General features: G+C 50.6%; 46 protein-coding genes, 2 tRNA genes and 1 pseudogene. 36 read left to right on the top strand and 13 right to left on the bottom strand.

Going from position 1 to position 53,748, the window contains the following annotated elements; all coding sequences use genetic code 11:
* A partial coding sequence (locus Q1A48_RS12245; RefSeq protein WP_299945170.1) for a linear amide C-N hydrolase occupies positions 1-1,006 on the bottom strand: 1,006 nt, incomplete at its 3' end.
* Positions 1,007-1,637: 631 nt separating this feature from the next.
* Between Q1A48_RS12245 and Q1A48_RS12240 the strand changes: the two genes are divergently transcribed.
* On the top strand, positions 1,638-1,802 hold the full coding sequence (locus Q1A48_RS12240) for a transposase (protein WP_299945169.1): 165 nt from the start codon (positions 1,638-1,640) through the stop codon (positions 1,800-1,802).
* A gap of 330 nt (positions 1,803-2,132) precedes the next feature.
* Here Q1A48_RS12240 and Q1A48_RS12235 read toward each other — a convergent pair whose 3' ends face one another.
* Positions 2,133-3,287, bottom strand: coding sequence for an acyl-CoA dehydrogenase family protein (locus Q1A48_RS12235; RefSeq protein ID WP_299945167.1), 1,155 nt, complete (start codon positions 3,285-3,287; stop codon positions 2,133-2,135).
* Between the two features lie 313 nt (positions 3,288-3,600).
* Entirely contained in the window at positions 3,601-4,116 is a 516-nt protein-coding gene (locus tag Q1A48_RS12230; protein WP_299945165.1) for an Lrp/AsnC ligand binding domain-containing protein, read from the bottom strand.
* 141 nt (positions 4,117-4,257) lie between these two features.
* Between Q1A48_RS12230 and putA the strand changes: the two genes are divergently transcribed.
* Both putA and Q1A48_RS21835 read left to right on the top strand, forming a co-directional pair.
* Positions 4,258-7,404: a bifunctional proline dehydrogenase/L-glutamate gamma-semialdehyde dehydrogenase PutA gene (gene putA / locus Q1A48_RS12225; protein WP_299945162.1), complete on the top strand. Its 3,147-nt coding sequence runs from the start codon at positions 4,258-4,260 to the stop codon at positions 7,402-7,404.
* 144 nt (positions 7,405-7,548) lie between these two features.
* Positions 7,549-7,746, top strand: coding sequence for a MerR family transcriptional regulator (locus Q1A48_RS21835; protein ID WP_366523408.1), 198 nt, complete (start codon positions 7,549-7,551; stop codon positions 7,744-7,746).
* A gap of 228 nt (positions 7,747-7,974) precedes the next feature.
* On the opposite strand, the gene Q1A48_RS12220 is transcribed toward Q1A48_RS21835, so the two are convergent.
* Positions 7,975-8,697, bottom strand: a complete 723-nt coding sequence (locus Q1A48_RS12220) for an NAD(P)/FAD-dependent oxidoreductase (protein ID WP_299945159.1) — start codon at positions 8,695-8,697, stop codon at positions 7,975-7,977.
* Positions 8,697-9,479, bottom strand: coding sequence for an NAD(P)/FAD-dependent oxidoreductase (locus tag Q1A48_RS12215; protein WP_299945157.1), 783 nt, complete (start codon positions 9,477-9,479; stop codon positions 8,697-8,699). The genes Q1A48_RS12220 and Q1A48_RS12215 overlap by 1 nt, the downstream gene beginning before the upstream one ends.
* Positions 9,480-10,461: 982 nt before the next feature.
* Between Q1A48_RS12215 and Q1A48_RS12210 the strand changes: the two genes are divergently transcribed.
* The 21 genes from Q1A48_RS12210 to Q1A48_RS12110 all read left to right on the top strand — a co-directional run bounded on the left by Q1A48_RS12210 (position 10,462) and on the right by Q1A48_RS12110 (position 29,431).
* Entirely contained in the window at positions 10,462-11,931 is a 1,470-nt protein-coding gene (locus Q1A48_RS12210; RefSeq protein WP_299945155.1) for a class I adenylate-forming enzyme family protein, read from the top strand.
* A 344-nt stretch (positions 11,932-12,275) separates the two neighbouring features.
* The gene (locus Q1A48_RS12205) at positions 12,276-13,424 is read left to right on the top strand and encodes a PLP-dependent decarboxylase (protein ID WP_299945153.1); all 1,149 of its coding nucleotides are present in this window, start codon (positions 12,276-12,278) and stop codon (positions 13,422-13,424) included.
* A gap of 3 nt (positions 13,425-13,427) precedes the next feature.
* Positions 13,428-14,468, top strand: coding sequence for a hypothetical protein (locus Q1A48_RS12200; RefSeq protein ID WP_299945150.1), 1,041 nt, complete (start codon positions 13,428-13,430; stop codon positions 14,466-14,468).
* Complete coding sequence (locus tag Q1A48_RS12195) at positions 14,465-15,301, top strand: hypothetical protein (protein WP_299945147.1); 837 nt, start codon at positions 14,465-14,467, stop codon at positions 15,299-15,301. The genes Q1A48_RS12200 and Q1A48_RS12195 overlap by 4 nt, the downstream gene beginning before the upstream one ends.
* Positions 15,298-15,825 (top strand): hypothetical protein, encoded by a 528-nt coding sequence (locus Q1A48_RS12190; RefSeq protein ID WP_299945145.1) that lies wholly within the window; start codon positions 15,298-15,300, stop codon positions 15,823-15,825. Before Q1A48_RS12195 ends, Q1A48_RS12190 begins: the two co-directional genes overlap by 4 nt.
* A gap of 2 nt (positions 15,826-15,827) precedes the next feature.
* Positions 15,828-16,850, top strand: coding sequence for a hypothetical protein (locus Q1A48_RS12185; protein ID WP_299945143.1), 1,023 nt, complete (start codon positions 15,828-15,830; stop codon positions 16,848-16,850).
* Entirely contained in the window at positions 16,843-18,690 is a 1,848-nt protein-coding gene (locus Q1A48_RS12180) for an acyl-CoA dehydrogenase (protein WP_299945141.1), read from the top strand. Before Q1A48_RS12185 ends, Q1A48_RS12180 begins: the two co-directional genes overlap by 8 nt.
* 5 nt (positions 18,691-18,695) lie before the next feature.
* The gene (locus Q1A48_RS12175; RefSeq protein WP_299945139.1) at positions 18,696-20,621 is read left to right on the top strand and encodes an NAD(P)/FAD-dependent oxidoreductase; all 1,926 of its coding nucleotides are present in this window, start codon (positions 18,696-18,698) and stop codon (positions 20,619-20,621) included.
* 36 nt (positions 20,622-20,657) lie between these two features.
* Positions 20,658-21,572: an alpha/beta hydrolase gene (locus tag Q1A48_RS12170; protein ID WP_299945136.1), complete on the top strand. Its 915-nt coding sequence runs from the start codon at positions 20,658-20,660 to the stop codon at positions 21,570-21,572.
* Positions 21,527-22,702, top strand: a complete 1,176-nt coding sequence (locus tag Q1A48_RS12165; RefSeq protein WP_299945134.1) for a hypothetical protein — start codon at positions 21,527-21,529, stop codon at positions 22,700-22,702. Before Q1A48_RS12170 ends, Q1A48_RS12165 begins: the two co-directional genes overlap by 46 nt.
* Before the next feature lie 2 nt (positions 22,703-22,704).
* Positions 22,705-22,959 carry an acyl carrier protein gene (locus Q1A48_RS12160; protein WP_299945131.1) on the top strand — a complete coding sequence of 85 codons (255 nt, stop codon included), beginning with the start codon at positions 22,705-22,707 and terminating at the stop codon, positions 22,957-22,959.
* 18 nt (positions 22,960-22,977) lie between these two features.
* Entirely contained in the window at positions 22,978-23,712 is a 735-nt protein-coding gene (locus tag Q1A48_RS12155; protein WP_299945128.1) for a hypothetical protein, read from the top strand.
* The gene (locus Q1A48_RS12150) at positions 23,712-23,954 is read left to right on the top strand and encodes an ATP-binding cassette domain-containing protein (protein ID WP_299945126.1); all 243 of its coding nucleotides are present in this window, start codon (positions 23,712-23,714) and stop codon (positions 23,952-23,954) included. The genes Q1A48_RS12155 and Q1A48_RS12150 overlap by 1 nt, the downstream gene beginning before the upstream one ends.
* A 38-nt stretch (positions 23,955-23,992) precedes the next feature.
* Complete coding sequence (locus Q1A48_RS12145) at positions 23,993-24,445, top strand: ATP-binding cassette domain-containing protein (protein WP_299945123.1); 453 nt, start codon at positions 23,993-23,995, stop codon at positions 24,443-24,445.
* Positions 24,442-25,152, top strand: a complete 711-nt coding sequence (locus tag Q1A48_RS12140; RefSeq protein WP_299945121.1) for a hypothetical protein — start codon at positions 24,442-24,444, stop codon at positions 25,150-25,152. The genes Q1A48_RS12145 and Q1A48_RS12140 overlap by 4 nt, the downstream gene beginning before the upstream one ends.
* Before the next feature lie 53 nt (positions 25,153-25,205).
* The gene (locus Q1A48_RS12135; protein WP_299945119.1) at positions 25,206-25,715 is read left to right on the top strand and encodes an ABC transporter permease; all 510 of its coding nucleotides are present in this window, start codon (positions 25,206-25,208) and stop codon (positions 25,713-25,715) included.
* Entirely contained in the window at positions 25,715-26,380 is a 666-nt protein-coding gene (locus Q1A48_RS12130; protein ID WP_299945116.1) for an FtsX-like permease family protein, read from the top strand. Before Q1A48_RS12135 ends, Q1A48_RS12130 begins: the two co-directional genes overlap by 1 nt.
* A gap of 309 nt (positions 26,381-26,689) precedes the next feature.
* A complete protein-coding gene (locus tag Q1A48_RS12125; protein ID WP_299945114.1) occupies positions 26,690-27,172 on the top strand; it encodes an outer membrane lipoprotein-sorting protein in 483 nt (160 codons plus the stop codon).
* A 65-nt stretch (positions 27,173-27,237) separates the two neighbouring features.
* On the top strand, positions 27,238-28,533 hold the full coding sequence (locus tag Q1A48_RS12120; RefSeq protein ID WP_299945111.1) for a hypothetical protein: 1,296 nt from the start codon (positions 27,238-27,240) through the stop codon (positions 28,531-28,533).
* A 114-nt stretch (positions 28,534-28,647) separates the two neighbouring features.
* The gene (locus Q1A48_RS12115) at positions 28,648-29,088 is read left to right on the top strand and encodes a VOC family protein (RefSeq protein ID WP_299945109.1); all 441 of its coding nucleotides are present in this window, start codon (positions 28,648-28,650) and stop codon (positions 29,086-29,088) included.
* A 4-nt stretch (positions 29,089-29,092) separates the two neighbouring features.
* Positions 29,093-29,431, top strand: a complete 339-nt coding sequence (locus tag Q1A48_RS12110; RefSeq protein WP_299945107.1) for a DUF1801 domain-containing protein — start codon at positions 29,093-29,095, stop codon at positions 29,429-29,431.
* Here the strand turns inward: Q1A48_RS12110 and Q1A48_RS12105 are convergent.
* The 3 genes and pseudogenes from Q1A48_RS12105 to Q1A48_RS12095 all read right to left on the bottom strand — a co-directional run.
* Positions 29,411-30,085 carry an AraC family transcriptional regulator gene (locus tag Q1A48_RS12105; protein WP_299945104.1) on the bottom strand — a complete coding sequence of 225 codons (675 nt, stop codon included), beginning with the start codon at positions 30,083-30,085 and terminating at the stop codon, positions 29,411-29,413. The two genes, Q1A48_RS12110 and Q1A48_RS12105, sit on opposite strands and share 21 nt — an antisense overlap.
* Positions 30,086-30,100: 15 nt before the next feature.
* The gene (locus Q1A48_RS12100) at positions 30,101-30,280 is read right to left on the bottom strand and encodes a helix-turn-helix domain-containing protein (protein ID WP_299945172.1); all 180 of its coding nucleotides are present in this window, start codon (positions 30,278-30,280) and stop codon (positions 30,101-30,103) included.
* A pseudogene (locus Q1A48_RS12095) lies at positions 30,266-30,676 on the bottom strand (recombinase family protein); the annotation flags it as partial. The gene Q1A48_RS12100 and the pseudogene Q1A48_RS12095, both read right to left, overlap by 15 nt.
* Positions 30,677-30,818: 142 nt before the next feature.
* On the opposite strand from Q1A48_RS12095, the gene Q1A48_RS12090 reads away from it, so the two are divergent.
* Entirely contained in the window at positions 30,819-33,719 is a 2,901-nt protein-coding gene (locus Q1A48_RS12090; RefSeq protein ID WP_299945101.1) for a Tn3 family transposase, read from the top strand.
* Here the strand turns inward: Q1A48_RS12090 and Q1A48_RS12085 are convergent.
* The 5 genes from Q1A48_RS12085 to murI form a co-directional block, all read right to left on the bottom strand.
* A complete protein-coding gene (locus tag Q1A48_RS12085) occupies positions 33,673-34,089 on the bottom strand; it encodes a hypothetical protein (RefSeq protein ID WP_299945098.1) in 417 nt (138 codons plus the stop codon). The genes Q1A48_RS12090 and Q1A48_RS12085 overlap by 47 nt on opposite strands.
* Positions 34,090-34,363: 274 nt before the next feature.
* Positions 34,364-35,437, bottom strand: coding sequence for a 3-deoxy-7-phosphoheptulonate synthase (locus tag Q1A48_RS12080; RefSeq protein WP_299945095.1), 1,074 nt, complete (start codon positions 35,435-35,437; stop codon positions 34,364-34,366).
* 420 nt (positions 35,438-35,857) lie between these two features.
* Positions 35,858-39,319 carry a UvrD-helicase domain-containing protein gene (locus Q1A48_RS12075; protein WP_299945091.1) on the bottom strand — a complete coding sequence of 1,154 codons (3,462 nt, stop codon included), beginning with the start codon at positions 39,317-39,319 and terminating at the stop codon, positions 35,858-35,860.
* The gene (locus Q1A48_RS12070; RefSeq protein WP_299945088.1) at positions 39,316-42,015 is read right to left on the bottom strand and encodes a PD-(D/E)XK nuclease family protein; all 2,700 of its coding nucleotides are present in this window, start codon (positions 42,013-42,015) and stop codon (positions 39,316-39,318) included. Before Q1A48_RS12070 ends, Q1A48_RS12075 begins: the two co-directional genes overlap by 4 nt.
* Positions 42,016-42,104: 89 nt before the next feature.
* The gene (gene murI / locus Q1A48_RS12065) at positions 42,105-42,938 is read right to left on the bottom strand and encodes a glutamate racemase (RefSeq protein WP_299945086.1); all 834 of its coding nucleotides are present in this window, start codon (positions 42,936-42,938) and stop codon (positions 42,105-42,107) included.
* Between the two features lie 335 nt (positions 42,939-43,273).
* Here murI and rmuC point away from each other — a divergent pair, with 335 nt between their 5' ends.
* The 11 genes from rmuC to Q1A48_RS12010 all read left to right on the top strand — a co-directional run bounded on the left by rmuC (position 43,274) and on the right by Q1A48_RS12010 (position 53,310).
* The gene (gene rmuC / locus Q1A48_RS12060; RefSeq protein ID WP_299945084.1) at positions 43,274-44,650 is read left to right on the top strand and encodes a DNA recombination protein RmuC; all 1,377 of its coding nucleotides are present in this window, start codon (positions 43,274-43,276) and stop codon (positions 44,648-44,650) included.
* 6 nt (positions 44,651-44,656) lie between these two features.
* Entirely contained in the window at positions 44,657-45,586 is a 930-nt protein-coding gene (locus Q1A48_RS12055; RefSeq protein ID WP_299945082.1) for an AEC family transporter, read from the top strand.
* Complete coding sequence (locus tag Q1A48_RS12050; RefSeq protein ID WP_299945080.1) at positions 45,586-46,050, top strand: DUF2489 domain-containing protein; 465 nt, start codon at positions 45,586-45,588, stop codon at positions 46,048-46,050. The genes Q1A48_RS12055 and Q1A48_RS12050 overlap by 1 nt, the downstream gene beginning before the upstream one ends.
* Before the next feature lie 367 nt (positions 46,051-46,417).
* Positions 46,418-47,047 carry an adenylyl-sulfate kinase gene (gene cysC / locus Q1A48_RS12045; protein ID WP_299945078.1) on the top strand — a complete coding sequence of 210 codons (630 nt, stop codon included), beginning with the start codon at positions 46,418-46,420 and terminating at the stop codon, positions 47,045-47,047.
* Positions 47,048-47,240: 193 nt separating this feature from the next.
* Positions 47,241-49,613: a DUF6351 family protein gene (locus Q1A48_RS12040; RefSeq protein ID WP_299945076.1), complete on the top strand. Its 2,373-nt coding sequence runs from the start codon at positions 47,241-47,243 to the stop codon at positions 49,611-49,613.
* Positions 49,614-49,700: 87 nt separating this feature from the next.
* Positions 49,701-49,776 (top strand) — tRNA-Val (locus Q1A48_RS12035).
* Positions 49,777-49,803: 27 nt separating this feature from the next.
* A tRNA-Asp gene (locus tag Q1A48_RS12030) sits at positions 49,804-49,880 on the top strand.
* A 208-nt stretch (positions 49,881-50,088) separates the two neighbouring features.
* Positions 50,089-50,454: an MbcA/ParS/Xre antitoxin family protein gene (locus Q1A48_RS12025; RefSeq protein WP_299945073.1), complete on the top strand. Its 366-nt coding sequence runs from the start codon at positions 50,089-50,091 to the stop codon at positions 50,452-50,454.
* Complete coding sequence (locus Q1A48_RS12020; RefSeq protein ID WP_299945071.1) at positions 50,451-51,236, top strand: RES family NAD+ phosphorylase; 786 nt, start codon at positions 50,451-50,453, stop codon at positions 51,234-51,236. The genes Q1A48_RS12025 and Q1A48_RS12020 overlap by 4 nt, the downstream gene beginning before the upstream one ends.
* A 23-nt stretch (positions 51,237-51,259) precedes the next feature.
* The gene (locus Q1A48_RS12015) at positions 51,260-52,261 is read left to right on the top strand and encodes a pyridoxal-phosphate dependent enzyme (protein ID WP_299945070.1); all 1,002 of its coding nucleotides are present in this window, start codon (positions 51,260-51,262) and stop codon (positions 52,259-52,261) included.
* 179 nt (positions 52,262-52,440) lie between these two features.
* Positions 52,441-53,310 (top strand): NAD(+) kinase, encoded by an 870-nt coding sequence (locus Q1A48_RS12010; RefSeq protein WP_299945068.1) that lies wholly within the window; start codon positions 52,441-52,443, stop codon positions 53,308-53,310.
* The last annotated feature ends 438 nt before the right edge of the window (positions 53,311-53,748 follow it).

Below are 53,748 nucleotides of genomic sequence, written 5' to 3'. Positions count from 1 at the left end.
ACACCAGAAGATTTAATGGATAATTACTTGGCGGCACAAGCCGCATAAATGGTATGCGCTTCAAGGTTGAATCCGCGAAATAATAACGCTTGGTGTTTTGCTCAATAACTGATCGCCACAGTGTTGAAGCAATATTTGGCTTACTTGGATTGCTCATTCCCAAAGGCACACTAATGGCACGTATCTGGGAGAATACTGAAGCAATAGCATCGCGGCGTTGTTTAAATTTTGGTGAAGACTCGAGGGCGTAGCTGGCACGCGCAAAACGATCTGCTGCACTAATGGTTCCTGGTAAGAAATTATTACCCCCTATAAGACTCCAGTAAGTATTGAGGGCTAATTGCTGCCCGTAAACAGGTGAGTTTGTCATCACCGTATATTCTTTACCATGATGAATTCTGAGATCACCATCGATATACTCAAAGATGGCAGAATCGCCTGTGGGATCGGAAAGTGCAATATGCGCATCAGCCGGCTTTCCATTTGGCAGGTTGGTAGAAATGATGGTGATAGGATCAGTCTTCATCACCTGAACAGCCTCAGCAACAGTCGCATAATTATCAAGAAAATACTGTAGCCAGGCACCAACTGAAATCGTTGGCTTCCCTCGAGTAGCAGCATCCCCGTAGTCGGTTTCTGCAAGATAAAGAAGGTTTCCTACCAAGCCGACTTCATTTACCCCATCAGAGGTCGCTGCGTCATAAATACTGATAATGACGGACCCATATCTGGAGTTCCAAGTGATCGAACCTTTACCAACGCCACCGTTACGCTCCATTCCCTGTGGAAATATCCAGAAATCCATCGCAGCTGTAGTATCGCTCCAATCCATGGATCGCCCAGTGATATAAGTTCCCGTTCCAGTTTCATAAAGAATCCGGGTACATGCTTCAGTAGGGGGTACAGCGATGTTTACAACGACAGCAATGCCTGATAACACCAAAGAGCAGATACGCTCCTTTATGCCATTTAACATATTAACCTTCCTCATTTCACCTTTTTTCACTCTCAATTCAGCATTTCAAAGCCTAAGTAAACAAGTATTGACTCCAATATCAATGAATGGCAGACGTGATAAGAGGATAGTCCGAAGGTATTCGCCCGAAAGGTAATCTACGTCAAAAGTAGAATTTTCTCATAAAATGTGCCGAGGAGATTCTGCATGGAAAATTGAAGTTCCTGGACTGTCAAGTTCTCGCGATTCTCAATCAGGCAGAAATCGGTATCCCGGTGCCCAAGCTGTGGTGGAAGTACGATATGAGTCCTGTCGCCTTTTGCAAGTGGCAGCCTAAATATGGCGGTATACATGCCATCCGCGATGATCCGTCTAGAGGGGCTGGGGGGGCTGGAGGGGGAGATCGCTACTTTAAGGAGATATACGCTGAGGATTGTCTCAAGGTCGAGATCGCAGGTTAGTTGATCAGGCTGGACCATAGCATCAACTGGAAGACGGTGATCGTTATCGCCTCCCCAATGTGATTGACAACTTCAATCGTGAGGACTGGCCATCAAATTTGATTTTCTTTACCTGCTGAGCGGGTATCGGTAGTGTTCAGAATTCTGGGTCATCTCTTTTTTGCTAATGATAAAGAAATGACACAGAATTCTGAACACTACCAATTGGTAGGGGGTGGGCAATGAGGGATCACATCCACATGCTGCTGATGATCCCTCCGAAGTTCAGCGTGGCCAATGCAGTGGGGTTTCTCAAAGGTAAGTCAGCAATCCGTATGTTCCGAGAGTGCTTGCAAGTCAAAACGAATTCACTGGTCGCCACTTTTGAGCCAGAGGTTACTGCGTAAACACGTGGGTTTAGATGAAGAGGTAGTTCGGAAGAACATAAAGAGCCAAGAAAGTGAGGAGCAGATGCGCTTGGAAGGGTTTTAACTAATATAGCCCCCTCCGGGGGCTTCCATATACCACCCGCTCCGCGGGTGGTTGCTGATTTTTTTGGAATGCAGTCGGTCGCGAGACACTGTCTATGCATTTGATTATGCATAATGCCATCGCCAGGCAAGGACGATGTCTGCTGTTTTTTTGTATGCTCTCGTCAGTGTGTGGATTCAGTCTGTACCAGCGCGGCGCCATGCGGCAATGATAATGCTTGTTACTTTTTTTACCCCAAAGCCAGGTTAGCGCACATCGAGTAAATGACGTGCGATAATCAAGCGCTGGATTTCGCTGGTGCCTTCGTAGATTGTCGTGATGCGCACATCGCGGCTCATGCGTTCCAGGGGATATTCGCGAGTGTAACCCACGCCACCGTGAATCTGCAGTGCCAGATAGCAGGCTTCGTTGGCTTTTTCGCTGGCGAACAGCTTGCCCATGGAAGCCGCTGGGCCAAAGGGCATCCCCGCATCTTTCTGCCAGGCAGCCTGCAGTAGCAACAGGCGCGCGCCTTCCAATTCGGTACATTTATCTGCCAGTTGCCATTGCAGCCCCTGGAATTGTGCCAGTTTCCTGCCGAACTGCTCCCGCTCATGCATGTAAGCGCGGGCGCAGTCCAGGGCTTCCAGGCCGATACCCAGTGCCAGGGCGCCAATACCAATGCGCCCGCCGGCAAGTTCCCCCGCAGCGATACGGAAACCGCGATTCTTTTCGCCCAGCAGGTTGGCGGCGGGAATACGGCAATGATCGAAAGAGACCTCATTGGTGACAGAGGCCTTCTGCCCCATCTTCTCTTCGGCCTTGCCGATAATCAGACCCGGGGTGCCCGCCTCCACCAAAAAGCATGAAATCCCCTTGCCCTTTGCCGCGGTGGGATCAGTTACCGCCCAGACAACAAAGATACCCGCAAACTCGGCGCTGCTGATAAACAGTTTACTGCCGTTTAATACATATTCATCGCCTTCCTTTACGGCCCGGGTGCGCATGGCTGCGGCGTCTGAGCCGGAACCCGGCTCTGTCAGGCAGAAGGAACCTGCCGAATATTCGCCGCTACAAATTTTCGGGAGGTACTTTTGCCGTTGTGTTTCATTTCCAACTGCCTGGATAACTTCGGCCACCATGTTGGTTACGGAGGTGGTGGTTGCTGTAGAGGCGCAGCCGCGTGCAAGTTCAGTAATGGCCAGACAGAAAGCGATGGTTCCAGCGCCAGTGCCGCCATACTCCGGATCTACATTGATGCCCATAAAGCCCAGTTCGGCCAGCTGTTTGAGTTTTTCCAACAGCAACTGGCGATTACCGGTTCTGTCAAGTTCAGCGGCGATCGGTTTCAGTTCGCTTTCGGCAAACTGTCTCGCTGCCTCCTGAATCATCTGCTGTTCTTCGCTCAGTGAAAAATCCATACAGTACCTGTTGTTTTATGGTTATCGCGGGTTATCGCGGTCAGCTCAGTGATAAGGGGCACACCCAACCTGTGCCGAGCATAATAAAACTCCGGCCAATATTGATTGCCAAATTGTCTTATTCAAGTACGAAATACGCAATCGATGGTAAGAATAGCGCAACCGAGGAGTCAATCGGGACTCAACACCGATCCAGATTGCGCACGGCATAGGGCTTCTGGCGGCGCCCCTCTCACCGGTTAGGCTGTCTTGTTGGCCTGTTTCAGTGGTCAGGTGCTCAGCACAGCCAGGCCTTTGCGCGCCAGCAGTGCCTTCATACGGAACGTCGGCCTGGTTTGGTCTTGGGCTCGGGGTCCGGCACGGCCACGGCCGTATCCGTCTTTACCTCTTCCATCACCACATAGGTGTGGGTTTCGCGTACGCCCGGCAGTGAGGCCAGCTTTTCGCCGAGAAAACGGCGATACCCGAGCATGTCCTTAATACGAATTTTTACGAGATAGTCAAAGCCACCGGCGACCATATGGCACTCCTGTACTTCCTCCAGACTGGCCACATGCTGGTTAAAGGCTTCCAGGGCTTCGGAGGCGGTGTTATTCAATGTGACCTGGATATACACAACCAGGCCGGCGTGGACCTTGAGCGGGTCCAGCAATGCGACATAGTCCCGGATAAACCCTTCCCGTTCCAGGCGCTTGACCCGCTCCAAGCAGGGAGTGGGGCTGAGATTCACCCTGCGCGCCAGCTCTACATTCGGTAGGCGTCCATGGCGTTGCAGGATACGCAGTATTTGGCGATCAATACGATCGAGATCTTCCAACTGTCGAGACATGACAAAATACCCTACTGGTAATCACGCAATTAGGCGTTATATTTAACCACAGTTAGCGCCAAAATGGCGATTAATTCTAAGCACTTTCCCACATAATCCGGTCTTTTATGCTGACCATGGATATAGAGCTTGGGAGACGATATGTCGACAACCTTCGCCGGAGATCTTGACAGTGCCCGGGAACGGGTACACCGGTATTTGCACGCCGACGAAAACCAGTGCGTAAGTGAACTCCTGGCCGGGCCCCGGCCAAATGACGCCCTGCGCAAGAGAATCCTGAGCACCTCCCGCGAGCTGGTGCGCCATTCGCGCAAACAGCGTAGCAAACGCGGAACTCTGGATGCGTTCCTGCAGCAGTTTGGCCTTTCCAACAAGGAGGGCGTGGCCTTGATGTGTCTGGCGGAATCTCTGCTTCGGGTTCCCGATGCGGATACTGCCGACAAACTGATTGCAGAGAAAGTGCATTCCGGCAACTGGTCCAGCCATCGTGGCCAGTCAGACTCCCTGTTTGTGAACGCCTCCACCTGGGGTTTAATGCTCACCGGCAGTGTTGTTGAACTGGACCCGGATATCACCGAGCAACCGTCGCACTGGATCAAACGCCTGATTAGCCGCATCGGTGAGCCGATGGTGCGGACTTCCATGATGCAGGCCATGAGGATCATGGGTGGCCAGTATGTTCTGGGTCGCACCATCGAAGAGGCACTGAAGCGCGGACCCAAGGAAAACCTGCCGGGCACCCGCTTCTCCTTCGACATGCTCGGCGAAGGTGCGCGCACCATGGCCGACGCCCAACGCTATTTTGATGCCTATAGGATGGCGATTGAAGCGATCGGTAAGGCCAACACTAAGTGCGATATTGTAGAGACCAACGGAATTTCCATCAAACTGTCCGCCCTGCATCCCCGCTACACAGTACTTCAACGTGAACGCGTCATGGGCGAACTGCTGCCCCAGGTGAAGCGTCTGTGTCTGGCCGCAGCCCAATACGGAATGGGCCTTAATATCGATGCGGAAGAGACCGAACGGCTTGATATCTCCCTGGATATATTCGAAGCCCTGGCCCGTGACCCGGAATTGAAAGGCTGGCAGGGGCTGGGCTTTGTGCTGCAGGCTTACCAGAAACGCGCTCCATACGTAGCCGAATGGCTGATTGCACTGGGCCGCGATACTGGCCGCAAACTGATGGTGCGCCTGGTAAAAGGTGCCTACTGGGACAGCGAGATCAAGCATGCACAGCAACTGGGTCTCACTGATTACCCGGTGTATACCCGCAAGTGCCATACCGACCTGTCTTACCAGATATGCGCGAAAAAGTTGTTGGACGCCGGCAGCGCCATCTACCCGCAGTTCGCCACCCACAATGCCTACACCGTGGGCCTGGTTCTGGCCCTGGCCGGTGACCGTACCGACTTCGAATTCCAACGCCTGCACGGCATGGGCCATCTGCTGTATGCGCAGATTGAAGCGGTTCACGGCAGGCGTGTGCCGGTGCGGGTTTATGCGCCCGTGGGTGCACATCGCGACCTGTTGCCTTATCTGGTGCGCCGCCTGCTCGAAAATGGGGCCAACAGTTCATTTGTAAACCGTTTTATGGATGAGGAAACCCCGATTGAGACGCTGGTGCAGGATACCCTCGACCTGAGTGAGGCCTGCACTCCCTATCGCCACCCGCAAATTCCCCTTCCCGAGAATATTTATATGGGCGCAGAAGCCCTGCCACGAAAAAACGCACAGGGTATTGAACTGACCGACCCCCTCGCGGTTGCCCCTTTGATGAAAACGCTGGAAAACCAGCGCGACAAACACTTTCTCGGCGGCCCTATTGTCGATGGCGTTATGGGCAAAGCGGAGGAGCCGGTTTATAACCCGGCCACTGGCGAAGTGGTTGGCCACACAGCCAATACCGACAAACACCTGATAGAGCAAGCCTACACCTCGGCTACTGAAGCGCAGATCGGCTGGGATCGGCTGGGGGGCAATGAGCGCGCGGCCATACTGGACAGAGTCGCTGACTTCTATGAAAAGAAAGCCGGTGAGCTTGCCGCTATTATCTGTCTGGAAGCGGGGCGCACCCTCAACGACGGCATCAGTGAAGTACGTGAAGCGGTGGACTTCTGTCGCTACTACGCCAATGCTGCCCGCCAGTATTTCAGTGAACCCACCGAGCTGCCCGGCCCGACCGGTGAGCAGAACCAACTGTACCTGGGTGGCCGCGGTGTATTCGTGGCGATCAGTCCCTGGAATTTCCCCCTGGCCATCTTTACCGGTCAGGTGGTTGCAGCACTGGCTGCGGGCAATGCGGTACTGGCAAAGCCCGCTGAGCAGACACCGATTATCGCCGCTCACGCTGTGCGTATGATGCTCGATGCCGGTGTGCCAGCAAAGGTGCTGCACCTTATTACCGGCAGCGGCGCTGCCGTGGGTAAGCTGCTGATCGAAGATCCGCGTTTGAGCGGCGTGGCCTTTACCGGCTCCACCGAAACCGCACGACTGATTAACCAGCAGCTGGCCGCCAAGGAGGGCCCGATTGTGCCGCTGATCGCCGAGACCGGCGGTCAGAATGTCATGATTGTGGACTCCACCGCTCTGCCGGAGCAGGTAGTGGACGACGTTATCCAGTCCGCTTTTCTCAGCGCCGGCCAGCGCTGCTCCGCCCTGCGTATCCTCTGTGTACAGGATGTGATCGCCGACAATTTGCTCACTATGCTAAAAGGCGCCTGTGAAGAGCTGACCCTGGGCGACCCCGGTAAACTGGAAACCGACATCGGCCCGGTTATTGACACAAAAGCACAGGGCATGCTGGAGGCGCACCGTGAACGTATGAGCCGGGAAGCCAAGCCACTGTTTACTGTTAAAGAAGATAAAAAACCCGATAAAGGTACTTTCTTTGGCCCGCAGGTTGTGGAAATCGAGGATTTCTCTGTACTCAAGCGTGAGGTATTCGGCCCTTTCCTGCATGTTATGCGTTTTAAGGCGGAGGAACTGGATGAGGTCATCCGCCGCATCAACGCCACCGGCTACGGCCTTACCTTTGGTCTGCATTCGCGCATAGAAGGGCGTGCCCAAGCGGTATTCAAACGTGTGAATGTGGGCAACTGCTATGTGAACCGGGATATGGTGGGTGCAGTCGTGGGTGTAAACCCCTTCGGCGGCCAGGGTCTTTCCGGCACAGGCCCCAAGGCCGGTGGGCCGCATTATCTGTTTCGTTTCGGCAGTGAAAAAACCAAGACCATCAATACGGTTGCCACTGGAGGTAATACCCAGTTGTTTACGCTGGGGCAGTGAGGGCACGGAGGTGGAAAAATATGCCCTTGTATGCAGCCACTGGCGGCAAATTCCCATTCACGCTGTGAACCCGACAATACGGTCGGGTTCACGGTAGTATTCCCCATCAGTTTGTAGAGAGCTTTGCGGAACACTACCGGGCCGATGCCGGAATCGGCACGTTCCGGAGGTGACTTTCGCCGCTACACAGAAGACCAAGTGCAGCAGCTGCACGTTATACGGCGTTGTCGCACTCCTGATATACCAGTCGAAGATATCCGTAATCTACTCAGGTTCAGCGCGCGGTTGGCTGAGAACTGCGCCGAGATCAATGCGTTGGTGGATAGCATATCCACCAGGTAAAAGCGTAACTGGCGTCCATAAAGCAGCTGAGGTAAAGCTTGCAGGCGTTACGCAACCAGTGTGTGGGACCGGATTCTGCCAGCTTCTGCAAAATACTGCGAAAGCCCGCCAATTGCGCAGGTTATTGGAGCGGATGACCTTTCGTCTCTGCGCAGCTGTGGGGCGGCTGGTCTCCCCAAGATCCAGTGATGCCATTTTGGGAACAGTGGTCAAGCGGCTTGTGGAGATCTATTTGATGGCCTGGATAACGCTATGAGCTGGCGCATCCTTGGAAATTGGTTTGGCCTCAAAAGTGAGAATGCCGTCTTCAATAGCGGCATTGAGTAGGATCTTTGAGTCCTTTTCATAATCATTGAGCAGGCGCCAGGGGGGCTTGCTGCCCTGGCGGGGTAAAATCCCCTCTGCTCTCTTTACATAACCGGAGTTCAGGCCAGCCATTATCGAGCTATTCTCTGCACAACCTTCCTTATCGTGTGCCACGCATACCCGGTAGCCTTTAGCGGTCATATGATTGAGAAGTCTGCAGATATAACGGGCTGCGATATCTGCTTTTAAGGTCCAGGACGCATTGGTGTAACCAAATATCCAGGACATGTTAGGTACCCCTTCCATTAGTACGGCTTTATAAGTTAATTTCTGACTGATGGGAACTGGTTCATCGTCAATGCACAGTGCTATGCCGCCGAGTACCTGTAGCTTGAGGCCGGTAGCGGTGATGATGATATCGGCATTCAGTTGTTTTCCCGATTTCAGCAGAATACCGCCCTCATTGACGGTCTCGATTTGTCCGGTTTCCACCGAGACTCTTGCGGAAGTCATTGCCTTAAACAGATCCTTATCGGGTATCGCGCAGACCCGCTGGGTCCAGGGATTGTAGGTCGGAGTGAAATCCCGCATATCAAAACCCGATGGCAGGCTCTTTCTGACCGTGCGCAGGAACAGGTTTCGCATTATACCGGCCAACGCCTGGATGCCTTGAAGAGCCAGCGCTGTATTTTTATGTTGCGCCAACGGGCCATAAAGAATACCCAGGGTTTGGGTAAAAATTTTAAGAGTACAGATGAAAGCCTGTCTGATGAGGGAATCGACAGGATATAACCGGGCGAGCGTTGCAGCATGGTTACATGTTTAGCCGCTTTTGCCAGGGCGGGTACCAGGGTGATGGCAGTGGCACCACTGCCAACAACGATAATTGTCTGTTTATGATAGTCTAGCTTTGCAGGCCACTGTTGAGGGTGTATATAATCTCCGCGAAACCTCTCGGCCCCGGGGAGTTGCGGTTGGAGCCCCTGCTGGTGGTCATAATAACCGGTGCAGGAGATAAGAAAATGACAGGTGTAGTGGCAAGGCTGCCCAGTTGTGGTGCTTACTCCCTCGAGTTGCCAGCATTTCTGAGTGCTGCACCAGTTGGCTCTGTGCAGGTCTATGCCAAAATGGATATGTTCCAAGATACCATATTCTTCTGCAGTATCATTGATATAGCGCTGAATTGAGGCTCCGCCGGCCAAAAATTCAAGGTCTTTCCAGGGGCGAAAACTGAAACTGAAGCTGAACATGTCGGAATCGGAGCGGATACCGGGATAGCGAAACAGATCCCAGGTTCCCCCGATTCTTGAGCGTCTCTCTAAAGTGGCAAAACGCCCATTGGGACACTCCCGGCTGAGATGGCAGGCGGCGCCAATGCCGGAGAGGCCAGCACCTATGATTAAAATATCAAAATGACGCGGTTTCAAAATCGCGTTCCTGCCCAATGAATGCCTTGTAATTGATCTTACCAACCCGGCACAGCCGTACTTTATATGAACCCATGAAAGTCAAATGGGGCGCTGGGTAATGCTGTCCTGCTGATAAGAGCGGAGGTCTGTCACAGTTTATATATTTTTATCAGGTTATGAAGAATCATCAAGACCAAGAATAGGTTTGAATCCGATTTTAATTTCAGTGGGCGGCCCATGGGATCAATATTTCCAATTTAGCCCGATTTGAATCCCCTTATTCTGGAGTCAATGCGCTGTAATAAGGAAAAATAAAGGTCGGCAACTGGAATATACAATGGGTAAAGTCGTAATTATACGCAATTGGTTGTGATAACCGATTTATCAAATAACTGCACGAGGCAAGCCAATTTGAGCAAAAAAACAGCCTTGCAGTTGTTTCATTTGTAACTAATTAGGGTCTAAGCCCTGGTAAATAAAGCGCAGGCTGGCAGTATTCTTGTAGGTCCAGAAAAATAGACAAGATTTCCAAAATAGTTTTTGCAAAATAAAAGTTATTACATCAATCAATATAAGCAGTATGGTCATGCTCTGTAGGTATATTTTTTATCATACCTATCCAAAAATTCACATTTAGCAGGAGCCCATAGCAAAAAAAATTATGTGAATATAAAATTCTATTTGTATAAAAAGTAGCGTGAATCGAGAATCTAGCAGTTTTCACGTTTGCTAATCAATTTTTCTTTCTTAAAAATTATTACTGAATAGTATATTTGCATAGATTCCTGAGGAATTTATCAAAACAAACCCAAAAATTGTAAACTTGGTAGATGTCATGAGTGCAAATAAAAAAATAGGTCACAAATTTTTAAGGAGATGCTTGTTATTGTCAGAAACCCATCCTATAAGTCACTGAACTCATAGTGGTTGAGCGTGCATTGACTAAAAATAGACATGGATGTCCAAGTTGGAATATTTATACTAATTAAATGGACTAAGAATGTTTTCGCTTGCCGATCTATTCGAAAGAGTTGCTGCTAAGTCCTGGCATGGAAGCGTGGAAAACTTGTCTGGTGAAAAATTAACCGCGAAGCAGTGTGAAAAGGCATATTCAATCTTACAACAGAGAGATATTTGTCTGGGCTTTGGTGATAGGCTGATAGTTAAGGCCCAGAGTGATGTCTTTACAATAGCGGTGATACTGGCTGCCTGGCAGTTGGGTCTCACAGTGGTACCGGTCAAGGAGGATGCTCGCAACACTGCAGTAGGATCTGTAGCGACAGATTGTAATGCGAAGGCCCTGTTTGAAAGGGGTAAACTTCAGTTATTGGGAACTTATCGGTCAGAAAAAAAGCGGTTTAAGTTTTGCTCAGCACCCCGGCTAACCGGTGCAGATCTGGCGTTGATTATTTATACATCGGGTAGTACAGGTAACCCCAAAGGTATCATGCTCACGCACCAGAATGTGCTGACAGCGCTACAGTCCATTACGCATTATCTTCGCCTGACCAAGGAAGACCGAATCCTCTGTCTATCGCCACTCTCTTTTGACTATGGCCTTTATCAGATATTGTTCGCACTTTTCAAAGAGTGTACAACGGTACTTTATAATAAGATATTTCATCCAATTCAAGCCCTGCAAGCAATTGATCAATTCAATATATCAATTCTCCCATTTGTTCCCGCCATGGGGTCGACGCTAGTTAGCCTGGTGTCGGTGGTAAAGCCCGATCTTTCCCAGCTACGCAGCATCACCAATACCGGTGGGCACCTATCTGAATCTATAATTCAAGCTTGGAAATTCCATTGCCCCCACGTGAATATATATTCAATGTACGGTCTTACCGAGTGTAAACGGGCATTGTATCTGGAACCGGAATTGTGGGAGCAAAAAATGGGTTCGGTTGGAAAACCGATTCCAGGCATTGAGGCCAAAATTTTTATATTTGATACGCTGGATGATAGCTATCGGGAGGCGGAGGCTGATGTAATTGGAGAACTGTATGTGCGGGGTTCTGCAGTCATGCAAGCGTATAACGATCCAAATGTTTTGAGAGAAACATATATCCTGGAAGGGAAGTATCGCGATGATAACTGGCTTGCAACAGGAGATTTGTTCAGTCGTGATAAAGATGGATTTTACTTTTTTAGGGGGCGTTCAAAAGACCTGATCAAGCAGGCAGGGTTTTGTCTTTTCCCTAAGGATCTGGAAAACCTTATTGATGCCTGCCCCCTGGTACATCTTAATGTTGTAGTGGGGTCAGTAGACAAACAGGGAAATGAATATGCAATCTGTGTTGTTGAGTTACGTAAAAATTGTCCGGATCATAAAATACAGTTCCATGATTGGTTAAAGCAAAATCTGGACTCTGACTATATACCTCGTGAAATCAGATTTGTTGAAGCGATACAATTGACAGAAAATAATAAAGTAGATAGAAATTATCTTAAAAAAGAAATTCAAGGCTGAGCTGGGTTGTTTTCAGCATTGCCTGAACTGGATTAATAAATAGCTTTTAAAATGCTCTTTTATCCTCATGATTAAATGGGATCTATTGTTTTATGAAATGTTATCTATTTGTTTGTTCTCTAAAGAATTAATACATACTGGTAAAGCAGGAGGGAAGAATGCCCCCTCTCCCAGGACCGTATGATGCACGGATGCCGATTACGAACGTACAGGGATGTATTCACAGCGCGTCCTGGGAGAGGGGTATTATTACTTTCCGACCGGGTAGTAGAAGTGCCTTAATTGTCATTGATGTCAGAAAATGTGCGATTGCTAGAGCCATATTTTTGATTCTTGGGTAGGCTATGAATGTTTCCTTGAAAAAAGTGATTACCCAGCTTAGAGAGAATAAACAATACTTCTCAACACCCTGTTATGTTTACTCTATTGAAGATGTTGCTAACAATTACAAAAAACTCAAGGGGGATCTGGGAACATCCCTGATCTACTCTCTAAAGGCGAATAGCTGTCTTGATCTGATTCTGCGCTGTGGACATATTTTTGAGGATGGCGTAGAGATAGCTTCTATAGGGGAGTTGAATCTTCTTCCGAGAGGGCAAGTTTTTCGTTATATTAATAATCCTTCTGCGGATAAAAAATTTCTTCGATCAGCAGTCTCCAGTAACTCTGTATTGGTTGTGGATAATTTATCCCAGTTAGGTTTGATAAAAGAAGTTCAAGTAAAGCGCTCTATTAACCCGCTGGTATTGCGATTAAATCATAGTATTTTGGATAAGTTTGGTGTGATACCTGGCAGGGTAAGGTCAGACCATTTTGGTTTGAGTTGGGGTGATGCCCTAGCGGCTTTGGATATCTGTAAAAAAAACCACCTGACAGTAGCTGGGTTTCATATCTTCAGAGGTTCATATAGCTTTATAAAGTTGGCCAACATTACCGCACAGGCTGCATTGCATATTACTAAAAGCTTCGAAAGTGCACTGGGTTATCCAATTGCATTCGTAAACCTAGGCGGTGGAATCGAGAGCCACTGGCAAAACCAGAAGTTTGAATTCTCCAGATATAGAAGCCTGCTTTCAGAGTTTCCGTCCTATATACAAATTGCCCATGAAAGTGGTCGAGCCATTATGGAGACAGCCGGATACTTTGTAACAAAAGTGCGTTATGTGAAATGGATTAATAAAACGCAGTATGGTATTTGTGATGGCGGTATGGCACAGAATTTTCTTCTGGCGAAAACAGAACAGACATTTAGGCGTTTACAAGAGCCCATAATAGTGCGAAAAGGAATAGTTGTAGACTCAGGGGATACAGCAAATTGCGGTTATCTCGTCGGTACATCCTGTAACAGGGATGATGTGATCGGTAAGGTGATGGGGAAAGAAATTGAGCCTGAAGATTTGGCCATATTTTGTAATTGTGGTGCGTATAATGCCAGCTATACCCTTGCACACTTTCTCAGGTTGCCTCCGGCAAAATCCTATCTGATGGAGTAGATTATGCAACTGCAATCCCAAGTAGGTGACTTTATAGTAAGACAGCTTTCTACAATTTCTCCAGCTCCTATATCCTTCCAATGGTTAATTGAGTGTGCATGTATTCGTCTATTTGATGCCTCGATGATTGTTGAAGATCCATTGTCAGAGTTGGCGCCCCTGAAAGAACCGCGGATTGAACAACCGTTAAAACAGGTTGAGCAGATCTATGCGATTGATCGTGTCATCGACTCCGTGCGCAATGAGGGTTTGATCAAATACTTTCACGAGATGATAGGACTTTTCGGTTCAGTGATGATAAGCCTGACAGCAACGGAGAAACAGCATGCCCAGGTAAAAAATTGGGTTGATCGCGGTATTTCCGGTCACTTTCTAATGACGGATAGTGGAGGGCCAAGTCTGAATAGTTGGAGAACCGAGCAAATCGAAAATGAACGTGGCCTAGTATTAAATGTAGATAAAATACATGGGATCGGAGCGCAAAATTTAGGTTTTGCCATGGTGGTTGCCAAGCAGTCAACACGGCCATTTCCGGCTACCTTCTTACTGCCTCCGGATATTTGCGCACAGTTGAACCAATCTGCTATCGGTAAACCATTTCTGGCTGGGACACTGCAACTGGGGAATTGTCATGGCAGTGTGAGAGTATCAAGGGATATGCTGCTCAGTAAGGGGGGATTGGGATCGGTCAATCAGTTTCTGAGTTTGATCCGCCCCCGCTTTGTCAAATCTCTAATGCACCATGTTTTATGGCTGCATGACCAGAATGAAGTGGATCTCACCACCTTAGATCAGGAGCATATTGAGTATCTTATTTATTTGTGCAATGAGCAGATTTCCACTCCGGTTTTTTCTTTATGCAGTATAGACAGAGTCCTGGCGATAAAATTTTCGAGCAATGAGCTGCTTCTGGATCTGGTGTGTGCCGGTAAAGTGAAAAGCAAGGTTTGCCAGAGGGATTTTCTGGCTTTTACAAAAGCGGAAGGCAGTTCATATCGGTGCTTTTATGAAATCTATAGTAAAGCGAAGGAATACAGGATATGAGCCTGTATTTAAAGTCCGCCGCGTATACACCCATTGAAACAGTCAATATTACTACAAATGGCAACTTAAAAAGAACCGTTCATTTAATCACAGCTCTAATCTATGAGCAAAGTGAGCGAGTGTTAAACGTTATACGCCCAGAATTAAGAAGGCAGATAAGTCGTCACTTTCTTTGCTCTACAATGATAGAGCTACCTTTCACTTCGGGAACGATCAAAGAGCGGGATATCCGCCCTATAGAAAGAGAGTATTATGTACCAGTTAGTAGTTTTGTAAATACCTATGAATGTGCATCCTGGGGGTATAGTCTTCGTTATTATTTGCGACAAAACCCAAGTGTTCACTATATTTTAGTCAGCATCCTGGATGTGAACATATTGAGCTTGAGTTTTTGGAAAAATAACAAAAACTGGGGGAAAAGCGGTTTTGGGCTCTGTACATTGCTTTTGGAAGTGGAGCAGTATAATGAAAAAGAGATAACTGCGGATTGTACGCTAACTTACAACACCATGCCGGAATTTGCAATCATTATCCGCAAAATAATCATGAACCAAAGTAATCTTACTTTGGCACTGCCTTTTTTCCCAGAAAAAACCCGTCAAATTTTCTCAAAGCTTCTCAATGATGTTGAACAATTTTCGGATCTTCATGCAAGATGGGGGCATTGTTTTGGCAGCGATCCATGGTTGAATATTATCACTCATGGTGTGAATAAAAAAATTCAAGAGCACAAACGGATTTTAGCGTGCTCGTTGGCGCTCAATGGCTATTACTGCATTGCGGAGGTAGGTGTCGATCAACATAGCAGATTCTATTTGTCAGAAAAAATATGAATATACGAATCCAAATATCGGCGAATCTTCTGCGCAACCCCTATCCGCATTTGCCAAAGCTTTGCTCTGCCAGAACCTTACCACTTGAACATGCGGGCGATTTTCAGGCTCTTTCCAGTCTTCATGTTAATAGTGTGCCAATTTTATTGAATTACTCTGAGCACTATAAATTTATCGTGAACTTGCTGAAATGCATAAATAGTTGTAATCCCCAGTTCAAAACACTCTTGCTAAGGATGCAGATGCCAGCGGGCGGAAGAATGCCCAGGGAATTTTTGCATGAACAAGTGCTAATGCTCCAGGATGTATCCAATGAAGAGGCGATACTCACCCAGGAAGGTAAGGCGTATTTAGTTATTGAGGATACACTGATTCGGCATCCTCTGGAGGCTGGGCAGAATACTATCCGTGTAAGAATTTCTTCTCCTGACCACTGTCGGGATTTAGTCGAGAGTATTTGTCAACGATTACATGCACATGGGTTTGAAGGAGTAGAAACGACGTTTTCGCATGAGGCCATCTAGATATGTTTATTAAAAGTGTCTGGATAGAAAATAGTGGAGAAACAATTCAGTTATTGTGCTGTCTGAATCGATACCTGTCCATGTTTTCAGTTCTTCCAAGGCTTATTTATATCGTATCTGCCGGGGAAGTAAATGTACTGCTTGATCGATGTGTAATACGCTTTATTGCCGATCTGGAGGATGTCGGTCACGATATTTTTTTTCTGGGAAGCGCTTGTACCAGCTTTCATGCAGCCATTCTAAGCTACTCAACCAGAAAAGAGTCGGAGGCCCTCATTATTAATCTGGAAGTCGCCAGAGATCGGCAACAAGAGTGTTTGGATGCCTTGGGAGTTGGAATAAAACCAGGCCAGGATGGTCTTAAGGTGACTACCGGAGTGGCCGTTACCTGGATATGCAGAGACTATCAATCGCAGAGTATTTGTCGGATATCAAACTGCTCTATTTTATCTCAGCATCCATCACTTAACGGCGCTCAGCATCTGATAAAGAATTTGAGTAAAATAACTTCTATTATTGCAGAGCAGAATACAAGTCGTGTGGTATCGTTCAATATTGCATCTCGTTGGGCGAAATGCCTGCTAAAGGGATTTTCTTGTATAGAAAAAGCCTGTTGGTTGCCAAGTATTGAGGATGATGGAAAACATTACCTGAGTATTAAACCTCTCATAGAGATCAATAAATATTTCTTAGATGAAGGTTTTGAGAAGCTCGTGGTCATTACGCTCGGTGGTGGTGGCAGAGCTGGATGTCTTACAATCGAACGTCCTTTTGCTGGACAGAACGGATCGGTTTCAAGATTGATCAATACGAAAACCCTTTCCCTTGAAGAAGCTTATCTCGACTTTAGTGTGGCATGGCATATCGGGTACATCAGGGGTGGAAACCATCTATTGCATATACGCAACGCCTTGCAGTATCCCCAAAAAAAATATCGAGGGAAGATAAATCAAATATTTCATTGGGTATTAGGTTCCCGAAGCTGGCGAATACTCCTGCCCGGTCAAGGAGTCGGATATGTCTAAAAATATCTATAAGATTGATCTAAGAGAGTTCAAATTTCTTATTGAAGATCAGTTCTATCAGACGCGAGAATTGTTTGAACACCCTCTCTACCAGGACTGCTCACCGGAAATCCTGCACGAAGTATTGTTGCGCGCAAAGAATTTTGCCTATCAAGTGTTGGGTCCCGGCTTTCAGCAAGCTGATGAACAAGGTTGCCAGCTAAAGGCTGGTAGTATTCAGCTTCCTGAGTCTTTTCCGAAAATGTGGAAAAGATTTAAGCAGGAGTGGACCGGTGTAACCTCTGTAAGCGGGGAGAGAAGAAGTACTTTGCCGCCATTTATTTTGCAGATGATTCTTGAGATGTTTATGGGATCTAATCCCAGCTTTATGGCCTATGGAGGTTTCTGCCTGCCCTCATCCACTTTGTTAGACAGATATGGCAGCGAGATACAGAAGGTGCTTTTTAGAGACAGGTTGGCTGCTTCGGAGTGGACTGCTTGCCTGTGCCTCACAGAACCACAAGCGGGAAGTGATGTCTCTCTAGTGGAAACCAGGGCAAGGAGACAGGCAGACGGCACATATTTGCTGACTGGTGAGAAATATCTGATTAGTGCCGGTATGCATGATCTGACTGATAATATTATCTACTTTGTATTGGGCAGGGGTGAGCAGAGTGGATCGGGGACCTATGGCCTTTCTTGTTTTGTAGTACCCAAATACTGGGTGGATGAAGATGGTACTCTCGGCGGATTTAACCATGTAGAGTGTATATCTTTAGCTGAAAAAATGGGTTTCAAAGGGTGTGCCAATACACATCTTACTTTCGGTGCGCAGGGTCCCTGCCGGGGTTATTTGTTGGGGGAGCGGGAAAATGTGGGCCTCTTGCAGTTCCTTACGTTAATGAACCAGGCCAGGATAAGCACGGGTGTCTATGCTCTGGGAATGGCCTCTTCTGCATACTATAACGCACTTTCCTACGCTTCCAGGCGGCTTCAGGGCAAGCGGTTCGATCAGAGCTTTAGTCCAACGGCCGATCGGGTCAACATTTTAGAGCATGCCGATGTACAGCGGATGCTGCTAGAAATGAAGTCCAAGGTAGAGGGTTGTCGTGCTCTAATTGCGAAATTGACCTTGTCGGAGAGTCTTATTAATACTTTTGAGGGGCGCGATGATAAGGAAATGGAGAGAGTGCATCACCAGGGTCTGGTAGATCTACTGACCCCGGTTGTAAAAGCTTATATCAGTGACCAGGCTTGGAGAATATGTGAGCTGGCTATTCAGACCTGTGGTGGCCGCGGGTATTTACGAGATATGGGCTTAGAGCAGTATGCCCGGGATATCAAGGTACTGGCAATATGGGAAGGTACTAATTATATCCAAAGTCAGGATCTTATCCGAGACAAGCTGGGATTGGGTAATACGAGTAAGCTTTTCAATATATATAAGATAGAGATTGATAGATTTATTGATACGGCAGGGGATTATCCGCAGCTCCTAGACGAATTTAGCTGTTTGAAAGACTCCCTTGGACACTTTGAAACCGTATTAAAGGTTGTACATGACTGGGTCAAGAGCAAGGAAATGTTGAAAATCCCTGCCTATAGTACCCGGATTCTTCATATGATGGGAGATATTACTCTGGCCTGGTTGCTACTGGAAGCTGCTTGCGTGTCTTCTTGCAAGTTGAGCAAAAGAAATGAAAATAAAGAATTTTTTAACTCAAAAATTATTATTGCCAAATTTTTCATCAGAAATGAGTTACCTAGAACACAATATTATTTAAATGTTATTCAAGATCGTAATTCATTTTGTGAATTAGAATTTTCTGACTGGAGTTCTCTGTTGAGCGAATTGGAATGATTTTGATGAATGCAGTCACACTACTAAAATCTGAATATGACGTAATCATCATCGGTGGAGGTTGGGCAGGCCTAACCCTTGCCCGACAGCTAAGGCGCGGCAGCCGTAACATATCTATTCTTGTAGTGGAAGCCAATAGTAAATTTCGCGGTAAAGTAGGTGAGGCCACGGTAGAGATGGCGGGCCATTACTTTATAAAACAACTGGGTATGGTTAATTATCTTTACCGCAATCACCTTCCCAAGAACGGCCTGCGTTTCTTCTATGATAATCCTGATCACAGTTTAACTCTTGCGGAGATGAGTGAACATGGAACCACCAGTATTCCACCGCATCCCGCATTTCAGTTGGATCGGGCCCGTTTGGAAGCAGACCTGGTAGATATGAATCGTGATAACGGTATCGAAGTGATAATGGGAATCAAGGCTACCAGACTGGAAATAAGACAGGGTGATAAGAGGCATTCGGTAGAGTTGTCAACAGAGGATAATGAGATTTCAGTGCATGCTCGCTGGCTGATCGATTGCAGCGGTCGAAATAGAATTTCCCGGAAGCATAAAAAATTAACCCGACTAGAGAATGTGCCGAAGCATTTTTCCGCTTGGGGGCGTTTTAGGAATATTCAGGATATTGACTCAATGGGTAATGAAGCCTGGAGAAAAAGAGCCTATGGACGATTTTTGTCTACGAACCACTTCGCAGGTAATGGATATTGGATCTGGGTAATACCTCTCAGTGGCGGTTATACGAGTATAGGTGTCGTTGGGGAAAAAGAAAAATTTAATTGTCCGCCGACCAAAAAAGAGAATTTTCTCAACTTTCTAATGCAATATAGGGCGGTTTCGGAATTATTACAGGGTGCTGATATTGTCGACTTTGAAGCTTGGGGGCAGCTTGCCTACAGGGCGGATGAATTTATCTTCGCAGAAAGATGGGCAACATCCGGATTTTCGGCCATGTTTCTCGATCCTTTGTTTAGTGGCGGTGGGGACATGATTGCCCTGTTTAACGACCATATCACAAAATATGTGCTTAAGGATATTGGAGAGGTTGACAGAGATAAAGCGCAGAAAATACTCGAAACTGAGTTGCCGATTGCGAATCGAACTGCCAAGGAGTTCTTTCAGGGACTGTACGCTCATGTGGCTAATGTTTATCCTATTATTGACTCTGCAGAACTCTGCTCTCCTTTACTGGCTTACAACACCGCTGCCTATTTCCTGGAGATTGTCTGGGATTATATATCGGGAAGTTATCTAAATCAGGCATATTGGCAGCGTAAAAGCTATTTACGCCGCGGCTATATGGCGTTAGAGCTGATTCTGCAAAATCAGCTACTGGCCACAGTGGAGATTGTAAAATCCGAGGGCAGATACTATCGAAAAAATTCTGATGGATTTTTTGAATCTGGTGCTGATTATTATAAATACTTTGTATATCAGATGGGTATAAATGGACGTGATGGTTGGCGTATTGATTTGCGAATCAAGCTCTGGGTAGAAATATTCCTTACGATTGTTCAAGTTAAATTAGATCTCCCGTTGCTCGCCAACAGGATGGTGGTGCATAACAGTATTTTACTATCCGATATCCTAGAAAAGCCTACTTTGAATAAGAAAGATGAAGAATGGCTTTTTCAGAAGATTTCAGAAAAATTATCTGAGATTATTTCTGATCAAACTAATACCAAAGTTAGGGCTTTTATATCTGCCGACTCCTTCCATACCGGGGTAGTCAATATAAGTGATTCGTCAGGTTGCCTGTCTGAGGATGAGCAGAAAAATATTACAAAGAAAGCTGAGGCAATCTGGGCGCAGACTCAGGACTATATTGCCAGGCCTGGCATGGTGGCGGTGTTTTTGGCGTTCGCTCGCAGCCAGCCCGACAGTATTATGAACGCAGCGATCGATCAAAGAAAAACACAAGAATGAACATAAATATTTAAAAATAGAACTTTCGAGGACTATGTGACTCAAGAATTTTTTTTAGCGCGTGATGGGAAGAAATTAGCGTTTCGCTGGTTGCCGTCAGAATATACTCAGGCGGTGTTAATTTGTATGCACGGTAGTACATTTAACAGTCAATGGTATCTTATGTTTGGTCGTATAGTACAGGACCGGGGTATCACCGTCTGTCTGCCGGATTGGCGAGGCCACGGCAACAGCGAAGGGCGTCCAGGAGATCTGGATTACCAAGATCAACTGCAAGATGATTTGCAAGACCTGGTAAATCACCTGAAGGGGAAAGGGGTGCATCATTTCGTGCTCGGCGGGCATAGTGCAGGTGCACTGGTGGCACTTCGCTATCTGGGGATGTATGGAACAAAGAATATTATCGCTTTTTTTGCGATTGCGCCACCACTGACACAGACAGACGAAACAAGGAAACATAATTACGACACATCCGGATGGGGGCATTTTTTCAGATATTTCCGTAGGAAAAGATATTCAAAGCCTCTGGTAGAGTCTGAGCTGAAAAATCTTCCTAAAATGAACTTGTGGCTTTACTGGCTGGCGCTGCTAATCCCTTACTTCAGGAACTTACCAGTTTTACACTTTCCTGCACTGGGATCAATTGCGGGGAACCAACAAAGAATTCTCGACTGCAGCTACAATCTGCTGGGTGCTTACAATGCTAAATACTATGCTGAGTTATTTAGCAGTATTGACATTCCCTGTCATTTTATTGTTGGAGAATTTGATGAGGTGATTGATGCGCATATTCTATATACGGTAATGACTTGGTTTATCTCTCCGGATATAGATTCGCGACTGACTGAAATACCGAGGGCGAATCATATGTCTGCTATTTCGGCGTCAGCAAAACTGATTTCATCTTGGTTGCACGCAACATCAATCTTTTCTCTAGCGGTGGAAGTGTGAAAAAGGGGTATGATACTAAACCAGAGATGAAATCGATTGCAATAGCAAATGGATCAGAGATTTGCCTGCTAAACCTCATAAATGGTAGAAGCTCAACAAAGCCCAGTTTTGAAGGGTGTGGGGGAGAGCAAGGCGTTATTCGTAAATATGGTAAAAAAAATTTTTACTTACAGATTTCGCAATCTTTCGACAGTGCTTTATTCTACTATATAAATAATAACCGATTGTACTTAGGGCAGAACATATTATCCTTTTTGCAAATGGGTGTTAATAGGGTTGATCTTCGTTATCTTATTGAAATGGAATACTTTGGCTTTTCGATTGATCGAAAATGTTTGCTTATGGGTGTTAGAATGCTGTTTCCGGGTGATTGTGTATCAGTTAACGCCAAAGAACTGATATGGTTAGAAAAGCGCATGCCTAAACAAGGTGGTTTTCATGCATCGCTGCTTGAACCACAGGGGCATAAGTCAGCAATTTATAACCTGTTGCCAAGAGTGGCTTCTCTCTTGTTGTCACCTTTTGATAGCGTGTTTCTTGCAAAATATTATCACAGTATGAAGTCCTGTAATACAAATATAATTACTGTGGAGAGAAGTAGTCTTCCAGGTAGTTTTTATTGTAATAGGGAAAGTAATTTGATTTTTAATAAAGCTCATAAAAACAATGTTGTCAGTGGTATTGATATTAAGGGGCATGCCCTGAGAGTGCTTGAATTTCTCAATTTAAGTTGGAATAGCTCCGGGTGTAATATGGAAATTGAAGAATATATAGATATTAATTTTAACTTTCCATTCAAGAGATTTTTGTTAAATATATTAGCCTCAAATACAGGAACAAAAATCCGGATCGTAGATTCCCATACTGTAGAGCCAACACTTGGCTCTATTTTTTCCATTGATGATAACTCAATAGCCAATATTTATGATTCGTTTCAAAGGATTTTCTTTTACGGAAACCAGTGGCTTGCTCGCAACTGGTTTTTTATCCCTCCTATGATTAGTGCGAAGCTCATTAAATTACAATATAAACATTGTAAAGATGAGCATCGGATCTATCTATTTACTCTAACTCTGGATTATTTGTTGAGATTTTATAATTTGAAAGTGCACCATACTAATGGAGATTAATGATGTCTACAGAGATTATAGAGAGTAAAGTCAAGGTGCTTTGTGAACAAATATCACTTATGTTGAATGTCGATTCTGTTGACCCTGATATGCCCATTGCCGATCTGGGGATAGACTCGCTGAATATCGTTGAAGTAATACTGATTTGCGAACAGCTCTATCCTGGTGTAATGAATCCTGAAAATCTAGTTTTTGATGAGCATACTACGCTACAGGAAATGGATAGCCAACTTATTGAAAATTCTGTTGAAGCGTAAACTTCTTTGGATCCATCAATGATTAAGAAATGGCTGGTAATACTATTAATAGGTATGGGTATTGGGAATATTGTTGCCTGGTTTTCAGGTTCAGCACCCATCGAATTCGAGAAAATAGCCTATAGTGGGCGCGACGATAAACAGTTAAATTTTCTTCATGCAAGGCTTGACGAGAATAAATTTGACACGGCCTCGATGCTACAATTAGGGCAATTGTACAGCCAACACAATGAGATAGGTAAAGCAGCTGGTTTATTAGGAAGAGCCTATCGGAAAGAGCCTGATAATATGCTGATCAAGGCTGCCTTTTATTCCAACGAGGGGAAATTAGCTGGTGCTATGTTTGACCCATTGATGGGTATTTATAAACTCTATCGTTTGCGTCATGCCATGGGTCAAGTGGATGCGGCTGCACTCGAAGCAAATTCAGATTTTAGCGTTCGTATGATTCGCTTGTTGACTTTTGCCTATGTGGGTCCAATCGGTGGTTTTTTCCATCGCGTCTTTGAGGATGAAGCCTGGTTTAATGCGTTGATAAGTGAGACACCGAAAGCCATACCCATGGAAGCCAAACAACTGATCTATATAGCGTTGGCTAATGCCTATCTTATTAAAGAACGGGAGGATAGTGCGGATATGGCTACTGCATCCAATTATTATCAAAAGGCGATGGTCTTGGCGCGTTGTCCATACATCCTGCAGGCATCCTGCAAGGAGCTGACACAACGGTTTGTGGCTTTGGATGGCAACTGATGCTGGTTAAACTTACCAGTGTTTCAAAGCGCTATTTGATCGGAAATGCCTGGGTTGATGCTCTTAAGAATATCACCCTTTCAATGGATAAGGGCGAACTTGTTGCGCTCACAGGCCCCAGTGGCAGTGGTAAGAGTACTTTGCTGAATATTATATCGGCATTGGATCAAAGTGATTCCGGCAGTGTGCTTGTGAGAGGCGTGAATATCGGAACGCTCAGCGAACACAAGCGCTCCGATTAAGGCGCAGGAATATCGGTATTGTATTCCAATCGTTTAATTTGATACCCGTACTCACCGCCTTGGAAAACGTGATATACCCTTTGGTACTGAGAGGTGTGCGGGATGCCAGATCACAAGGGGTTCAGGCTTTGAGAGATGTCGGTCTGGAGAAACTGGGTAGCCTGCGGCCGGCGCAGATGTCAGGCGGGCAAATGCAGCGTGTCGCTATTGCCAGAGCCATAGTTACTCAACCGGATATTGTTCTGGCAGATGAACCAACTGCAAATTTAGACTCCAGAACCTCTGAAAATATTATGCGGTTGGTACAAAATTTGAATAAGGATCAAGGCATCACTTTTGTTATTTCAACGCATGATGCGTATATTACAAACCTGACGTCTAGGGTCATTACCCTTTGCGATGATGAATTGGTCAATGATAGCGCTGTAGCAGCAGTGACTTCTGCTAGACAGACGTTGAAGCGCGTCAGTGCGCAGGAAACCCAGACATGATAACCAACATCTTGCACATTTTTCATTTCCGCTTCGTTGTCATGCTGGCTTTAACTGCCTGCTTTTTCAAGGCATGGGCTGTGGATTATATTCTGCCAACAGAAATTCCTGCCAATTATTCTGACAGGCTCCGTCTTATTGCCGCCCTGGATAGTAATTCTTCGCCTGAATATAAAAAGGCAGCCTATCTCACTCAATTGGCCTTGTTGACTTCGTCTTCCGAGGCCCGTGTTGAGGAGGTGGTAGCTTTAGAAGAGCACTTGAAACAGTTGCGAGAACAGCTAAATGATGACGCAGAATTGGACGCGGCTTTGGGTTCTACGATTTCATATAAATCCAGTTTCTATACTAATGAGTTTAGCAAACTCGCACTATTCTCAAGAACAGGTAACCGAATAATGGATAGGGCGGTGAAACAGTGGCCGTTCAATCTGGGTGCTAGGCTTCAACGTGGTATCAGCTGTGCAAATATGCCAGCCTTTTTGAGAAGGGCCCACTATGCAGTAGAGGACCTGGAGATGGTCAGGCAAAAAATCGGCGAAAAATTTGGAAAAGAATTTCTTGCATTGGTTGAATTTAACCTGGCGCAGGCTTACAGCAGAAATAAGCAGAAAGAAGAAGCCAGGCTGTTATGGCAAAAGTTGGCGATTTCAGAAACAGGCTGGGTCCAAAAATCCCGTTTGTCATTGGAAGCACTGTCAAAATGACTTTGGGCTGGAAAGTTGCACTGTTGAATATTGTGAGGCATCGAAGACGCAGTATGACTACTCTGGTAGCAATTGTCTTTGGTTGTGCCAGTTTGATCGTATTTGGGGGTTTTGTCCAGTCGATATATGAGGGTATGCGTGAGAGTATGATCCGTTCACAACTCGGTCATATCCAGGTTTACACCAAAGGTTATAGCCAGTATGGGAATATTGATCCTGAGCGCTACATGGTTCCCGCGCCCGTTCTGGAGCAAATTGTTCGGGTGATTGATAAGAAAACGCAAGCATTGGTTGTGGCTCCACGATTGAATTTCAATGGATTGCTTAGTGATGGTAAGCAATCTATTGCGATATCCGGTATTGGTATAACGGCCGAGAAGGAAGTTCTGCTTTCTTCGGCTATTCGCATTGTAGATGGTGAAGATTTGTTTGCAGAGGATAGATCCGCGGCCCACTTGGGGGAAGGACTTTTTAACGCTCTGAATGCACAGGTTGGAGACTATTTAACCCTGTTGGCGAGCACTGGAGATGGTGTAATCAATGCAGTCGATGTATACAGGTAATGGGTGTTATCAACACAGGTGTCAAAGTGTTGGATGACAGGCTGTTGCGAGTAAATCTGTCTCTTTCGCAGGAGTTATTGTATACATCCGATGTGACCCGCCTGCTTGTACTGTTGGAGGAAACAAGTATGACGTCTGAGTCTGTTACTAGGCTGACGATGGCTTTTCGTGAACATGGACTGGTGCTCGAGCTGAAAAGCTGGGAGGAGTTAGCGGATTACTACCACCAGGTGGTTGGTCTGTTCGATGGTGTGTTTGACTTTATCACAGTCATCGTTTTGGTGATTATAGCGTTAAGTATATCGAATACAATGCTAATGTCGGTGATGGAACGTACCCGTGAACTTGGCACCATCAGGGCGATGGGCGGTACGCCAACACAGGTTGTTGGGTTGATTCTGCTTGAATCAATGTTTCTGGGGGTTATCGGAGGCCTGCTCGGTCTGCTGGGCGGAATTCTAATGGCTAGGGGAGTTAATTTTGGGGAGTGGATGATGCCTCGGCCGCCCGGCAGTACTGAAGACTATCCAATACGAATATTAATTGCGCCGGATATTTTGTTAAAAACGTTTGTGCTGGGTGTGTTGACTGCTTTTTTTTCCTGTGTATATCCCGCTGTAAAGGCATCCAGAATAGCAGTTGTAGATGCATTGAGATTCGCCTGATAGCGGTTGTTGTTTGTGATCCAGTGGATTCAAACTGTTTGGTGCCGTGATGGATGGATATCGCTTAGTTTTTCTTGTTATTTTGTTGACGAATTTCAATCATTCAGTTTCGGAGCAAATCTCTGTCGAATCGTTAGTCAATAGGTTAGATGAGGTGCGCGGTTATAGGGATCAGGGGTTCAGCTTTAATCTTACCAATATAAGTTATAAAAAAACAGGGAGCCACGAAGTAATAAATTTAACATAAAAGTTTACAATATTAAATCGCTTATTTATTTTCAGTCGCCCGCTCGTGAAAGAGGTTGGGTAATGTTGAAAGAAAATACCAATATGTGGCTTTATATTCCTGGTACCCGCCGGCTTATCCGTGTTGCCCCATCTCAACGGTTACTTGGTGAAACCAGTAATGGTGATGTTGTGGGTGCCAGCTTCAGGAAAAATTACGATGCGAAAATATATGGAGAAGAATCAATAGTGGGGAAGGAGTATTGGATATTGAAATTGACCGCAAAATATCCCAGTGTTACTTATTCATCTGTGAAAGTTTGGATGGAAAAATATGCAGGTAATAAGCCATTCAAAAGTGAATTCTATTCTCGTTCAAAACGTCTTTTGAAAACTGCTTACTACAAAGAGTACAAATTCTATGAAGGCGAGCTTAAACTGCATAAATTATTGTTGGTGGATGCTCTAATGAAGGATAGTTACACCTGGATGAGGTTCGATGACTATCGTTTGGAGGTGCTGGATGCCGCTATTTTCCAGAAAGAGTCCCTGGGCAGGCTTAATTAGAAAAAAACAGTAAGATTTAGCAAAGGTCTGATCATAGGTTGTCCATTTTTTTGTTGGGGGCCGCTATGAACAATGATACCATCGAGTATAAAGATCCGTTTTCCAATGAGGCAGATCAAGTCCATTTTTCCGATGATATCAAGACCACTGATACAGTAAAAACGGGTTTACTTAAGGAGTGTTCAGCTTCTGTTGTTGCTTACCATGAGTTGAACTCTGTCAGGGAAAAGCAATTTTTCGACACGGGTGAACTGGTGTTTCCCATAGGCAACACACAGTTGGCACTGGATCTCAATGGCCACTTCGCGGACGGCCCCTATTTTTCGGCCTATACACGCCTCGCATTTTTCGGACATTACCAGATAGATGAAGGTGGAAAATCGATGGGAAAATTTGGCCACTATTTGCTGGAAGAATATGTATCTTATTACAGTGTGAATAAAAGATTTGGAATTAATATCGGTCGTCACAAGCCTCAGTGGAGCAATGGTTATCATTGGACACCAGCGAACCTTCTCAAACCTGTATATGATCGCCCGAGTCTCGATTCCGATATCCTCATCCAGCAACAGGGTTGGGACATGCTTCACATAGATCTGCGTTATGGGGGCTGGAATATTGGTCTTTATACTGTCGAAGTCGCCGATGGAGCTGGCAAGGTGTCAGATCGCGCTTTTACGCAAAAGGGGTTACAGACGGCGCTCAGGATCAATCGCGAGGGCGATCTGGATACGCAGTTGATTTTTCACCGATTGAAAGGGGGAGACACTGCTGCCGCTTTGGGGTTGAGTACACTGGCGCAGGATAGAATGACACTACGCCTGGAGGCAGCTTGGGAGCAGCAGCGGGAATTGCCGGTGGTCAGTCATTTCCGTTACGACCATAAAGAGAGGCAAGGGTATCTTAAAATGGTCTTGGGCACTCAAATCAGCCTCAATGGCGGCTGGGAGTTTACAGCAGAGTATCTGCATAATACCCACGGGTATGAAAATACGGAGTGGAATCAGGTGCGAGCGCAGGTTGACCTGGCCCAGATGAGCCTGCAATCCACACAGGCACAGGATGCCGCTGAGTTTCTGATCAACAGCTATGATTTGCTCAAAGTAGGGCAGCTGCGACGGGAGTACTTGTTCTTTATGTGGGGTAATACCCGGCTTGAAAAAAAGTTTCAATATCGCCAGAGTATTCACTACAACATGGATGATCATAGCCAGCTCCACAGCCTGGAATGTACTCAAAACTGGACTGAACATTTCAGTACCCGGCTCCAGGCCCAGCTGTTCACCGGTTGCAAACGTTGTGAATATGGCCTGATTCCCAATAAGGGGTCGAGTGCGGCTGAGTGCCAAATCCCCCTTTAAACAGATTATTTGGCTGAGCGGCAGTTCGCCTTACGAGCGGCGGATTCAGCAAGTGGGCCCATACTTGATGGTTTCTACAACACGGATGAATGTCGGCTTTTTTCAAGACACCCCATGCTGACAGCATTTATTTGTGCCTGCAAACGCAAACCGGGGGCAACTCAGATGATTTTTCGCTACACAATTCTATACGTCGACGATGTCGCGTCTTCGCTGATCTTCTTTGAGAAGGCATTCGGGTTTGAGCGTGGCTTCCTTCACGAAAGCGGCGACTATGGTGAACTGGTCACCGGAGCGACCAAATTGGCCTTTTCCTCAACGGCTCTCATGCAACAATTGGGCAAGAACCCGGCATCACCGAAGAGTGACAATCCGACATTTGAGATCGCTTTTGAGACGGATGATGTCTCTGGTGCCCTTCAAAATGCGCTCAATGCCGGTGCCTCGCTCATTCAAGACGTGCGTGATGAACCATGGGGGCAGACAACGTCTTATGTGTCGGACCCGAACGGCTATCTGATCGAGATTTGTTCCGCTGTGAAGCTTCCGGGATGACGTCATGATGGATGAGACGATAAGAGCCGAGATTGCTGGGCGATTGAAAGCTCTTGTCCATTCTGTCGCCCCTGATGCGGAATTCGTGGCCAAGTATGGTGGAACGATCATCCAGAGTGCCCCCGGGCAGCCAAAGTCGCAGTTCTGCGGGGTCTTCGAGTATAAGAACCACGTTTCTCTGGAATTCACGAACGGAGCCCAATTGGACGACCCGAAGAAAATCCTTGAGGGGAGCGGCAAACACCACAGGCACCTAAAGTTCGTTAGTATGGCTGACATTGATGACAAGGAGAGTAAGGATTTTCTGAGACAGGCATACAGGTTACAGAACAGCCTGACTTGACCAATTGCCAAGGCCGGGTTGGGCCAGGTCTTTAAGAGTGGCGTGGTCGCGACGCAATTGAACGGGCGTCTTTCCGAACCAACGTACAAACTCGCGCGTCATGTGGGCCTGATCGCTATAGCCGTACTCAAGTGCTATCTCAGTTAGCGGAACGCGGCAGGGGAGTGCTTGAACCGCCCGCCTGGCGCGTCCCAATTGACGCCAGAATCCCAGCGACGGTAGCGAGAGACCTTTGAAGTGACGTTGCAAAGTTCTTTCTGATACGCCTTGCTGTTTGGCCAATTCGGCGACGCTCCTCCCCGGCAGACCAATGTCATCAATGATTTGGGTAATCTCCTGATCGTGTCGCACGACGCTGCTGATCTGCGCGGCGAGATTGGCCGCGCTATGTGCTTCGGTGCCCAGGTCGCGAAGATCTATGGTAGCTCCGGGCCTTAGCCGAAAGCCCGTCAACGATGTGCCAGCACGCAGGCGTACCCGTCTTGGTGATATGTCCCAGCTCGTCGAATGAAGCCCGCTGATTTCCGACTCGTCATTGGAGATGACAATAATATCCGTACAGCCATCAGGCAAAACGATTGATGTTTCATCTGTCTCAACTGTGTAAGACCATTGATGAAAATAAGGTGGCTGCTCGATATTTGTTTCAGTCATAAACATCAGCGAAAGTCAGGTCTGGTGCCGGTTGAGGGTTCGGTAGATTGTTGGGCTGGACACGGAAAACACTTCGGTCAGATCGCTGATTGAATACTCTCCGGTTCCATGCATACGGCAGAGTTCTTTCTGCTGCTTGTCAGATAGCTTTGGCTGCTTTCCGCGCAATTTTCCCTTGGCACGAGCGATGGCCATGCCTTCGCGGGTGCGCATGCGGATGAGGTCGGCTTCGAACTCAGCGAAAGTGGCGAGGATGTTGAAGAACATTTTGCCCATTGGGTCTGTTGGGTCATAAACGGACGCCCCGAGAACAAGCTTGACGCCTTTGGCTTCGAGCTGATCGGCGATAGCGCGGGCATCTGGCACGGATCAAGCCAGCCGGTCGAGTTTGGGCACGACGAGCGTGTCATCTTCCCGCACAGCGGCAATGGCCTGATCCAAACCAGGGCGAGCGCGGCTGGTGCCGGTCAGGCCGTGGTCGGTGTAGATGCGATCCGAAGCAACGCCGAGATTTTCCAACGCCTGTTTCTGGGCGGTGAGGTCCTGATCGTTGGTCGAGCAGCGGGCGTATCTGATAAGCGTGGTGTTCATGGCAGAACTGTACGTATATGACCCCTTCATTGCAATTTTTATCGTACTACCTATACGAGACGCTTCCCGCACCAGTTTTTCTGGGCAGAGCGGATCACGAAAAACCGTCCGTTCATCGGACCTCTTACGGACATAACTTTGAATGGCACACCGAGCGGTTCTGACCGTGCGACAACGCGCGGCGCTTTTTGATCTTCCTGTCGATGAGGCTTTGCTGCTGAAACACTACACATTGGATGATGAAGACATCGCGCATATCCGCACCCGGCGGCGGCCAGAGAACCAGATCGGCTTTGCGCTCCAACTCTGCGCTCTTCGGTATCCGGGCCGCTTGCTGAATGCAGGTGAGGTGATCCCTGAGCTTGTCTTGCGTTTTGTGGCTGCCCAAATTGGCCTAAAGCCTGACGATCTTCTTCCCTACGCTGCCAGAGAAAACACCCGTTACGAACACCTTGACGTTTTGCGTAAGATATATGGGTACAAGATGTTCACGGGCAAGGCTGCAAAGAAGATGAAACGTTGGCTCGACCAGCACGCCGAGGCCGCACAATCCAGTGAAGGCATAGTGCGCGGGTTTGTGGAAGAGTGTCGGCGGCGCCAGATCGTCTTGCCCGGCCCAACCAGAATAGAACGTCACTGTGCGAATGCGTTGGTTGACGCCGAACGGCGAGTCGATGCCCGTATTGTCGCGCGTCTCGATAGCAAGATGCGCGTTCGCCTTGATGCCTTGCTAAACGAAGAGGTGGATGGTCGGGTCAGCCGGTTCATTTGGCTGCGTCAGTTCGAGGTAGGTAAGAACTCTGCCGATATGAACCGTCAGCTTGATCGGTTGGAATTTCTGCAAGGAATTGGCTTGTCACCTGCGGTTCTAGACGACATCCCAGTGCATCGGGTCACACAATTGCGCCGTCAGGGGGAGCGCTATTTTACAGATGGTCTTCGGGACATCACCAGTGATCGCCGATTGGCCATTCTCGCCGCATGCATTGTGGAATGGTCAGCTGCCATCGCAGATACCGTCATCGAAACCCACGACCGGATCGTGGGGTCAATATGGCGAGAGGCAAAGAGGATTTGCGATGCTCGTGTTGCCGCGGCGCAATCGGAGATCGCAGCAACCCTGGCCGGGTTCGAGATGTTGGGCACGACATTGTTGCTGGCCAAAGGCGATGAGGTGGCTGTCGCCGGCGCCGTGTATGCTTCCTGTGGCTGGGATGCTCTGGAAAACCTCGTCGCGACAGCCGGAGCACTCGGTAAGACCGTCAAGGCGGATACGCTGGCCTATGTCGAGCAGGGCTATCACCGCTTCAAGCTCTATGCCCCGCGAATGCTGGCAGTATTGGATATCGCGGGAGCCAGTGTGGCTGAGCCGTTGCTGGCGGCGACCGATGTGATCCGCGACAAGCGCGATGTTCCAAGTCGTTCTGCGCCCTTTCTTCAGCCACAGTCGAAGTGGCGAACTCACTTGCGGAATCCGGAAACCAACCGGGACCGCCTTTGGGTCGTCGCGGTTTTGTTCCATCTGCGCGAAGCCTTCAGATCCGGGGATGTCTGGCTTGCTCATTCCCGCCGCTACAGCGACATGAAACAGGCCCTGGTTCCGGTCGAGGCCGCTCAGACTATGGGTCTGTCGATGCCATTGGAACCGGAAGTCTGGATCGCAGATCGAAAACAACGGCTGGAAGACGGGCTGCACAGGCTTGCGATGGCGGTTAAAAACGGAACCCTCCCCGGTGGTGTCATCGGGGATGACCGGTTGCGTGTCGACCGGTTTGAAGCTGATGTACCCGCTGAAGCCGATAGCCTCATCCTTGATCTTTATCACCGCCTGCCGGAGGTGCGGATTACGGATATCCTCATGGATGTGGACAATGATATCGGGCTCACAGATGCCTTTACCCATCTGCGCACAGGAGCACCCTGTAAGGACAGGCTTGGGTTGCTGAACGTCATTCTGGCCGAGGGCTTAAATCTCGGGTTGAGCAAGATGGCCGGGGCAAGCAGCACGCATAGTTTTACTCAGTTGGCACGGCTTTCAAACTGGCACGTGGAAAGTGAAGCTATCAATCGGGCCTTGGCCATCGTGATCGAAGCGCAGGCACAGTTACCAATGGCAAAATACTGGGGTGCCGGTGAAACCGCTTCCAGTGATGGGCAATTCTTCTCCACCACGCGACAGGGTGAAGCGATGAATCTGATCAATGCGAAATACGGCCATGAGCCGGGCTTGAAAGCCTATACCCATGTACCAGATCAATATGGTCCCTTTGCCACGCAGGTTATCCCTGCCACGGTGAACGAGGTCCCATATATTCTGGGTGGGTTGCTGATGAACCCAACGGGCAAACGGATCAGGGAACAATATGCCGATACAGGCGGCTTCACCGATCTCGTATTTGCCGCTACTTCGCTGCTTGGCTATCTGTTCATCCCGCGCATCAGGGATTTGCCGTCCAAACGGCTGCATGTCTTTGATCGGCGAGGTGTCCCGACTGAACTGAGGGGTTTGGTGGGTGACAAAATCCGGGAAACCACCATCATCGCCAACTGGCCGGATGTTCTGCGCTGCATTGCGACGATGCTTTCAGGCAGGATGCAGCCCAGCCAGCTTCTGAAGAAATTGGCGGCACGGCCACGGCAACATGATCTGGCCATTGCGCTGAGAGAAATCGGGCGCATCGAGCGGACATTGTTTATCATCGAATGGCTGCTCGACACTGACATGCAACGCCGCGCTCAAATCGGCCTCAATAAGGGTGAGGCTCATCACGCCTTGAAGAATGCACTTCGGATCGGGCGGCAGGGGGAAATCAGAGATCGCACCGCAGAAGGCCAACACTTTCGGATCGCAGGGCTCAACCTTCTCACCGCTATCACAATTTACTGGAATACAAAACAGCTTGGGATGGCGGTCGCGCAGCGGAAAAAGCGCGGTTTGAAAACGCCAGAATATCTCCTATCGCACATATCGCCGCTTGGCTGGGCTCACATCATCCTCACAGGTGAATACAGGTGGCGGCAAATGAAGATGCAAAACGCTTAAAGGGGGATTTAGCACTCAGCCGCACTCGACACCTTGTGGGTTTAATCCCGTATCTGCAAAGTGGGACTGCCAGTCTGGAGACCTTGGATGGAGGGGAAATAAAACTGGCGATTAAGACCACGCCCTTGATCTTGTTGCTCATCAAACTGCATAACTCATAAGCAATCCGTCCAGAATAGGACTCAGCAACTAAAAAAAGCTGCCTATCAGAAAACAGTTCCGCCAGGCGCTGTGCCTGCTCAAGGTAGATTTTTTGAGGAAAATCGAAAAAAGAAATAAGCTCAAGGTCCAGGGATTCTGGCAGGGCCTCAATCAGGTGCCTAAAGAGCAATCCCGTTCCATCCAGCCCCGGCAATAATAGAATTTTCACAGGGAAGTTGTCATTTCGCCTTGTGATCCGGGCAGAATACGGGGGGTTAACATCTTGGGATCAAATCCCCAGCCGGCCCAGATCGTTTGTTTGGCTCGGTGTGCATGCGAAGCTACGCTGAAACCTGTGCCCCCGGCAGAGTGCGACAGTATCGCTCCATTCCCAGCATGGTTTATATTTTAAGGATCAGTGCCGGCCTCGGTGTGGTGTTGCTCACTCCCGGTGCCCTATTGTTTTTGCAATTCCCTGGATTGCCGGGTGAATCATAAACCAGTCATTGGTTGCGGGATCGGAGCGGTTCACGCAATTGTTTCGCCATGTCCAATAGCAGGGATTCGGTGGTTTCCCAGTCGATGCATTTATCGGTCACAGAAACCCCGTATTGCATTTGATCCAGGTTCGGCAGAAGTTTTTGGTTGCCGGCTTTCAGGTTGCTCTCCACCATGATGCCGATAATCGAGCGGTTGCCGTCGAGAATCTGGTGGGTCACATTGTTCACTACCAATGGCTGCAACTCGTGATTTTTGTTGGAATTGGCGTGGCTGCAATCCACCATGATATTGGGAGTGATATTGGCTTTGCGCAGTTCTTGTTCACACATGGTAACGCTGACAGAATCGTAATTGGGTTTGTTATTGCCACCCCGCAGCACCATATGGCCGTATTGGTTGCCGCTGGTGTGGATGATAGCCACCTGACCGCGCTTGTTGATGCCCAGGAAGCGGTGTGGATTAGCGACGGATTGCAATGCATTGATAGCCACTTCCAGGCTGCCGTCGGTGCCGTTTTTGAAGCCCACGGCGGAAGAGAGGCCGCTGGCCATTTCCCGGTGAGTCTGGGATTCCGTGGTGCGCGCGCCGATAGCGGACCAGGAAATCAGGTCTTGCAGGTACTGGGGCGAAATCGGGTCCAGGGCTTCGGTGGCTGTGGGCAGGCCCAGTTCGGCAACCTCCAGCAGCAGCTTGCGACCGATATGCAGCCCCGCTTCGATCTTGAAGGAATCATTCAGGTGGGGGTCGTTGATCAGCCCCTTCCAGCCCACTGTGGTGCGGGGTTTCTCAAAATAGACGCGCATCACAACCAGAAGGGTATCGGCGACCTTGTCCGCCACCTCTTTGAGGCGATGGGCATAGTCCATCGCGGCCTTCACGTCGTGGACGGAGCAGGGTCCGATAACCACCATCAGGCGGTGGTCTTTGCGGTCTAGGATATTGCGCACTGCGGCGCGCCCTCTGGCAACGGCGGCCTCCGCGGCGCCACTGATGGGGAGTTCCACTTTGAGGGTTTGCGGGCTGATCAGAACTTCCTGGGAGACAACATTCAAGTCGTCGAACTGCTGTGTGCTCATAGCGTTTACTGGCTACTCTGTTTCTTTGTTGTCCGGCGCACATTCGCGCGCGGATCGCTTATCCTACTGTGCTGAGAAGGCTTGGGCGAGGGTTTCATGTGCAACCAAATATTGGGTGTTATCTTGGGAAATTAGGTGGCATCCATCCTGTAACAGTTTGGCACCTTACTGGAATTTGGCGGTGATGCGGTGAATGGTGATTGGGCAAGCGAGGAAGTAGGGCGGATACTAGTAAAGCAGGAGGGAAGAATCCCCCTCTGCCAGGATCGTATGAGGCATGGATGCCGATTACGAGCGTACAAGGAAGTATTCTGGGAGAGGGGAATTCTTTCCTTCCGACCCGGTAGTAAGTCTTTTGGCACAAAGGTGAGCGGCTAAATTGTGCTTATTGTCGGGCTGGCACGCTCACCCACAGTGTATTCAAACCAGTTCGGCCAGTTGTTGCAGTAGTGGAAAATACAGGGCACAGCGAATATTGCGTTCGCCACGGGTATAAAAGAGTTTCCGATAGGTTTCCAACTGGGTGCGGTAGTGCTTCAGTTGGGCGGCGATAAACGCCGCCTGATCCTCTCCGGGACCGGGCTCGGCCGTCTTGTAGTCCACGATCCAGCGTACACCCTGAGTATCGATAAATGTGCGGTCCACGAATGCGCGGCGCAGATGCCGCCCGCCGCTGTGGAGTTCCAGTTCACAGGCTGCATCCTGCACCGATGTGCTATCGAGTAGCCAGCGTCCGGTAGGGCAGTTCAGGCTGTTGCGCACGGCAACTTCCACTTTTTCAGCAGCACGGTCCAGGTTACTGCCGGACAGGCCCAATTGAGACAAGCGCAGTTGCCAGAGTGTACGCTGCTGCGCGAGGCGTATCTCGTTCCACTGCGCGATATCTGTCTGCGCAATGGTGGCCAGGGTCTCGTGGGCCACGGTGCCGGCGTGGCGCAGCCAGCGCTGGGCAACCTGCCCCAATTGCGGAATATTATCCCCCCCGTCCTCACCCGGCTGGTAATCGCGCATGCGGTACTGGGCCAGCCAGTGCTGTTGCGGTATCGGTTGCGGTTGCCACTGGGCGGGTATGCGCAATAGGTAGTTGGGATTTTGGCTGGCGCGGATTTCGGATCCCGAGTCCGGCTGGTTTTCTAGCCAGTGGCACCAGTGGCTTTCCCGGTTTTGTATCACCGAGGGCCAGATACTGGTGAGCAGTGCGTCGCTGCCTGGCGCCTGCAAGGTCCCTTTCTTCTCATCGCGATTGACACAGGCGAGCAGGTGCAGGGAGCGGATGGCGCGGGTACAGCCGACGTAGAGCAGGCGTGTGCCCTCAAGGCGTTCACGCTCACGGTTGTCGTACTTGAGGTATTCGTACAGTGGGTCACTGTCGCCGCGGGCATTATTCGGGGCCAGCAGGAAACGGCTTTCGCCTCTGTGGCTGAGCCACTCGGTCCAGCGCAGCAGCTGGCCACTGCCGGGCTTGTCACACCGGTCGAGGCCGGGTATCAACACATGCTCGAATTCCAGCCCTTTGGATTTATGGATGGTCATCACCTGTATGCGGGCATCCTGGGCCGGGCGCGCATACAACTGATCCAGGGCAAGGGTGAACTGCTGCCAATCGGAAATGGTACCGCCGCTGTCAAACTCCTCCAGCAATTGCAGGAAATCCTGCACATTGTCCAGGTCGTTTTTATGCGCCACGCTGGCGGGGCCGCCCAGGGCCAGCCAGAGGCCCTCAATCCAGTTGCGCAGGGGTTTGCGGCTACGCTGTTCCCAGGCCTGCAACAGCTTCGGCGCAACCTGGGCCAGGCGTGCCCGGCCCGCTTCACTGAGCAGGGCGATCCGGTCTGCCTCCCCTAGCGCCAGCAACAAGGGGCGTGCGCTGCTGTCGGTGGCCGCGATATCGCCGTTGCCCCAGTTGGCCAGAGTATACAGGTCCGGTAGTTGCAGCCCGCACCAGGGTGCGCGCAGTACCGCGAGCCAACTGGTGCGGTCGCTGGGGTCGAGTAGGGCGCGGGTGAGGCTGAGCAGATCCAGTACCACCATTTTACTGGCCAGCGGTGCCAGTTCCGGCGCCTGAAAAGGGATACCCGCGGTACTCAGGGCCGGCAAAATGCGCTGCAGGTGTTTTTTCCTGCGCACCAAAATGGCAATGCGCCCCTGCGGATCGCAGCTTTGCAGGTGCTGAACCAGCTCGGCAGTGTGCGCCGCCTCGCAATGGCGGGCCCGATCGTCGATGCAACTGTAGACATTCACTGCAGGCCCAGACCACTCAGTACCCTTGAATGCCTGGGAGTTGCGGTAGCGCACGGCACCGCGGCCGATATTGTCGGCCTGGGGGAAAGCCCGTGTAAAAACCTCGTTGACCCAGTGCACCAGGGCGTCCTCGGAGCGGAAGTTTACCTGCAGGTCCAGCGCCTCCAGGGCGACTTCGCCGATGCCGCGTGCGCGGGCACTCAGGAAGATCCCCACATTGGCATTGCGAAAGCCGTAACAGGACTGTGCACCGTCGCCCACGATAAACAGGGTGCGGCCGTCACCGGGTTCCCAGCCGGCGGTGAGTTTCTCCAGCAACTGCAATTGGGTTTGGGAAGTGTCTTGGAATTCGTCGATCAGAATATGCCGGGTCTTAAGGTCCAGTTTCAGAGCCAGGTCTGTGGGGGCCTCGCTGTTTCCCAGGGCAATCAGGGCGGCCTGGGCCACTTCCGTATAGTCGGTGGTGCCGAGTTGCTGGAAGACCAGCTTCAGTTCGGCCACCAGTTTTGGCAGTATTTGGGCGAGTGCCTGCAGCAGCTGCCACTGGCTCTGTTGCAGCCCGGAGGGCAGCTTGCCCATTTCCCTGAGTGCTGCGCGCAAGGGCGCATTGTCAGCCATCTCTGTCAGCAATGCCTGCATGCGCTGTTTATATTCCTCTGCATGCGGGCGTGCCGGATCTTGCTTGCCCGGCAGGCCGAAGCCGAGTTTCTTATTGATACCGCCACTTTTGCGCAGCTCCCCGCTGCCGGTGAGCAACAGTCCACCCAGCGCCAGCCAGTTGTGCAGACCACTGCTGGTGGCAGCGGGCAGTGCAGTGAGTTCTGCACAGTTGCACAGTGGGTGGGCGGGGTTGTCCCGCTGCAGGTTGCGGCCGGCATAGCGCGCCAGTTCGAGTAATTCGCCCGTGTAGCTGCCGAGTACGCACTTCAGGTCTTCGAGCTTTTCTGCCACCAGTTCATCAATGACGAAGTGGAAATAGTCCTGGGCGTCTTCGTGGCGCACATTGAGCAGGGGGCCCAGCCACTGTTCGCGTTTCTCCAGCAGGAGGCGCAACAGCTTATTCAGCTGGCTCAGATCGTTGTCCAGGTGCAATAGCAATTGCTGCAGGTCGCGGTCGGGCTGCTCACCGTCCAGGTGTTGGAGCAGGTTCACCACGGCCAGTTCGAAGGGGATACGGGTGTGCTCCAGGGGTTCACCCGGCGCGCCCAGGCCACTCTCGATGGGCAGCTGGCTGGCGAGGTTTCTACACAGACCATCAATGGTCTGGATACGCAGGCGCTGCGGTGTTTGCAGCAGCTGCCAATTGCACTCGCGATCCCGTTCCAAGAGTGTCCGAGCCAGATCCCAGGTGGCAGCCTGGTGGGCATCTTCCGGGCGCGGATTGTGGTGGGCGCGGTACAGTGCTTCGACCAGGCGTGCGCGCATTTCGCCGGCGGCCTTATGGGTAAAGGTAATCGCCAGTACTTCCTCGGGCTGCTGGCAGGTGGCCAGCAACTTCAGTATTCGCTGGGTGAGCAGACCGGTCTTGCCTGAGCCCGCCGGTGCGGAGACGGCAAAGCTGTCGGTGATATCCAGAGCGCGGCTGCGGGCCCTGGCATCAGTGGGAAGGCGCAGGGTCGGGGTGGTCACTGTCTCGTTCATTCGCACCTCTGCGCCCTTTCGGGCCAGCGGTTAAGGGGCCAGAGCTCCGTGGTGTTGTCTGCGGGCCGGTCGAAGGTGAGATCGGCGGCACCGCTGCGGTATTCGCCCGCGAGAGATTTCAGGCTTTCACGCCAGTGCGCCACCAGGTTGCTCCAACTGCCGAAGGGGGTGTTTTTCTCAATATCTGCCACGGTTTTGATCCCCGCTATGGGCTGCTCAAGCTCACCGCAGCCATGCCATTTACAGTCGCCACTGCGTACCTGGCCGAAGGTGATGGCACGGGCGTGGGGCTGGAACAGGGCATAGAGTGGCAGCTGGGGTTCGCGAATACGTGGGGTGAGCCAGTCGCGAATAGTGGGAGTCCCGGTCTTGTAGTCGATCACCAGTCGTTCTCCGCTGGCAAGTTGGTCCAGGCGGTCCAGGCGCAGGTTGAAATGCAGCCCATCAATCTCCACTGCCTGTTCCCATTCGATTTCCTTCACGGAAAAGGCGGGGCGCTGCAACTCTGTGGCCAGCCACTGGTGCATCAGTCGCTGCAGGCGCTGCGCTTCCAGGGCCCAGAAACCACCGGGGAGGTGGTGGTGTTTCCGGCGCACACCGCCCAGCGCATGCTCTATGGCGTGTGCTATTTGCTCACGGCGCTGTGCTTCGCCCAGGGCCTGCAGCTGCGTCAGGGCGCCACATCGCTGCCAGAATTCTGCCAGCAGCTTGTGCACCACATTGCCCCGCTCGGCCGGGCTCAGACCGATATCCGGCGCACTATCACTGCCAGCACCGAGGCGATAATGCAACTGCGCGTTGAGCGGACAGAGCGCCTGTGCCTTGAGGACTGAGGCTCCACCGCGCACCTGCTGGCAGTCTTCTGGTGTCAGAGGGGGGAGCGATTCATCGTCGATTTTTTCCAGTGGCACAGCCCTGGCCAATGCATTGAAGTGGCTTTGCAGGGCGTCACCGGCAAAGTGTTCGGCCGCTTCGGGATGCCCGAACAAGCTGCTCAAGCTCTGTTGCGCGCCGTCTTCCTCAGAGGCGTAACTCACTACAATATCGCCACTGGCATTGAGCAGGTCGGTTGTGATTTCTTGCGCCAGACCCAATTCCCGCTCTGCGCTTGCGCGGGGCATTTTCCAGTGTTTTTGCCACTGGATTGGCAGCAGGGGGTTGGGTGCCGGTGTCGGCGGCCACTGCTGCTGGCCGAAGCCCACCAGGCGCAGGTGATCGAAGGCGAGGCCACCGGCCTCCAGCACACCCAGGATCTGCAGGGGGCCGTCGCGGGTCTCCGCCTGAAATGGTGTGCGTCTGGCGATCTGGTGCAGCAGCTGCAGCGCTTGTGCCAGGGTCAGGTTGCCGGCGTAGGTGTTGAGGGCTGCAAGCTTTTCCAGGGTGGTTTCCCACAGCATCAGTTGCTGGTATTCCTGGCTGTTGGGGGTGCGGGTACCGGGCCAGCCGAGATCGGCCAGGGTCTTGGACAGACGGTTCGCCCAGGTTTCAGCGGGTGCGCGCTGCCAGCGGCGGCAGCGTTCGGCCAGAAGCGCCAGTTGCCTGGGGAGCCGGGAGGACTTCAGCTGCAGGATTTCTGCAGTATGCTCTGCCCAGAAGCGCAAGGTGGCGCCATCAATACGGCGCAGCTGCAGCTTTTGCAGGCGCCGATACAGCGCACTGCGCAGCCAGGTTTCGCCGCTGTCGCTCCAGAAGGGGCAGAACAGCGTATTGCGCAAGGCATTGCAGTCCCATTCACCGCGCAGGAGATCCAGCAACTGCAGGGCCGCACTGCCAATGGGGGTCTGCGCCAGTGGCACACCGGCGGAAAAGTTGAAGGGCAGGGTGTAGTGCGGTTGTTGGGGATCGGTGCACTGGGGCTCCAACACCCGTGAAAAAACCGTCTCCACCCGGGTGCGGCACTGGCCCAGATTGTTCACCACGATGCCGATGCTGTCCTGCGGGTTTTGCGTCAGTTTTTGTGCGGCCCAGCGCGCGGCCTGGAATAGCTCGTCGTCGCGATCGGCACAGGCGGCGGCGCGCAGTCGGCTCGGCTGCCGCACACCGGCTCTCCTGCATACCTTGTGGGCGGCAGCCTGGATAATCTCTCCGGCCAATGGCGAAATCTGCGCGAATCCGGCCATATCGATTTGCGGCAGGGGTTTCAGTATCCCCTCCTGCAGTGCACGCAAGATCAGTTGGTCGCGCTGGTCCGGGGTAATGGCAGTATAAGCCTGCAGCGTATTGGCAAAGACCTTGGTCATAGTGCATAGAGGGAGTTCTTCCTCCTGCAACGACAGCGCAAACTGCTCCATCAGCGGGGGGATGGTCTCTTCAAAATTCTGGATATCGGTAACCAGCTGCCACTGCACCAGTTGCGACAGGGCGCTGTCGGCATCCCGGCACAATTGCTGACGATTGAGCAGCTGTTGTTTCAATGACTGGTCCAAAGCGCGCTGCCAGAGCAATTGCCGCTGTTCGCGGTCGAGGACCCGCTTGAGTGCAGGCTGCCAGTTGCACTGCTGCAGCTCGAACCAAAGTTTATCGAGCCAACCCTGCAGGGACTCCACTGGCGGCGGCAGCCAACAGGTGCCGGGTGGCTGCTGCGCGGCATAGATCTGCTGGCAGCGGTTGCGCAGGCGGTTGTTGGGGGTGAGCAGCAGCCCCCCCGGGGGGAGCTGTGCGAAAATCTCGAGGGCGGGAAATGCCGGCTTCAGCATGAATTTGGGTACCGGTGGGGTCCTGTTATGAAGGGGAACGGTCGCGGTTTGTGCTTACACTGTCAAGGGCATTCGGCGGCCTGGTGAATTCAGGAGCCTGGTGCCAGAGGTTCGCTGAGGGGGGCAAATTCCCGGAAAGCTTGCGCGATAGTTCCGCTGCGGTCGGCGGCGCTGGTAATCAGGCGGCTGGGCTGTGGCGTACCTGGCAGGGTCAATTGCAGTTCATCGACCCACCAGCGCACCCGGCGTGCTATGGCCTCACCGGAGTCCACCCATTGAATCGAGCGCGGGGCGAATTGCTCCAACTCGTCGCGCAGCAGGGGGAAGTGGGTGCAGGCAAGCACTGCGATATCCACCTGGTCGCCACCGGCAGTGCGAAATACCCGGTGCAAAACCGGCTCCAGGTCCCTGGCGGACACAGCCTCTCCGCGCAGCTTTTTCTCGGCCAACTGGACCAATTCAGGCGCCGCTACATTGATGATCCGATTGCCATTGGCGAACTGCGCAATCAGCTCGCGGGTATACTTGCGGTTTACCGTGCCCTCGGTGGCGATCAGTGCGATGGTGCGGGAGCGGCTGGCCCCAGCAGCGGGTTTGACCGCAGGCACCACGCCCACTACGGGCTCCTCCAGTGTGCTGCGCAGCTGCGGCAGGGCCAGTGTGCTGGCAGTATTGCAGCCCACGATCAGGATGTCGGCCCCGCAGTGTGCCATCATGGCCTTTACCTGCTCCAGGATACGGGGGCGCAGTTCCTCCTCGCTTTTGTTGCCGTAGGGGTAAAAACCGTTGTCAATACCCAGATGCAACGTCAGCCCGGGTATCAGGCGGCGGATCTCCCGTGCAATACTGATGGCACCCACGCCGGAATCGAAGACCAGTGCGCTGGGGGGGGGCGTGTCGGGGAGGGCACTTTGCTTGAACATCTGCTTGGGGTACCAACATCAAGACCAATTCCCCAAGAATACCTCAAATTCCCAAAAAAATTCCTGTCGCACCACACTGTGCGTGTACTTTTCTGTTGTCGGTGGCAGTGCCGATCACTGGGGGAGTGTCAACCCTGCGGTTGCCGCAATTGCGTTTTGGGTTGAGCGCGCACCGAGCAGTGGTGGCTTGCTGCAATCGCAGCACTTTCGGCCTGCAAGCTGATAGAATGGGCGTTTCGCCCGACGATCATCTGGGGCTGCCAGGCGCGAATGGCCTGTTTCCATAGAAAATCCAAACTGATATCGCTCTATTACGGGTCTGGGAGTGTCTCTCTATGCCTGCGTTTCCGCTGCAACTGAATGCCGATCACGCAACACTGGCGGTGCTTGTCTTGCTGATTTTAGTGGGGGCTGTATTTTGGCTGTCCCGTGCTGGCAGTCGTCGCAGCCTTTCGAGTGCTGAAGTCGCACTGCAGGTGGCCGAAACCCGCCTCGAAAGCTGTCGTCAGCGGGAGGCCCAACTCGACACCGAAATACAGCGTCTGCGTGCAGAACTGGCCGACAAGCTGCAGCAGCTGAGCCGCAGCCAGGTGCTGGTTGAGAGGGGCGAAGCTGCCCTAGTGGAGCAGCGACAGGTCATGGAACAGATGCGCAGTGCCTTGGGTGAACAGTTCGAGAATTTGGCCAACCGTATCTTTGAGGAAAAGCAGCAGAGCTTTATGCGCCGCAGTGAAGACAGCCTGCGCAAGAGTCTCAATCCCCTTGAGCGCGAGCTGGGGGATTTTCGCAAGCGTGTGGAGCATGTCTATGATCGCGAAAATGCCGAGCGCAATAGCCTGCTGGGACAGATCAAAGCGCTGCGCGATCAGACGCAGCGTATCGGCGATAAGACCCTCAGCCTCACCGCCGCCCTGAAGGGGGATCGCAAGTTCCAGGGCAACTGGGGGGAGGTGGTGCTGGAGCGGCTGCTGGAAGAGTCCGGCCTGAGGAAAGGGCGGGAGTATGAGACCCAGGTCAGCCTTGCCAGTGACGGCTGCCGGCGCCAGCCCGATGTGATCGTGCACCTGCCGGAAAACAAAGATCTGATTATCGATGCCAAGGTCTCCCTGGTGGATTACGAACGCTACAATTCGGCCCAGACCGACGAGGCGCGCGCACAGGCCCTCAAACAACACGTCAATGCTCTGCGTGCCCATATCTCCGGTCTCAACAAAAAGGCCTATGAGCAGTTGGAAGGCGTGCGCACCCTGGACTTCGTATTTATTTTTTTACCCATAGAGGCCGCCTACCTGCTGGCCATGCAGGCGGCCCCGGACCTGTTCCGCTTTGCCTACGACAAGCAGATAGTCTTGGTCAGCCCCACCAGCCTGATGGCGACCCTGCGCACCGTGGAAAATATCTGGCGCTATGAAAAGCAGAACAAGAACGCGGAGAAAATCGCCGATGAAGCGGGCAGGTTGCACGATCAGTTTGCCTTGGTGCTGGAATCTCTGGATGCGCTGGGTGATCGCCTGCGCCAGGCGGAGGACGCCTATCAGCAGACCTACAAACGCTTGGCCAGCGGCCGTGGCAATGCGGTAAAGCGCATCGACAGCCTGCGCAAGCTGGGGGCCAATACCCGCAAACAGATTTCCCCTGAATTGCGCGAAAAGGCAAATGCGTCGGAACCGGAGGAATTGCCTCAGGCGACCACCGTCGCTGCGAAAGAATAACCCGGTATGGAAAACCTTGTATTCGCGTTCTCGGTCACCGGGCCTATTTTCCTGATGATTGTGGCCGGATACCTGTTGAGTATCAGCGGTATTGTGCGCGAACGCTTTATCGACGATGCCTCCAGGCTGGTTTTTCATATTACCCTGCCAGCGTTGCTGTTTATCAGTATTTACGCATCCAAGGCAAGACCGATGGAAGAAGTCCCGCTGTTAACCGCGGGAGTTTTGGGGTCTTTTGCAATGATCCCGCTGGCCTGGTTACTGGCTCGCCCTCTAGTGCCTAGTGACCGAAGCGCTTTTATTCAAGGCACCTATCGGGGAAATCTTGCCATCGTGGGTTTGGCCTGGGTGGAGAAAGCTTACGGAGGTTCCGGGGTCTCCCATGCGGCTACATTGGTGGCAGCACTCGCCGTCCAGTTTAATGTGATCGCAGTCGTTTTATTCGTACTTTACAATAAGGATGCGAACTTTAGTTGGCGTATGCTGGCATGGGAACTTTTTAAAAACCCCCTGATTCTGGGGGTGTTTGCCGCGATCTTATGCCGGATGCTGGAAGTCCAACTACCGGATATGGTGCGGGATACCATTCAGGACCTGGCCTCTGTTAGTCTGCCTTTAGGGCTTATCTGCATTGGTGCCAGCATGAAAATAGGGGTACTGCTGCACAGCCCTCCTACAGCGCTTGCCGCTTCTCTGCTCAAGCTGGTTGTAGCGCCGGCGATTTCGTTTGTGATTGGCTGGATGATGGGATTGAGCCCGGAATATCTGGGCTACCTACTGTTGATGACGGGGGCTCCCTGTGCCATATCGGCTTTTGTTATGGCACACACAATGGGTGGCAACAGTCAACTTACCGCGCATATCGTTGGGCTCAGTACCTTGCTCTCCGTGGTTACCGCCAGTATTGGGCTGGTGCTACTTAAGGTGTATTTTTGATGGCGTTATTTCCAACCTGGCTGCAGATTGTAGCCGCAACGATTATTGTCATTCTCGGCCTGGTGGCAGGGTACTTTCTGCACAAGTTGTCTGCCGCACAAAAGAAACAGGCTGAGCAGCTGGCGGAACTGGCGCAGGCAGCGGCAGATCAGCGCCGGTGGGTCAATGACAGTATCCAGATCCTCGCGCGCGCACTTCTGGATGAAGGCATCGGATTGACCGAAGCGTCGATACGTATTCGTGTACTTCTGGATGCGTTACAAGTTGATCAGGCGGTGCGGGATGAATTTGTGGCCTTCTATACCCTTGCAGAGAAAACCGCTCATATCCCCATTTTGCAGGATTGGAAACAGTTGTCGCGCAAAAAGCAGTTTCAGTTTGAGCTGGAAATGGCCAAATTAGAAACGGAATATAGGGATTTCGCCTTGGATGCCGCTAAGCGAATGATTGGTCGCTCTTTCTGAAAGGCCGGCGAGCGGTGAGTGGAAAGTTAAAGACTTCGGAGTCCGCTCGCCCCGTTGGTTCATGGCCCCAAGGGCGCTGTCTAATGCGAGGCGGCAGTTTGCCCGGGCAGCTGTGGGTTTCTTTCGCTAAAAACCGCCAGGTAGTGAGCCTGGCGATTCCCTGCCAAATGGCTGGAGATGATTTGGACTTTAATGGGGCTTATGCGATCAGCGTGTTCAAGTCGCGCAATAGGCTATAAGCCCAGCCTTTACCTGTCCCGGTTCAATACGGGATAATTGACGCGAGAGTTGTCCTGAGTCAGTGGATATTACGACCGCGGTCCACTGGGTGTAGGTGGGGATTAAATTTGAAAGTCTGGAGTGATGGGTGACTACAACGATTGAACGCAAGGCGACCAATGTTCATTGGCACAAGGGGGATGTAACTCGTGAGAAGAGGGCGGACATGCTCGGTCACAAGGGAGTGACTCTTTGGTTCACAGGCCTGTCTGGTTCTGGTAAGAGCACGGTTGCGGTTGCTTTGGAGCGGGCGCTGGCTGCCCGTGGTGTGTTGAGTTACCGGCTGGATGGCGACAATATTCGCCTGGGTATCAATGCCAACCTGGGTTTCTCCGCGGCGGATCGCCAAGAGAATATCCGCCGTGTCGGTGAGATTTCCAAGCTGTTCGCGGATACTGGCATTGTGGTATTGAGTAGCTTTATCAGCCCCTACCGGGAGGACCGTGAAAAGGTCAGGAAGATGCACGAGGTAGGGGGCCTCCCTTTTATAGAGGTGTTTGTTGATTGCCCCTTGGGGGAGGCGGAGTCTCGTGATCCAAAAGGCCTATACAAGAAGGCCCGTGCGGGAGAGATCAAAGGATTCACTGGAATTGATGATCCCTACGAGGCGCCGACTTCGCCTGAGTTGCACCTGAATACCGCTGAGATGACCCTTGAGCAGGAAGTGGCAGTGATAGTCTCCACCCTGCAGGAAAGAGGAATCATTGCCAAAGACTGATCCTCGAGGCCCGGGTAGAAGGAGACCCTTATTGGCCTTCTCTTGTGCCTGAAACCATGGCGTGAGGCTGCCGCCTTGCGCCACGTCCTGCCCCCTTTATGTCTATCCAGGTGCCAACTGGCGGTTGTCCTTTCCATCCCTTCATATACTCAACCTGTACCAGATAGCGAAGTTGCCAGTTGTGGAGGCGTCTATGTCGGTAAGGGGAGCCTGGTTTGTCACTGTTTTTCTGTTGGTAGTGACAGGAATGCTGGGTTTGGGCGCATGGTATGGATATCAGAAGCTGCCAAAAGTACACGGAAAGGCCAATGCGCCAGTGCTTGGGGTACCGAGAGGCGCGCTCGATTACCCCGCCATGCCGGCCTATGCCGGCCCACACCCGAGGAGGATGGCGCGCCCGCCGGAATACTTTCCCTTCCCTATTGGGATTGGTGAAGTTGGGCCGGTAGAAACCCTGTTCGCGGGTGCCTCAAGATATCCCTTTCTCTGCGGCTGGAATGCCATTACCGGTAAACAACCGCTGGTGGATAATCAGGCAGGTGAGGGTGTTCCTGTGTTTGCCCTGGATGGTGATGGGCAAAAGACAAAAGAGGTGATTGGATACAGTCGTGATTGTAGCCATGCCACTGAGGTCACCTATTTCTACCGCAGTACAAAGGATGGGCAGTTTTATAGCCTGCATGAAGCTCGTAACGATGTTCAAAAAGTAACTGTTAATGGGCGGCAGGTGGATTTTATTGTGCGTGTTGAAACAGGGACCATTAACCGCCACTTCTACGCTATCGCGGTATTGAAGGGCGAAGGGGAAGGTGCTGGGGAGCCCAACAGTAGCAATTGGAACCGGCGCTTGATCTACCAGTTCCGCGGTGGTGTTGGCATTGGATGGCGCCAGGGAAATATCAGCAAGGGGGATATCACCACCCGGCGCGTGGATCAGCTGGCGCGGGGGTATGCCATTATCTATTCGACGGCAAATCAAACCAGAAACCATTACAACATATGGCTGGCGGAGGATGCCTCGCGACGGCTCAAGAAGCAGTTTGAAGCCCTCTACGGTGAACCCATGTACACGGTGGGTATCGGTGGTTCGGGCGGGGCCATTCAGCAATATTTGTTTGCACAAAATGCCCCCGGTCTTTTGGACGCAGCGATTCCGCTCTATTCATACCCCGATATGGTCAGTCAGACCATTTACGCATTTGACTGTGAGCCGCTGGAATATTTCTTCGATGTTCTGGATGCCGGCAATACCCGTTGGCGCAACGCCGAAGCGCGTTCAATCATACAGGGGCTTTCGGCAAATTCTAAGGTGAGCAGCCGTTTTGATTTGATGAGTATGGCGGCGGGGTTGTTTGATCGCCGTTATAGAAGCCGCGCACGCGGCACGACTGAATGTGTGGAGGGTTGGCGCGGTCTGGTGCCACTGGTCAATAACCCCAATTTTGTACACTTTTTCAAAAGCTTTTCCGAAGACCTGGTGAGGCAGGTCCACTGGACGCATTGGGAAAACCTGCGCAGCTTCTATGGTTCCGGTGCCAATGGATATGCCAACACTACTTGGGACAATGAAGGTGTTCAATATGGATTGAAGGCCCTTGTGAATGGCGATATCAGCATTGACACCTTCCTAAAACTCAATGCGTCGGTCGGTGGGTGGAAAACCCAGGAGAATCAGACCGAGGAGCATCTTTGGTTTTTGAATGGCAGCCTGCTCCCTGTCCGCCTTTCTGTCTGGAGTGAACAGAACTTAAATATGGGAAGCCTTGAAAACCCCGCAAGGCGAAGTCGGGCCAGTCTGGAGGCTATCAAAGGAATTTACCGCTCTGGTCATGTATTTCTGGGCGATGTAGAAATCCCGATCATTGATTTGCGTCATTATCTGGATAAAGAGCCCGACATGCATCACAGCTCCGCTTCCTTTACTGCGCGTGAGCGTATCCGTCGTGCGCGCGGCCATGCCGACAACCAACTGATCTGGATCAGCCACAAGGCGTATTATCCCCTGGATGAAGCACTCGATATGATTGACCGCTGGATGGAGAATATTATCAGAGATCCAGCAGCCGGCGTAGTGGGCAATCGCCCCGCAGAAGCCAGTGATCGCTGTTTTGACCGCGAGGGCAATGTACTGGCGGCAGGCTCCGAGGTTTGGGACGGGGACTGGAATCGCCGGCCATCGGGGAAATGCACCAGGATGTATCCAATTTACAGCACTGCGCGCCAAGTGGCCGGAGCACCAGTGACGGATGACGTTTTTAAGTGTGCCTTGCAACCCATAGAGCGGGCGCTGGTAAAAGGCATTTATGGTTTGCATACTGAGGAAATCGCCGGGCGTGCTGAAGATTTGCGCCGCATTTTTCCTACCGGTGTGTGTAACTACAATGAACAGGATGTGGCGCGCCCGCGGGAGCAATTGATTCCCAGGGAAATTCCTGTGAAAATTGCGGGCCACTTGATCTCCCCCGACTATCGCCAGGATAAAATGCTGCAGGAAGCCAGGGCGGGTGAAGACGAGATTGGAGGCGCACGAGTGTCGCTGTCCGACGAAGCAAACCCGAGTCACTGATAATATTTGTGGCGCAAAAATTGTTGACAGAATAGTCCAGTCGGGTAGTATGCGCCTCGCTTTGGGGGCAACCCCCCCAGAGAGCAAGGGTGGTTAGCTCAGTTGGGAGAGCGACGGCCTTACAAGCCGTAGGTCACAGGTTCGACCCCTGTACCACCCACCAGCTTCTCACTGGGAAGAATACTATCGGGGACCGGTAGTTCAGTTGGTTAGAATGCCGGCCTGTCACGCCGGAGGTCGCGGGTTCGAGTCCCGTCCGGTCCGCCAAACGATAAATACACTCCGTCTGCTCTAAGTCTGAATGCTTCTCACCTGATTCAGTTTTTTTCTCTGCATTTGCTGAAGATACCTATATCCACTTAGTAAGGACTCTATGGCGAGTTGGGTTACCCTTGGCCCTCTCGGCACAGGGTTCGTTGCCATTTGTCCGATTATGATCTATAGTTTGGACATCTGGCCATTAAAAACAAGGTATATGAATTCCACCCCAGATTTTCACCCCCAGCCCAGTGCTGATACGGTACTTCTTGAGGCCCTTCTGAGTACAGCCACCCATTTGGCGCTGAAGAAGAGAGAGCTTGGAGAAATCGTTCACCTAGACGAGCGGACCTTGAGACGAAAATCAGGCCTGGATCCCGCCAGCGCGGCTGGCCAGCTTGCACTGCTATTGATCCGTGCTTACCGAGCGGCCTTTGTCCTCTGTGGCAGTGAAGAGGGCGCCCGCCGCTGGTTTGCCACACCTAACCGGGCATTGAATGGCATTCCGCGTGAGTTGGCATACCGGATTGATGGATTGGTGCGAATTGTCACCTATCTCGATGCAATGCGGGGCAAGGTGTGACTATCGTTCTGACTCAAAGAATTGAGTCTTCGAAGATTCGTATCATGGGGCGGCTGTACCGTATCGTTGAGTCGCAAGAGGAGATCGCCACTCGCAGCCTGGTGGACAGCTTGCAAAAGCAGCAAGTACTCGAGCACTTGCTGGAAGAAAACAAACCGCAGAGACTGTCGGGTACGGAGGCGTTGCATTACCTGTTAGCTACTCCCTTTCGTTACCCGCCATTGCCCTGGGGCTCTCGCTTCGGTGGGGTGGCGGAATCGGGCATTTATTATGGATGTAAAACCCTGATGACGACTCTGGCAGAAGCGGCCTATTACCGTCTCCTTTTTTTTCACGACATGCTTGAGCCCCCGCCCGATCCCCTTACCAGCTACCACAGTGTATTTTCAGCAAAGTATCGCGCAGACCCGGCTATCCGGTTGCAGGATATCGCTTGGGAAAAAAATTGGTCTGCACTTACGCATCCAGGCGATTACCGCTACTGCCAGAGTTTGGGTAGGGAGCTTCGGAAGATGCATATTCAGGGTCTGGAAGTGATTTCGGCGCGAGCGCTTCAGGTAGGATTAGTAAAATTTCCACCAAGTAACGGAGAGGGAATCAATGTGGCTCTTCTTGAGCCTCAGGCACTTCTAAAGAGGCCACCCTCCCAAGAGGCTGATGTCACGGCGGAGACTGGTGGTACAGGGGTGGTTTTTCTAGTTAAATCTGGCGATAGGACAGAGATTGTCCATTTTGTATTGGATGATTTTCTGGTGGATGGGCTTTTGCCCAGACCGGCATAGCAGTTAAGGTATAGGGTTTAGTCATGTCGCCCCGATTTTGGGATTGTTTGGATCTGAAGGCCTTTACAGACGCTGCCTGCGAGGTCCCCTATCAGCAAATAAAGAGCGATCTTTTTTCCGGTTTCGATATCTGGGTGCGTCGAGACGATCTAATCGATCCGATCATTTCGGGAAATAAAGCTTACAAACTTCTATTCAACCTGATTGAGGCGAGAGATAGAGGTGCGGAGATACTGATTACCTGCGGCGGTGCCTGGTCAAACCATATTCATGCTGTTGCGGCAGCGGGTGCTCGTTTTGGGTTTCGAACGGTCGGCGTTATCCGTGGTGAAAGACCCGCCATACTAAATGCAAGCTTGCAAGATGCGCGGCGATTTGGTATGAGACTGGAGTTCGTTTCACGAACTCAGTATCGGAGAAGAGATCAGCCTGACTTTCTTCATGAGGTGGGTTTGGAGCTCGATTCAGCTTATTTCATACCGGAAGGTGGCTCGAACCTGCTTGGGATCAAGGGCGTTCAGCTACTAGGAAAGGTGATAGAAGAGACAGCGCCGGTCGCCTTTGACCAGATGTGGGTTGCTTGTGGTACCGGGGCTACCTTTGCGGGATTTTCAGTGGGTATCCGGAATATTTCCGTGATAGGGGTTGAAATTATGAAGGCTGGCGATAGCATTCTCAAGGATGCGGGCCTCTGGATTGAACGATTGAGCGCTACTAGACTTGGGCACCTTGAGAAGGATAAATCAGGAACCCGGTTACCTTTAGACCGACTCTCAGCTTTGAGACTGCGTTTGTTGAGTCAATACCACTGTGGGGGGTATGGTAAATATCCAAAAGCGCTAGCAGATTTCCAAAGAGAATTCGAAGATCAAGTGAATATTCCGCTGGACCCCATCTATACAAGTAAGCTCTTTAATGCACTAAAAAAAATTATTGCCAAGGATGGAGGGCAGCAAGGGGTGAGAGCACTAGCAATTCATACCGGGGGTCTTCAGGGGCGGCGTGGCTATTGCATGAAAAGCTAATTGCATTCTTGCCCTGAAAAATGCGAGCCTTCAATTTGTCTCTGCGGCTATTTCTGGCTGTTCGATTTAGCGATTCTACCATTCATTGTTCGATGCTGTAGGAAGCTTAAAAGAATCGACTTGGTGATTGATTGTGTTGACTAATAGGTAAGAGTATAAAGGTGCATCACGGGGGACATGTGTCAGAATTTCGAAATATAGGATTAATTGGCCGAACTGAAAGTAATAGTGCAGTTATTTCCCTTAAGCGCTTAATGACTTTTCTTCAACGGGAGAGCTATTCAATAGTATTAGAAGTGGAGACTGCAAAAGCGGTATCTGGTCATGGTGCCCGTGTCTCCTCTAGAGATAAGTTGGGCGAGTTATGTGATTTGGTGATTGTAGTTGGTGGTGACGGCAGCCTTTTGGCTGCAGCACGTACTCTTGCTAAGTTTAATGTCCCTCTACTAGGTATTAACCGGGGGCGCCTTGGCTTTCTTACAGATATTACCCCTGACGATATTGAAAAAGAAGTTGGTGAAGTATTGACTGGTAAGTATATTGCTGAAAGTCGTTTTTTATTGGATATGTCAGTGACCAGAAAAGGTAAGCTTATTGGTGAGGGATCAGCATTGAATGATATTGTGCTTCACCCAGGTGAATTCATTCGAATGATTGAATTTGATCTGCATATCGATGGACAATTTGTCTACACACAACGATCAGATGGCCTGATCATTTCTACCCCAACTGGTTCCACTGCATATGCTTTATCTGGAGGGGGGCCAATTATGCATCCTAAACTTAATGCAATAGTATTGGTTCCCTTAAATCCTCATACGCTCAGTAGCCGGCCAATCGTAGTGGAGGGCAGTAGTGAATTCAAACTAATTATAAGTAAACAGAATATTACAAACCCTTACGTTACTTGTGATGGACATGAGCAATTCATTACTGAGCCAGGAGATATGGTTCGAATTCATAAAAAACCGCATAGGCTTACTCTGATACATCCTGTTAAGCATAATTTCTATGAAATATGCAGAACTAAACTAGGTTGGTTGAGCTAGGATGTTTGATTAAAAACAGAAATGAAAACTTTTGAATAAACAAGGTATCTAATTAAACCTAAATTCAACTTGCAAGTGCATATCTTAATGGGGTTAGATAAAGACGGCCAGTTACCCGTAGACTTCATGCTTTTCTCCGGCAAGAGATATTCGATGAGACACTGCAGGACAAGCGACTGGCTTATGTGCAAAAAAAATGCCAGATTGAGGCGTTTAAGAAAACGGTTTTACACAAGCAGGAATTGTGGTGGTTGTAGGTGTGAGCCAGTCAACGATATCGAGGGGGTTAGCCCGGAATGGTGGTCAGCGTGGGTAACACTTCAAGCAAGCCCAGAGGTTTACGCTACCCGTCGTGAAGAGGCTAGGGGCTGTTCCCGTTTGGATGTAGCCTATTGATTTGTAAGAGCAAGCTCGCATTGTTGAGGTTCTAACACAACG

Source organism: uncultured Microbulbifer sp., from assembly GCF_947489355.1.
Classification (GTDB): domain Bacteria; phylum Pseudomonadota; class Gammaproteobacteria; order Pseudomonadales; family Cellvibrionaceae; genus Microbulbifer.
This window is presented reverse-complemented; position numbering and strand designations above follow the sequence as displayed.

What these genes read in the sequence shown, in the direction of transcription:
- Q1A48_RS12240 (WP_299945169.1), top strand. Translation starts at nt 1,638, where the DNA reads ATGAGGGATCACATCCACATGCTGCTGATGATCCCTCCGAAGTTCAGC.
- Q1A48_RS12235 (WP_299945167.1), bottom strand. Translation starts at nt 3,287, where the DNA reads ATGGATTTTTCACTGAGCGAAGAACAGCAGATGATTCAGGAGGCAGCG.
- Q1A48_RS12230 (WP_299945165.1), bottom strand. Translation starts at nt 4,116, where the DNA reads ATGTCTCGACAGTTGGAAGATCTCGATCGTATTGATCGCCAAATACTG.
- putA (WP_299945162.1), top strand. Translation starts at nt 4,258, where the DNA reads ATGTCGACAACCTTCGCCGGAGATCTTGACAGTGCCCGGGAACGGGTA.
- Q1A48_RS21835 (WP_366523408.1), top strand. Translation starts at nt 7,549, where the DNA reads ATGCCGGAATCGGCACGTTCCGGAGGTGACTTTCGCCGCTACACAGAA.
- Q1A48_RS12220 (WP_299945159.1), bottom strand. Translation starts at nt 8,697, where the DNA reads ATGCGAAACCTGTTCCTGCGCACGGTCAGAAAGAGCCTGCCATCGGGT.
- Q1A48_RS12210 (WP_299945155.1), top strand. Translation starts at nt 10,462, where the DNA reads ATGTTTTCGCTTGCCGATCTATTCGAAAGAGTTGCTGCTAAGTCCTGG.
- Q1A48_RS12205 (WP_299945153.1), top strand. Translation starts at nt 12,276, where the DNA reads ATGAATGTTTCCTTGAAAAAAGTGATTACCCAGCTTAGAGAGAATAAA.
- Q1A48_RS12200 (WP_299945150.1), top strand. Translation starts at nt 13,428, where the DNA reads ATGCAACTGCAATCCCAAGTAGGTGACTTTATAGTAAGACAGCTTTCT.
- Q1A48_RS12195 (WP_299945147.1), top strand. Translation starts at nt 14,465, where the DNA reads ATGAGCCTGTATTTAAAGTCCGCCGCGTATACACCCATTGAAACAGTC.
- Q1A48_RS12190 (WP_299945145.1), top strand. Translation starts at nt 15,298, where the DNA reads ATGAATATACGAATCCAAATATCGGCGAATCTTCTGCGCAACCCCTAT.
- Q1A48_RS12185 (WP_299945143.1), top strand. Translation starts at nt 15,828, where the DNA reads ATGTTTATTAAAAGTGTCTGGATAGAAAATAGTGGAGAAACAATTCAG.
- Q1A48_RS12180 (WP_299945141.1), top strand. Translation starts at nt 16,843, where the DNA reads ATGTCTAAAAATATCTATAAGATTGATCTAAGAGAGTTCAAATTTCTT.
- Q1A48_RS12175 (WP_299945139.1), top strand. Translation starts at nt 18,696, where the DNA reads ATGAATGCAGTCACACTACTAAAATCTGAATATGACGTAATCATCATC.
- Q1A48_RS12160 (WP_299945131.1), top strand. Translation starts at nt 22,705, where the DNA reads ATGTCTACAGAGATTATAGAGAGTAAAGTCAAGGTGCTTTGTGAACAA.
- Q1A48_RS12155 (WP_299945128.1), top strand. Translation starts at nt 22,978, where the DNA reads ATGATTAAGAAATGGCTGGTAATACTATTAATAGGTATGGGTATTGGG.
- Q1A48_RS12150 (WP_299945126.1), top strand. Translation starts at nt 23,712, where the DNA reads ATGCTGGTTAAACTTACCAGTGTTTCAAAGCGCTATTTGATCGGAAAT.
- Q1A48_RS12140 (WP_299945121.1), top strand. Translation starts at nt 24,442, where the DNA reads ATGATAACCAACATCTTGCACATTTTTCATTTCCGCTTCGTTGTCATG.
- Q1A48_RS12135 (WP_299945119.1), top strand. Translation starts at nt 25,206, where the DNA reads ATGACTACTCTGGTAGCAATTGTCTTTGGTTGTGCCAGTTTGATCGTA.
- Q1A48_RS12130 (WP_299945116.1), top strand. Translation starts at nt 25,715, where the DNA reads ATGGGTGTTATCAACACAGGTGTCAAAGTGTTGGATGACAGGCTGTTG.
- Q1A48_RS12125 (WP_299945114.1), top strand. Translation starts at nt 26,690, where the DNA reads ATGTTGAAAGAAAATACCAATATGTGGCTTTATATTCCTGGTACCCGC.
- Q1A48_RS12120 (WP_299945111.1), top strand. Translation starts at nt 27,238, where the DNA reads ATGAACAATGATACCATCGAGTATAAAGATCCGTTTTCCAATGAGGCA.
- Q1A48_RS12115 (WP_299945109.1), top strand. Translation starts at nt 28,648, where the DNA reads ATGCTGACAGCATTTATTTGTGCCTGCAAACGCAAACCGGGGGCAACT.
- Q1A48_RS12110 (WP_299945107.1), top strand. Translation starts at nt 29,093, where the DNA reads ATGATGGATGAGACGATAAGAGCCGAGATTGCTGGGCGATTGAAAGCT.
- Q1A48_RS12105 (WP_299945104.1), bottom strand. Translation starts at nt 30,085, where the DNA reads ATGACTGAAACAAATATCGAGCAGCCACCTTATTTTCATCAATGGTCT.
- Q1A48_RS12100 (WP_299945172.1), bottom strand. Translation starts at nt 30,280, where the DNA reads ATGGCCATCGCTCGTGCCAAGGGAAAATTGCGCGGAAAGCAGCCAAAG.
- Q1A48_RS12090 (WP_299945101.1), top strand. Translation starts at nt 30,819, where the DNA reads ATGGCACACCGAGCGGTTCTGACCGTGCGACAACGCGCGGCGCTTTTT.
- Q1A48_RS12080 (WP_299945095.1), bottom strand. Translation starts at nt 35,437, where the DNA reads ATGAGCACACAGCAGTTCGACGACTTGAATGTTGTCTCCCAGGAAGTT.
- Q1A48_RS12075 (WP_299945091.1), bottom strand. Translation starts at nt 39,319, where the DNA reads ATGAACGAGACAGTGACCACCCCGACCCTGCGCCTTCCCACTGATGCC.
- Q1A48_RS12070 (WP_299945088.1), bottom strand. Translation starts at nt 42,015, where the DNA reads ATGCTGAAGCCGGCATTTCCCGCCCTCGAGATTTTCGCACAGCTCCCC.
- murI (WP_299945086.1), bottom strand. Translation starts at nt 42,938, where the DNA reads ATGTTCAAGCAAAGTGCCCTCCCCGACACGCCCCCCCCCAGCGCACTG.
- rmuC (WP_299945084.1), top strand. Translation starts at nt 43,274, where the DNA reads ATGCCTGCGTTTCCGCTGCAACTGAATGCCGATCACGCAACACTGGCG.
- Q1A48_RS12055 (WP_299945082.1), top strand. Translation starts at nt 44,657, where the DNA reads ATGGAAAACCTTGTATTCGCGTTCTCGGTCACCGGGCCTATTTTCCTG.
- Q1A48_RS12050 (WP_299945080.1), top strand. Translation starts at nt 45,586, where the DNA reads ATGGCGTTATTTCCAACCTGGCTGCAGATTGTAGCCGCAACGATTATT.
- Q1A48_RS12040 (WP_299945076.1), top strand. Translation starts at nt 47,241, where the DNA reads ATGTCGGTAAGGGGAGCCTGGTTTGTCACTGTTTTTCTGTTGGTAGTG.
- Q1A48_RS12025 (WP_299945073.1), top strand. Translation starts at nt 50,089, where the DNA reads ATGAATTCCACCCCAGATTTTCACCCCCAGCCCAGTGCTGATACGGTA.
- Q1A48_RS12015 (WP_299945070.1), top strand. Translation starts at nt 51,260, where the DNA reads ATGTCGCCCCGATTTTGGGATTGTTTGGATCTGAAGGCCTTTACAGAC.